This is a genomic window from Histidinibacterium lentulum, assembly GCF_003789055.1.
Classification (GTDB): Bacteria; Pseudomonadota; Alphaproteobacteria; order Rhodobacterales; family Rhodobacteraceae; genus Oceanicola; species Oceanicola lentulus.
Genome location: NZ_ML119085.1, coordinates 110220 through 165389, shown reverse-complemented (window position 1 = coordinate 165389; position 55170 = coordinate 110220). Strand labels below are relative to the sequence as shown.

The 55170-nt window shown below is 68.8% G+C and carries 56 protein-coding genes and 1 pseudogene (2 of these 57 running past the window's edge); 27 read left to right on the top strand and 30 right to left on the bottom strand.

What is annotated here, in order from left to right:
- From sucC to EAT49_RS11575, 4 genes are all read right to left on the bottom strand, one after another.
- Window positions 1-1007 carry the 5' portion of an ADP-forming succinate--CoA ligase subunit beta gene (gene sucC / locus EAT49_RS11590; RefSeq protein ID WP_123642489.1) on the bottom strand. It extends 187 nt beyond the left edge of the window, so only the first 1007 of its 1194 coding nucleotides appear in the window; the start codon lies at window positions 1005-1007; the stop codon falls past the left edge of the window.
- Between the two features lie 198 nt (window positions 1008-1205).
- Complete coding sequence (locus tag EAT49_RS11585) at window positions 1206-2396, bottom strand: hypothetical protein (RefSeq protein ID WP_123642488.1); 1191 nt, start codon at window positions 2394-2396, stop codon at window positions 1206-1208.
- A gap of 123 nt (window positions 2397-2519) precedes the next feature.
- Window positions 2520-3482, bottom strand: a complete 963-nt coding sequence (gene mdh, locus EAT49_RS11580) for a malate dehydrogenase (RefSeq protein ID WP_123642487.1) — start codon at window positions 3480-3482, stop codon at window positions 2520-2522.
- 366 nt (window positions 3483-3848) lie between these two features.
- A complete protein-coding gene (locus EAT49_RS11575; protein ID WP_123642486.1) occupies window positions 3849-4175 on the bottom strand; it encodes a hypothetical protein in 327 nt (108 codons plus the stop codon).
- A 228-nt stretch (window positions 4176-4403) separates the two neighbouring features.
- Here EAT49_RS11575 and EAT49_RS11570 point away from each other — a divergent pair, with 228 nt between their 5' ends.
- The 10 genes from EAT49_RS11570 to EAT49_RS11520 all read left to right on the top strand — a co-directional run bounded on the left by EAT49_RS11570 (window position 4404) and on the right by EAT49_RS11520 (window position 11805).
- Window positions 4404-5282, top strand: a complete 879-nt coding sequence (locus EAT49_RS11570; RefSeq protein WP_123642485.1) for an HpcH/HpaI aldolase/citrate lyase family protein — start codon at window positions 4404-4406, stop codon at window positions 5280-5282.
- Between the two features lie 12 nt (window positions 5283-5294).
- Entirely contained in the window at window positions 5295-5855 is a 561-nt protein-coding gene (locus tag EAT49_RS11565; protein ID WP_123642484.1) for an NnrU family protein, read from the top strand.
- Between the two features lie 4 nt (window positions 5856-5859).
- The gene (locus EAT49_RS11560; RefSeq protein WP_123642483.1) at window positions 5860-6066 is read left to right on the top strand and encodes a DUF1737 domain-containing protein; all 207 of its coding nucleotides are present in this window, start codon (window positions 5860-5862) and stop codon (window positions 6064-6066) included.
- Window positions 6063-7097 carry a MaoC family dehydratase gene (locus tag EAT49_RS11555; RefSeq protein ID WP_123642482.1) on the top strand — a complete coding sequence of 345 codons (1035 nt, stop codon included), beginning with the start codon at window positions 6063-6065 and terminating at the stop codon, window positions 7095-7097. The genes EAT49_RS11560 and EAT49_RS11555 overlap by 4 nt, the downstream gene beginning before the upstream one ends.
- A 117-nt stretch (window positions 7098-7214) precedes the next feature.
- Window positions 7215-7646, top strand: coding sequence for a DoxX family protein (locus EAT49_RS11550; RefSeq protein ID WP_185020734.1), 432 nt, complete (start codon window positions 7215-7217; stop codon window positions 7644-7646).
- Window positions 7647-7827: 181 nt separating this feature from the next.
- Window positions 7828-8211: a succinate dehydrogenase, cytochrome b556 subunit gene (sdhC, locus tag EAT49_RS11545; protein WP_123642480.1), complete on the top strand. Its 384-nt coding sequence runs from the start codon at window positions 7828-7830 to the stop codon at window positions 8209-8211.
- Window positions 8212-8221: 10 nt separating this feature from the next.
- On the top strand, window positions 8222-8593 hold the full coding sequence (gene sdhD, locus EAT49_RS11540) for a succinate dehydrogenase, hydrophobic membrane anchor protein (protein WP_123642479.1): 372 nt from the start codon (window positions 8222-8224) through the stop codon (window positions 8591-8593).
- Window positions 8594-8603: 10 nt separating this feature from the next.
- Window positions 8604-10409: a succinate dehydrogenase flavoprotein subunit gene (gene sdhA, locus EAT49_RS11535; protein WP_123642478.1), complete on the top strand. Its 1806-nt coding sequence runs from the start codon at window positions 8604-8606 to the stop codon at window positions 10407-10409.
- A 298-nt stretch (window positions 10410-10707) separates the two neighbouring features.
- Window positions 10708-11007 (top strand): hypothetical protein, encoded by a 300-nt coding sequence (locus tag EAT49_RS11525; protein ID WP_123642477.1) that lies wholly within the window; start codon window positions 10708-10710, stop codon window positions 11005-11007.
- Window positions 11008-11025: 18 nt separating this feature from the next.
- Complete coding sequence (locus tag EAT49_RS11520; RefSeq protein WP_123642476.1) at window positions 11026-11805, top strand: succinate dehydrogenase iron-sulfur subunit; 780 nt, start codon at window positions 11026-11028, stop codon at window positions 11803-11805.
- Between the two features lie 118 nt (window positions 11806-11923).
- Here EAT49_RS11520 and EAT49_RS11515 read toward each other — a convergent pair whose 3' ends face one another.
- Window positions 11924-12130 carry a hypothetical protein gene (locus EAT49_RS11515; RefSeq protein WP_185020733.1) on the bottom strand — a complete coding sequence of 69 codons (207 nt, stop codon included), beginning with the start codon at window positions 12128-12130 and terminating at the stop codon, window positions 11924-11926.
- A gap of 86 nt (window positions 12131-12216) precedes the next feature.
- On the opposite strand from EAT49_RS11515, the gene EAT49_RS11510 reads away from it, so the two are divergent.
- On the top strand, window positions 12217-13068 hold the full coding sequence (locus EAT49_RS11510) for an urea carboxylase-associated family protein (RefSeq protein ID WP_123642474.1): 852 nt from the start codon (window positions 12217-12219) through the stop codon (window positions 13066-13068).
- A 98-nt stretch (window positions 13069-13166) separates the two neighbouring features.
- Here EAT49_RS11510 and deoD read toward each other — a convergent pair whose 3' ends face one another.
- The 3 genes from deoD to EAT49_RS11495 form a co-directional block, all read right to left on the bottom strand.
- The gene (deoD, locus tag EAT49_RS11505) at window positions 13167-13871 is read right to left on the bottom strand and encodes a purine-nucleoside phosphorylase (RefSeq protein ID WP_123642473.1); all 705 of its coding nucleotides are present in this window, start codon (window positions 13869-13871) and stop codon (window positions 13167-13169) included.
- Window positions 13871-14197: an H-NS histone family protein gene (locus EAT49_RS11500; protein ID WP_123642472.1), complete on the bottom strand. Its 327-nt coding sequence runs from the start codon at window positions 14195-14197 to the stop codon at window positions 13871-13873. Before EAT49_RS11500 ends, deoD begins: the two co-directional genes overlap by 1 nt.
- Window positions 14198-14356: 159 nt before the next feature.
- Window positions 14357-16336, bottom strand: a complete 1980-nt coding sequence (locus tag EAT49_RS11495; protein WP_123642471.1) for a protein meaA — start codon at window positions 16334-16336, stop codon at window positions 14357-14359.
- Between the two features lie 196 nt (window positions 16337-16532).
- Here EAT49_RS11495 and EAT49_RS11490 point away from each other — a divergent pair, with 196 nt between their 5' ends.
- The 5 genes from EAT49_RS11490 to EAT49_RS11465 all read left to right on the top strand — a co-directional run bounded on the left by EAT49_RS11490 (window position 16533) and on the right by EAT49_RS11465 (window position 22868).
- Complete coding sequence (locus EAT49_RS11490; RefSeq protein ID WP_123642470.1) at window positions 16533-17918, top strand: 1-acyl-sn-glycerol-3-phosphate acyltransferase; 1386 nt, start codon at window positions 16533-16535, stop codon at window positions 17916-17918.
- Between the two features lie 119 nt (window positions 17919-18037).
- Entirely contained in the window at window positions 18038-19321 is a 1284-nt protein-coding gene (gene ccrA / locus EAT49_RS11485) for a crotonyl-CoA carboxylase/reductase (RefSeq protein WP_123642469.1), read from the top strand.
- A gap of 306 nt (window positions 19322-19627) precedes the next feature.
- Window positions 19628-20422 carry a helix-turn-helix transcriptional regulator gene (locus tag EAT49_RS11475; protein WP_123642467.1) on the top strand — a complete coding sequence of 265 codons (795 nt, stop codon included), beginning with the start codon at window positions 19628-19630 and terminating at the stop codon, window positions 20420-20422.
- 223 nt (window positions 20423-20645) lie between these two features.
- Window positions 20646-21287, top strand: a complete 642-nt coding sequence (locus EAT49_RS11470; protein ID WP_123642466.1) for an acyl-homoserine-lactone synthase — start codon at window positions 20646-20648, stop codon at window positions 21285-21287.
- 51 nt (window positions 21288-21338) lie between these two features.
- The gene (locus EAT49_RS11465; RefSeq protein ID WP_123642465.1) at window positions 21339-22868 is read left to right on the top strand and encodes an ATP-dependent DNA helicase; all 1530 of its coding nucleotides are present in this window, start codon (window positions 21339-21341) and stop codon (window positions 22866-22868) included.
- A gap of 7 nt (window positions 22869-22875) precedes the next feature.
- Here EAT49_RS11465 and EAT49_RS11460 read toward each other — a convergent pair whose 3' ends face one another.
- The 14 genes from EAT49_RS11460 to EAT49_RS11400 form a co-directional block, all read right to left on the bottom strand.
- Window positions 22876-23634 carry a TIGR02186 family protein gene (locus EAT49_RS11460; protein WP_123642464.1) on the bottom strand — a complete coding sequence of 253 codons (759 nt, stop codon included), beginning with the start codon at window positions 23632-23634 and terminating at the stop codon, window positions 22876-22878.
- Entirely contained in the window at window positions 23631-24551 is a 921-nt protein-coding gene (locus EAT49_RS11455; protein ID WP_123642463.1) for a sulfite exporter TauE/SafE family protein, read from the bottom strand. Before EAT49_RS11455 ends, EAT49_RS11460 begins: the two co-directional genes overlap by 4 nt.
- Window positions 24552-25095: 544 nt before the next feature.
- The gene (locus tag EAT49_RS11450; protein ID WP_123642462.1) at window positions 25096-25932 is read right to left on the bottom strand and encodes a purine-nucleoside phosphorylase; all 837 of its coding nucleotides are present in this window, start codon (window positions 25930-25932) and stop codon (window positions 25096-25098) included.
- Window positions 25916-26893, bottom strand: coding sequence for an ABC transporter permease (locus EAT49_RS11445; protein WP_123642461.1), 978 nt, complete (start codon window positions 26891-26893; stop codon window positions 25916-25918). Before EAT49_RS11445 ends, EAT49_RS11450 begins: the two co-directional genes overlap by 17 nt.
- Entirely contained in the window at window positions 26893-28032 is a 1140-nt protein-coding gene (locus EAT49_RS11440; RefSeq protein WP_123642460.1) for an ABC transporter permease, read from the bottom strand. The genes EAT49_RS11445 and EAT49_RS11440 overlap by 1 nt, the downstream gene beginning before the upstream one ends.
- A gap of 61 nt (window positions 28033-28093) precedes the next feature.
- Window positions 28094-29686 carry an ABC transporter ATP-binding protein gene (locus tag EAT49_RS11435; RefSeq protein ID WP_123642459.1) on the bottom strand — a complete coding sequence of 531 codons (1593 nt, stop codon included), beginning with the start codon at window positions 29684-29686 and terminating at the stop codon, window positions 28094-28096.
- A 7-nt stretch (window positions 29687-29693) separates the two neighbouring features.
- On the bottom strand, window positions 29694-29954 hold the full coding sequence (locus EAT49_RS11430; protein ID WP_123642458.1) for a type II toxin-antitoxin system HicB family antitoxin: 261 nt from the start codon (window positions 29952-29954) through the stop codon (window positions 29694-29696).
- The gene (locus EAT49_RS21135) at window positions 29951-30127 is read right to left on the bottom strand and encodes a hypothetical protein (RefSeq protein WP_185020732.1); all 177 of its coding nucleotides are present in this window, start codon (window positions 30125-30127) and stop codon (window positions 29951-29953) included. The genes EAT49_RS11430 and EAT49_RS21135 overlap by 4 nt, the downstream gene beginning before the upstream one ends.
- 99 nt (window positions 30128-30226) lie before the next feature.
- The gene (locus EAT49_RS11425; RefSeq protein ID WP_123642457.1) at window positions 30227-31225 is read right to left on the bottom strand and encodes a BMP family lipoprotein; all 999 of its coding nucleotides are present in this window, start codon (window positions 31223-31225) and stop codon (window positions 30227-30229) included.
- 173 nt (window positions 31226-31398) lie between these two features.
- Window positions 31399-31827 carry a GNAT family N-acetyltransferase gene (locus EAT49_RS11420; RefSeq protein WP_123642456.1) on the bottom strand — a complete coding sequence of 143 codons (429 nt, stop codon included), beginning with the start codon at window positions 31825-31827 and terminating at the stop codon, window positions 31399-31401.
- Window positions 31824-32420 (bottom strand): tRNA (adenosine(37)-N6)-threonylcarbamoyltransferase complex dimerization subunit type 1 TsaB, encoded by a 597-nt coding sequence (gene tsaB, locus EAT49_RS11415; protein WP_123642455.1) that lies wholly within the window; start codon window positions 32418-32420, stop codon window positions 31824-31826. The genes EAT49_RS11420 and tsaB overlap by 4 nt, the downstream gene beginning before the upstream one ends.
- A 15-nt stretch (window positions 32421-32435) precedes the next feature.
- Entirely contained in the window at window positions 32436-32996 is a 561-nt protein-coding gene (locus EAT49_RS11410; protein ID WP_123642454.1) for a NifU family protein, read from the bottom strand.
- A gap of 87 nt (window positions 32997-33083) precedes the next feature.
- The gene (locus EAT49_RS11405; RefSeq protein WP_123642453.1) at window positions 33084-33539 is read right to left on the bottom strand and encodes a universal stress protein; all 456 of its coding nucleotides are present in this window, start codon (window positions 33537-33539) and stop codon (window positions 33084-33086) included.
- A gap of 166 nt (window positions 33540-33705) precedes the next feature.
- Window positions 33706-34170, bottom strand: a complete 465-nt coding sequence (locus EAT49_RS11400; RefSeq protein ID WP_123642452.1) for a VOC family protein — start codon at window positions 34168-34170, stop codon at window positions 33706-33708.
- A gap of 322 nt (window positions 34171-34492) precedes the next feature.
- Here EAT49_RS11400 and EAT49_RS11395 point away from each other — a divergent pair, with 322 nt between their 5' ends.
- Entirely contained in the window at window positions 34493-35725 is a 1233-nt protein-coding gene (locus tag EAT49_RS11395) for a flavin monoamine oxidase family protein (RefSeq protein ID WP_123642451.1), read from the top strand.
- 102 nt (window positions 35726-35827) lie between these two features.
- Here EAT49_RS11395 and EAT49_RS11390 read toward each other — a convergent pair whose 3' ends face one another.
- The 3 genes from EAT49_RS11390 to trpS form a co-directional block, all read right to left on the bottom strand.
- The gene (locus tag EAT49_RS11390; RefSeq protein ID WP_123642450.1) at window positions 35828-36691 is read right to left on the bottom strand and encodes a branched-chain amino acid aminotransferase; all 864 of its coding nucleotides are present in this window, start codon (window positions 36689-36691) and stop codon (window positions 35828-35830) included.
- Window positions 36692-36894: 203 nt separating this feature from the next.
- Window positions 36895-37392: a VOC family protein gene (locus EAT49_RS11385; protein WP_123642449.1), complete on the bottom strand. Its 498-nt coding sequence runs from the start codon at window positions 37390-37392 to the stop codon at window positions 36895-36897.
- 99 nt (window positions 37393-37491) lie between these two features.
- The gene (gene trpS / locus EAT49_RS11380; RefSeq protein ID WP_123642448.1) at window positions 37492-38553 is read right to left on the bottom strand and encodes a tryptophan--tRNA ligase; all 1062 of its coding nucleotides are present in this window, start codon (window positions 38551-38553) and stop codon (window positions 37492-37494) included.
- A gap of 89 nt (window positions 38554-38642) precedes the next feature.
- Between trpS and EAT49_RS11375 the strand changes: the two genes are divergently transcribed.
- Window positions 38643-39320 (top strand): rhomboid family intramembrane serine protease, encoded by a 678-nt coding sequence (locus EAT49_RS11375; protein ID WP_246003833.1) that lies wholly within the window; start codon window positions 38643-38645, stop codon window positions 39318-39320.
- Here EAT49_RS11375 and murJ read toward each other — a convergent pair.
- The 3 genes from murJ to EAT49_RS11360 all read right to left on the bottom strand — a co-directional run bounded on the left by murJ (window position 39307) and on the right by EAT49_RS11360 (window position 44939).
- Complete coding sequence (gene murJ, locus EAT49_RS11370) at window positions 39307-40908, bottom strand: murein biosynthesis integral membrane protein MurJ (protein WP_123642447.1); 1602 nt, start codon at window positions 40906-40908, stop codon at window positions 39307-39309. The two genes, EAT49_RS11375 and murJ, sit on opposite strands and share 14 nt — an antisense overlap.
- 70 nt (window positions 40909-40978) lie before the next feature.
- Complete coding sequence (locus EAT49_RS11365) at window positions 40979-43795, bottom strand: [protein-PII] uridylyltransferase (protein ID WP_123642446.1); 2817 nt, start codon at window positions 43793-43795, stop codon at window positions 40979-40981.
- A complete protein-coding gene (locus EAT49_RS11360; RefSeq protein ID WP_123642445.1) occupies window positions 43755-44939 on the bottom strand; it encodes a penicillin-binding protein activator in 1185 nt (394 codons plus the stop codon). Before EAT49_RS11360 ends, EAT49_RS11365 begins: the two co-directional genes overlap by 41 nt.
- A gap of 107 nt (window positions 44940-45046) precedes the next feature.
- On the opposite strand from EAT49_RS11360, the gene rsmI reads away from it, so the two are divergent.
- The 6 genes from rsmI to rpsA all read left to right on the top strand — a co-directional run bounded on the left by rsmI (window position 45047) and on the right by rpsA (window position 51840).
- Complete coding sequence (gene rsmI, locus EAT49_RS11355; RefSeq protein WP_123642444.1) at window positions 45047-45910, top strand: 16S rRNA (cytidine(1402)-2'-O)-methyltransferase; 864 nt, start codon at window positions 45047-45049, stop codon at window positions 45908-45910.
- A gap of 55 nt (window positions 45911-45965) precedes the next feature.
- A complete protein-coding gene (locus EAT49_RS11350; RefSeq protein ID WP_123642443.1) occupies window positions 45966-46376 on the top strand; it encodes a YraN family protein in 411 nt (136 codons plus the stop codon).
- A 279-nt stretch (window positions 46377-46655) separates the two neighbouring features.
- Entirely contained in the window at window positions 46656-47600 is a 945-nt protein-coding gene (gene gshB / locus EAT49_RS11345; RefSeq protein ID WP_123642442.1) for a glutathione synthase, read from the top strand.
- A 284-nt stretch (window positions 47601-47884) separates the two neighbouring features.
- Window positions 47885-49261, top strand: coding sequence for a 3-phosphoshikimate 1-carboxyvinyltransferase (gene aroA, locus EAT49_RS11340; protein ID WP_123642441.1), 1377 nt, complete (start codon window positions 47885-47887; stop codon window positions 49259-49261).
- Window positions 49258-49872 (top strand): (d)CMP kinase, encoded by a 615-nt coding sequence (locus EAT49_RS11335; RefSeq protein ID WP_123642440.1) that lies wholly within the window; start codon window positions 49258-49260, stop codon window positions 49870-49872. Before aroA ends, EAT49_RS11335 begins: the two co-directional genes overlap by 4 nt.
- 255 nt (window positions 49873-50127) lie before the next feature.
- Entirely contained in the window at window positions 50128-51840 is a 1713-nt protein-coding gene (gene rpsA / locus EAT49_RS11330; RefSeq protein WP_281274729.1) for a 30S ribosomal protein S1, read from the top strand.
- 100 nt (window positions 51841-51940) lie between these two features.
- Here the strand turns inward: rpsA and EAT49_RS11325 are convergent, their stop codons facing one another.
- Entirely contained in the window at window positions 51941-53191 is a 1251-nt protein-coding gene (locus tag EAT49_RS11325; RefSeq protein WP_123642438.1) for a CAP domain-containing protein, read from the bottom strand.
- A gap of 411 nt (window positions 53192-53602) precedes the next feature.
- Between EAT49_RS11325 and ihfB the strand changes: the two are divergent.
- The 3 genes and pseudogenes from ihfB to EAT49_RS11310 form a co-directional block, all read left to right on the top strand.
- Window positions 53603-53893, top strand: a pseudogene (gene ihfB, locus EAT49_RS11320) (integration host factor subunit beta); the annotation flags it as partial.
- An 8-nt stretch (window positions 53894-53901) separates the two neighbouring features.
- Window positions 53902-54267, top strand: coding sequence for a LapA family protein (locus tag EAT49_RS11315; RefSeq protein ID WP_123642436.1), 366 nt, complete (start codon window positions 53902-53904; stop codon window positions 54265-54267).
- On the top strand, window positions 54264-54929 hold the full coding sequence (locus EAT49_RS11310; RefSeq protein ID WP_123642435.1) for a phosphoribosylanthranilate isomerase: 666 nt from the start codon (window positions 54264-54266) through the stop codon (window positions 54927-54929). Before EAT49_RS11315 ends, EAT49_RS11310 begins: the two co-directional genes overlap by 4 nt.
- Here EAT49_RS11310 and EAT49_RS11305 read toward each other — a convergent pair.
- Window positions 54907-55170 carry the final stretch of a tannase/feruloyl esterase family alpha/beta hydrolase gene (locus EAT49_RS11305; RefSeq protein WP_185020731.1) on the bottom strand. The gene runs 1044 nt beyond the window's last position, so only the last 264 of its 1308 coding nucleotides appear in the window; the start codon falls outside the window, past its right edge; its stop codon occupies window positions 54907-54909. The genes EAT49_RS11310 and EAT49_RS11305 overlap by 23 nt on opposite strands.

Here is a 55170-nt window from a genome sequence, read left to right as displayed (position 1 = left end):
TCGCAGCGCATGATGCCGCCGAAGATGTTGACGAGGATGCCCTTCACCTGAAGGTCGGAGGTGATGATCTTGAAGGCCTCGGTCACCTTTTCCTTGGTCGCGCCGCCGCCCACGTCGAGGAAGTTGGCGGGCTCGGAGCCGTAGAGCTTGATGATGTCCATGGTCGCCATGGCGAGGCCCGCGCCGTTGACCATGCAGCCGATCTCGCCGTCGAGGGCGATGTAGTTGAGGTCATACTTGGAGGCTTCGAGTTCCTTCGGGTCCTCCTCCGTCTCGTCGCGGAGGGCGAGGATGTCCTGCTGGCGGTAGAGCGCGTTCGAATCGAAGCCCAGCTTGGCGTCGAGCACCTTGAGGTTGCCGGTGTCGGTCACGATGAGCGGGTTGATCTCGAGCATCTCCATGTCCTTCTCGACGAAGGCCCTGTAGAGGATGCCCATGAGACCCACGCATTCCTTGACCTGCTTGCCCTCGAGCCCGAGAGCGAAGGCGATGCGGCGGCCGTGGAAGGGCTGGTATCCGGTGGCGGGGTCGACGGAGAAGCTGAGGATCTTCTCGGGGGTGGAGGCGGCGACCTCCTCGATGTCCATGCCGCCTTCGGTGGAGCAGACGAAGGAGATGCGGCTGGTCGTCCGGTCCACGAGAAGGGCGAGGTAGAGCTCGCGCTCGATGTCGGAGCCATCCTCGATGTAGATGCGGTTGACCTGCTTGCCGGCGGGGCCGGTCTGGTGGGTCACGAGGGTCCGGCCGAGCATCCGCTTGGCCTCGGCCTCGGCTTCCTCGACCGACTTGGCGAGGCGCACGCCGCCTTTCTCGCCCGCGTCGGCCTCCTTGAAGGAGCCCTTGCCGCGGCCGCCCGCGTGGATCTGAGCCTTCACCACCCAGAGCGGGCCGTCGAGTTCGCCGGCGGCGGTCTTGGCTTCCTCGGCGCGGAAGACGGCACGACCGTCGCTGACCGGGGCGCCGTAGGAGCGCAGGAGCGCCTTCGCCTGATACTCGTGGATGTTCATGGCTGGTCCCTCGACACCTGTTCGCGTTTGACGCCTTCAAACACGGGCCCCGCGGCCCATGAAAGGACAAAGGCGCGCAGGCCCGGGAAAAACCGACATTTGTGATCACATGGTCAAAACCAGTGATCACAAAACCGGTATACCGAGGCATACCGCGGCCGCCGCGCCGCGAATCACCAGTGTTTCCGGGGGACCGGTTCAGTTGAGCACGATGGCGAAGAGAACGCTCTGGCCCTGCACGAGCTGGTCGAAGCGACGAAAGGCCTCGCCGCTCATGAGCGGGCCGGTCTCGACGTATGGCAGGAGGGCCGAGCCCTGGATCAGGGCGATGATGTCGATCTCGGGCGGGTCCTCGAGGATCGCACGCAAGTTCAGGCCAGCGCCGTCGCCGAGCCGCCAGTAGGGCAACAGCCGCTCGCCGCGCAGGACGAGTTCGATTTCCTTGAGGACGGCCTGCCACGACTGGGCAGTGCCTGCGGGAAACTCGAGGCCGAGCACCGAGGTCTGCCTGTCGTTCGGAATCCATTCGCGGTCGTTGTCGGTCTCCGCGGAGACGCGGGCCCAGAAGACCCGATTGTCGGCGGTCATCTGCTGCAGATGGTCCAGAGCCGCGCGGCTGTGCGCCGGGTGGGGCCGCTGTTCGATGGCCCCAAGCACGATGGCGGCCAGATCGATGAAGGTGCCGAACTGGGCGTCCCTGGCGGCGAAGCCCCCGACCTCGGAATTGATGCGGTCGAACTCGGCGGCGCTGGCGAGGACTTCTGTAATGGCTGCGGTCGGGGAAAGGGCGCGGACGATATGCGACCAGGCCGTGATCTGATGCGCGTAAGCCGAGAGCCAGGCCGCGTCGGCGGTGTCGAAGCGGATCTCGGGCGGCGGGAGCGTGTCGTTCAGCGGCATCCCGAGGGTCCAGCCTATGATCTCCGGCAGGCTTTCGCCCGGACCTGCGGTTCCGCTGCCGTCGATGTCGAGCCAGAGATCCCCGATGTCGACGATCACCCCGACGTCGTCGTCGTCAGCGATCGTGTCGAGGGCAGCGATGGCGCCGGCCATGTCGCCCTCGATCTCGGCAAAGAGCCGGTCGATGGCGGCCGGGTCGAAGGTCTCGGGCGCGGGATTGGGCGGGATCGGCAGGCGCAGGACGGGCAGCATGTCGAGGTCGGGGCTGATCCCGTAGCGGTACCGGAGCTGGAGCGCGCGTTCGATGCTGCGCAGGAAGCGGACGCCGCCGAGGGCGAAGCGGTCGTCGGGCGAGGGCGCGGACAGGCTGGCGAGCCGGCTTTCAGTCGCCGCGAGACCATCGGCGGCGAGTCGTTCGGTCAGGGACTGAGCGCTCGCCGACGAGAGCGGGAGCAGGATCGCGGCGGCGAGGGCGAGAGGGCGGAACATTGGGCGGCCTTTCCTGTCTCCGACAGGGCCAGATTGCGCGCTTCGGCCGAGCCGCACCAGTCCGGAACGACAAGGACCCGCGCAACTGCGCGGGTCCTGTATTCAGCGAGAACCGGATGAGGATCAGGCGAGGCTTTCGTCGATACCCTTGCAGGCCTCCACGAGACCCTTCACCGCGTCCACGGACTTGTCGAACATCGCCTGTTCGTCCTTCTGGAGCTTGATGTCGATGACCTTTTCCACCCCGCCGGCGCCGATGATCGTGGGCACGCCGACATAGAGCCCTTTCAACCCGAACGCGCTGTCGACATAGGCGGCGCAGGGCAGGAGGCGCTTCTGGTCCTTCAGATAGGCCTCCGCCATCTCGATCGCGGAGGTGGCGGGGGCGTAGAACGCGGAACCGGTCTTCAGAAGCCCCACGATCTCGGCGCCGCCGTCGCGGGTGCGCTGGACGATGGCGTCGAGCTTGTCCTGGGTGGTCCAGCCCATCTCCACGAGGTCGGGCAGCGGAATGCCGGCCACGGTGGAATAGCGTGTCAGCGGCACCATCGTGTCGCCGTGGCCGCCAAGGACGAAGGCGGTGACGTCGCGCATGGAGACGCCGAATTCCTCGGCGAGGAAGTGGCGGAAGCGCGCGCTGTCGAGCACGCCCGCCATGCCGCAGACCTTCTCTCGGGGCAGGCCGGAGAAGACCTGGAGCGCCCAGACCATGGCATCCAGCGGGTTGGTGATGCAGATGACGAAGGCGTCGGGGCAGTGGGTCTTGATGCCCTCGCCCACGGCCTTCATGACCTTGAGGTTGATGCCGAGGAGGTCGTCCCTGCTCATGCCGGGTTTGCGTGGCACGCCCGCGGTGACGATGCAGACGTCGGCGCCGGCGATGTCGGCGTAGTCCTGCGTGCCCTTCAGGGACACGTCAAAGCCCTCGACGGGGCCGCTCTCCGCGAGGTCGAGCGCCTTGCCCTGGGGCACGCCCTCGGCGATGTCGAAGAGGACGATGTCGCCCAGCTCCTTGATGGCGGCAAGATGTGCGAGCGTGCCGCCGATCTGTCCGGCGCCGATCAGGGCGATCTTGGGTCTGGCCATGGTTGTTCACGTCCCTCGGGTTGTCTTTCTCGCGCCCGGGCCTAAGGCCTTGATCCGCGGCGCGCAAGCGGGGCGCGAGGAGCGCGCCAGGGGACGGTGGGAGTGTTATCGCTATCATCGCGGGCAAGGGCTTGAAAGCCCGACATCCGGAACCGGAGATCCCGTGCGTTTCGTTTCTCCGTTCTCCGTCCGGCCGACGCACTTTGCGGCAGTCCCGACCGCCACGCCGGCCCGGCAGCGGGGTTCGCGCGGGGGTGGCGATTCTGGGCCGTGTCCTTCCGCGGGGGGGTGGCGGTGGAGCTGCGTCCGGGGCCCATTGCCCGATGCCCGGATGCGCCTCCGGCCTGGCGATACGGAGAGCCGGGCTCAGGCCGGCTCGTCGATGTTGGGAAGGGCCTCGGCGACGTGCTGATAGTGCTCGCCGGAGGCGACGAGGCAGGTCGGGCCGCCTGGGCGGGTAACGGTGATGGTCCAGCTTCCGCTGTCGGAGGCGAAGACCTCCACCACGGTGTTGTTGGCGGCAAGGCCGATGGACTGCCGGCTCTCGCCCCAGCGTTCGGCCAGACGGGCGACGATCACGGCGTGGTCGGCGCAGACCGCGGCCTGTTGCGCGCGGGCCGGTGCGGCGGGCGCCAGGACGGAGAGGGGCAGCGCCGCGGCGAAGACGAGGGCGTGTGCGATGCGATGCGTCATGGCGTCACCTTTCGATTGGGTCGATTGGGCGGGTCCGGCCCGCGTGGAGACGCGGTGGATCGGCCCTGCGTCGCGGACCCAGTCTGGAAAGCAGACGCAAAGACCGGGTTAATCCGCCGCGCCCGGAGCTGTTGCGCTGCTGGATGCTGCGCTGCGGCGTCTCGCCTGTTGCGGAAGCGCCTGCCCTGTGGGCATGGTTCCGGCGACAGACGGACGAGAGACAGAGACATGCACGCACGGCCCTTCCGATCCGCCCTCTATATTCCCGGCTCCCGGCCACGGGCGCTCGACAAGGCGCGGACCCTTCCGGTGGACGCGATCCTTTTCGATCTGGAGGACGCGGTGACGCCTGCCGAGAAGGCGACCGCCCGGGAAACGCTGGGCCATGAGCTTGGGGCTGGGGGCTATGGCGACCGGGTGCGGATCGTGCGGATCAACGCGCTGTCGACCGAATGGGGCGCCAGGGACGCCGCGGCCGTGGCGGAGATGGCCTGCGACGCGGTGCTGCTGCCCAAGGTGAACGGCCCGGGCGACGTGCAGGCCCTGACGAAGCTCGTGCCGCATCTGCCGGTCTGGGCGATGATGGAGACCCCGGGCTGCGTCTTCGAGGCGAGGGCCATCGCGGCGCATCCGGCGGTGCAGGGCTTCGTCGTGGGGACGAACGATCTGGCGAAGGACCTGAACGCGCGCGTTGGCGCGGGCCGGGGCGAGCTGATGGCCGCGTTGCAGATGTGCCTACTGGGTGCGCGGGCGGCGGGGATCGTGGCGATCGACGGGGTTTACAATGCCTTCAAGGACGAGGCGGGGCTCCAGTCGGAATGCCGTCAGGGGCGGGACCTGGGCTTCGACGGCAAGTCGCTGATCCATCCCGCGCAGGTCGCCGTCGCCAACGAGATATTCGCCCCGTCGGAGGAGGAGATCGCCCTCGCGGAACGGCAAATCGCGGCCTATGAAGAGGCCGAGGCGGCCGGGCAGGGGGTCGCCGTGGTGGACGGCAAGATCGTGGAGAACCTGCATGTCGCGACGGCGCGTGCGACGCTGGCCCGGGCGGCGGCGATCCGCGAGCTGGATGCGGGGGCGGATGCGACGGTCTCCGCCGGGGGCTGAAGGGAGGGACGCGTGGTCTGGCTGATTCTGGGAGTTGCCCTTTGGTGGGCGGCGCATTTCTTCAAACGCGCGGCGCCGGGGCCGAGGGCCAAGCTTGGCGATGCCGGCAAGGGCGGGGTGGCGCTCGCCCTCGTCGTGTCGCTGCTGCTGATGTGGTGGGGCTACCGCACCTATTTCGGTCCGGTCTGGTGGGGCAGGTCCGCGCCGCTGGTGGGGGTCAACAACCTTCTGATGGTGGCGGCCTTCTACATCTATGCGAGCGGCGCCACGCCGCCGGGGCGCCCGAGGAACCGTGTCGGTACGATGCTGCGGCATCCGCAGCTGATCGGGTTCTCTCTCTTCTGTGTCGCTCACCTGGTGGTGAACGGGGATCTGGCGTCCTTCATCCTCTTCGGCGGGCTCCTGATCTGGGCGCTGACGGAGATCGTGGTGATCAATCGGTTGGACCCCGCTTGGGAGCGACCGGCGTGGGGCGGGGTGAAATCCGAGGTGCGGATCGCGGTGATCGCGGCCGTGATCTTTGCCATCGTCGCGCTGATCCACGGCTGGGTCGGCCCTTGGCCGTTCGGGTGACGCCATGACGACGCTTTACCGGTTCCTCACCGAGGACGACACCTCCGCCTTCTGCCACAAGGTCTCCGCGGCGCTGGCCGCGGGCTGGCAGCTGCACGGGCCGCCGCAATACGCCTTCGATTCCGCCAATGGCGTGATGCGCTGCGGGCAGGCGGTCACGAAGGAGGTGGAGGCCGATTATACCCCAGGTTTGAGGCTGTCCGAGCAATGACGAAGACCAACCCGGGCCGGTTCTTCGAAGATTACGAGGTCGGCGAGGTCATTCGCCATGCGGTGCCGCGGACGGTGAAGATGGGAGAGAGGGCGCTTTACCATGCGCTCTATCCGGCGCGGCATGCGCTCCATTCGTCCGACGCCTTCGCCCAGATCTGCGGCCTGCCCTTCAGCCCGCTGGACGATCTGGTGACGTTTCACACGGTCTTCGGCAAGACCGTCCCGGACGTGTCGCTGAACGCGGTCGCGAATCTCGGCTATGCGGAAGGGCGCTGGATCACGCCGCTCTGGCCCGGGGACACGGTGACGGCGACGTCCGAGGTGATCGGGCTGAAGCAGAATTCCAACGGCCGGAGCGGCATCGTCTGGGTGCGCACGACGGGCCGCAACCAGCACGGCGAGACGTTGCTGAGCTATGTGCGCTGGGTGATGGTGCGGCGGCGGGCGGAGGGACCTGCGCCGGAACCCGTGGTCCCCGAACTGGCCGCCGCGGTGGCGGTGGAGGACCTCGTCGTTCCCGAGGGATTGAATTTCAAGGGCTACGATTTCGGGCTTGCAGGGGAGCCGCACCGCTGGGGCGATTATGCCGTCGGAGAGGTGATCGACCATGTCGACGGGGTGACCGTCGAGGAGGCCGAACACATGATGGCGACCCGGCTGTGGCAGAACACCGCCAAGGTGCATTTCGATGCCACACTGCGCGAAGACGGGCGGCGGCTGATCTATGGTGGGCATGTCATCAGCCTCGCACGGGCGCTGAGCTTCAACGGGCTGGCGAATGCGCAGATGATCGTGGGTCTGAACGGCGGCGCCCATGCGAACCCCTGCTTCGCGGGCGATACGGTGCGGTGCTGGTCGGAGGTCCTGGACAAGGCCGAGACGGCGGCGCCCGGCGTGGGGGCGCTGCGGCTGCGGCTGGTGGCGGTGAAGGACGGCGGAGAGTCCGCGCCGACGCTGAAGGGCTCCGACGGGAAATACCTGCCCCATGTGTTGCTCGACCTCGACTACTGGGCGCTCATCCCGCTCTAGACTTGTGCGTTTTCGCGCGGAGCGGGTGCTTTTCGGGACCTTTCGCGCGCTGAAGATCGGAGTAGCTGTCGCGTGTCCGCCCCCGGGACGGGGCTCATCAGCCAAGGGATGATCGATATGGCTTCGACGACTTCTTTCTCCGACGACCGCTCCGCGTTCTTCGACCTGCCCGCCGCGCATTGGCTTCCCCGCCTCGCAGTGGCCGGCGTGTTTCTTTACCATGGCGTGACCAAGTTTCCCGGCCTTGCCGAGACCGCCGCATTCATGGGGATGCCTGTCTTCGTCTGGGCGCTTGTGGCCATCGGCGAGGTGGCGGCGGGCCTGGGCCTCCTCTTCGGCGGTGCAGTGACGACGCGTGCGGGCGATCTCGCCACCCGCGTGTCCGGCGCGGTGATCGCGGTGATCATGGTGGGTGCGATCTGGCTGGTTCACTGGGGCCAGTGGAGCAACATTCCTTCCGAAACCCATCCGATGGGCGGCATGGAGTTCCAGACGCTGCTGCTGGCCCTTGGCCTCTACTATGTGGCGCGCGGACGTCACGCAGCGTGATGGCATAGTTGTGATCACATCCTTTCGGGGTGTGATCACAACCACCGTTTTTTCGCCGACTTGCGGCAAGAACACGCAGGTTCGGGGCCGCTCGGACCGTGACAAGTGCCCCGAACTAGGTAAGAACGCGTTGAATGCCACGGCATACAATGGCCGTGGGAGCAATCGCAGGAGGCATCCCATGGCCGACGTGAACAGGGGCAACCGTCCTCTCAGCCCGCATCTGACGGTCTATCGCCCGCAGCTGACCTCGATCACCTCGATCTTCACCCGCATCACCGGCAATGCCCTGATCGTGGCAGGGCTGATGATCGTCTGGTGGTTCGGCGCGCTGGCCACGGGACCGGAGGCCTACGCGGTGGCGAACGGCTTCGTCACCTCGTGGTTCGGCGACCTCGTGATGCTGCTGTCGGTGCTGGCGCTCTGGTACCACACTCTGGCGGGCGTGCGGCACCTGATCTGGGACCAGGGACACATGCTGGATGTCGAACGGTCCGAGAAGTTCGGCATCGGCATGATCGCGGGGTCGGTCGTGCTGACCCTGCTGACCGTCATCATCGTCTGAGGAGCGCGCCATGCCCTACATCACAGACCGCAAGCGCGCCATGGGGATGGGCTCGGCCAAGACCGGGACGGAGCATCACTGGCTGATGACCGTGACCTCGGTGGCGCTGCTGCCGCTGACCGTGCTTTTCGTTTTCACCTTCGGCCGCGCGCTGGGGCTGCCCTACGAGGAGGCGGTGGCCTATTATGCTCGACCCTGGCCGTCGCTGGTGGCGGTGCTGTTTCTCGCGACGGGCTGGTACCACTTTCGCCACGGTGTTCAAATGATGATCGAGGACTACACTCACGGCTTCACCCGGACCGCGCTGATCGTGGCGATGATCTGCGTGAGCTATGCCGCCCTGGCGGCGAGCGTTCTCGCCGTCGCCCGCATCGCGCTCTGAGAGGAACGACATGGCCGCTTACGACTACCAGACCCATGAATTCGACGTCGTCGTCGTCGGCGCCGGGGGCGCCGGGCTGCGAGCGACTCTCGGGATGGCCGAGCAGGGGTTGCGCACGGCCTGCATCACCAAGGTGTTTCCGACCCGGTCGCACACCGTGGCCGCGCAGGGCGGCATCGCGGCGAGCCTGGGGAACATGGGGCCGGACAGCTGGCAGTGGCACATGTACGACACCGTGAAGGGGTCGGACTGGCTGGGCGACACGGACGCCATGGAATATCTCGCCCGCGAGGCCCCGAAGGCGGTCTACGAGCTCGAGCATTACGGCGTGCCGTTCAGCCGGACCGAGGACGGGAAGATCTACCAGCGTCCCTTCGGCGGACATACAACCGAGTATGGCGAGGGCCCGCCGGTGCAGCGCACCTGCGCCGCAGCCGACCGGACCGGCCATGCGATCCTGCATACGCTCTACGGCCAGAGCCTCAAGGAACAGGCGGAGTTCTACATCGAGTATTTCGCCATCGACCTGCTGATGGGCGATGACGGCCAGTGCGAGGGCGTGCTGGCGTGGAAGCTGGACGACGGCACGCTGCATGTCTTCGCGGCGAAGATGGTGGTGCTGGCCACGGGCGGCTACGGTCGCGCCTATTTCAGTGCAACGAGCGCCCATACCTGCACCGGCGACGGCGGGGGCATGATCGCGCGCGCGGGCCTGCCGCTTCAGGACATGGAGTTCGTCCAGTTCCACCCGACCGGCATCTACGGCGCGGGCTGCCTGATCACCGAGGGGGCGCGCGGCGAGGGCGGCTACCTCACCAACTCCGAGGGCGAGCGGTTCATGGAGCGCTACGCGCCCACCTACAAGGACCTCGCATCGCGCGACGTGGTCAGCCGCTGCATGACCATGGAGATCCGCGAGGGCCGCGGCGTGGGGGCCGAGAAGGACCACATCCACCTGCACCTGAACCACCTGCCCCCCGAGACCCTGCACGAGCGTCTGCCCGGCATCAGCGAATCGGCGCGCATCTTCGCCGGCGTCGATGTGACCAAGGACCCGATCCCGGTTCTGCCGACGGTCCATTACAACATGGGCGGCATTCCGACGAACTACTGGGGCGAGGTGCTCAACCCGACGGCGGACGATCCCGACCGCGTCGCGCCTGGCCTGATGGCCGTGGGCGAGGCGGGCTGCGCCTCCGTGCATGGCGCGAACCGGCTGGGGTCGAACTCGCTGATCGACCTCGTGGTCTTCGGCCGCGCGGCGGCGATCCGGGCCGGCAAGGTTGTCGATCCCTCGACCTCGGTGCCGATCCCGAAGAAGGCCGCCATCGAGAAGGCGCTCGACCGCTTCGACGCGCTGCGCCATGCGGACGGGGACACGCCTACCGCCGAGCTGCGGCTGGAGATGCAGAAGACGATGCAGTCCGACGCGGCCGTCTTCCGCACCGACAAGACCCTGGCCGAGGGCGTGGAGAAGATGGAGGCTGTCGCGCGCAAGATGGATGGGATCAAGGTCACCGACCGGACGATGATCTGGAATTCCGACCTGATGGAGACGCTGGAGCTGACGAACCTCATGCCGAACGCGCTGGCCACGGTCGTCTCCGCCGAGGCGCGCAAGGAGAGCCGCGGCGCCCACGCCCACGAGGATTACCCCGACCGGGACGACGAAACCTGGCGCAAGCACACGCTGGCCTGGGTCGAGGGCACGAAGACGACGCTGGATTATCGTCCGGTGCATCTCAATCCGCTGACGGGCCACAACGAGGGCGGCATCGACCTGAAGAAGATCGCGCCCAAGGCACGGGTCTACTGACGATGCCGGTACGCGCCATCGCCGGTCTGGCTCTTTGCGCGGTGACGGCTTCCTGCGGCCCGCCGCCGCCGGTTTCGCCGGAACGGGCGGCGGAGATATGCAGCGAGCGCGCGCGGGCGGCGGCGGGGCCAACGGGCGCAGTCCGGGTCGGGGCGAACTCACGCACCGGCCTCGAGACCGGGGTGTCCGTGGGCCTCAGCGGGGATTTCCTCCGCGGGCGCGATCCGCAGGAGGTATACCGCACCTGCGTCGTCGAGCTTGTGGGCGGGACACCCGCCGTCAGACCGGAGTTGGGCCAATGATCCGTTTCGCCGCCCTCGTTGCAGCAATCGGCGCGTTCGCCGGCTGCGAGCAGATCGCGCGCACCACCGATGTGGTGGCCGAACGCACCGTCGGCTCCCCGGCGCGGCTGGTTCTGGAACCGGCCTATGGCCAGCGCACGGCCGATTGCGTGATCTCCGGGGCCACGCCGGGAGAGCTGACCGTGATCGCGGCGGACGCCACCTCCATCGAGGGGCCCGCGCCCGACGTGGCGGCCCTGATCGACGACATCCGCAGGCGCCCTGACGTGTCCGCCTGCATCGCCGGCACGGCGTGAGAGGAAAGGAAGACGGACATGGTCGAATTCACCCTTCCGAAGAACAGCCGGATTACCACCGGCAAGACCTGGCCGAAACCCGAGGGGGCGAAGCGGCTGAAGACCTTCAGGATCTACCGCTGGAACGAGGAATCCGGGGAAAACCCGAAGATCGACACCTACTTCGTCGACCTCGACACCTGCGGGCCGATGATTCTCGACGCGCTGATCAAGATCAAGAACGAGATCGACCCGACATTGACCTTCCGCCGGTCCTGCCGGGAGGGGATCTGCGGCTCCTGCGCGATGAACATCGACGGGATCAACACGCTCGCCTGCATCTACGGCATCGACGACGTGAAGGGCGACGTGAAGGTCTATCCGCTGCCGCACATGCCGGTGGTCAAGGACCTGATCCCGGACCTCACCCATTTCTATGCACAGCACGCGTCGATCATGCCGTGGCTCGAGACGAAGACGAACCGCCCGGCCAAGGAGTGGAGGCAGTCCATCGAGGACCGCAAGAAGCTCGACGGACTTTATGAATGCGTGATGTGCGCGTCCTGCTCGACGGCCTGCCCCTCCTACTGGTGGAACGGCGATCGCTACCTCGGCCCGGCGGCGCTGCTCCATGCCTATCGCTGGATCATCGACAGCCGGGACGAGGCGACGGGCGAGCGGCTCGACCAGCTCGAGGACCCGTTCAAGCTCTACCGCTGCCACACGATCATGAATTGCGCGAAGACCTGTCCCAAGGGCCTGAACCCGGCGGCGGCGATCCAGCACATCAAGAAGATGATGGTCGAGCGGACGGTCTGACGGGCGCCACGGTCCGCGCGCTGCGGGCCGACGACCGGAAATGATATCCGCATTGCCTGCCCTGACAGGTTGACGGACGGCTGACCCGTAGCGGAATGCCGTGTGACGCCCCCGGGCGCTACTCGGTGCCGGCGAGGGTGCCGCCCACCTCGCGAGGGGCGAGGCGGGCGGCGCTGTCGAAGAGGCTCGCCATGGAGACGCTCCGTCCGGCCCGGGAGAGAGGCAGGCGGGCGATGCAGGCCAGCTCGGCTGGGGAGAGGGATCCGCGCGGCGGGGAGGAAGGAACCGCCCGGAGGTGCCGCATCATCTTCGACAGAATGGACATTTCGGTACTTTCCTGCATCGTGACGCGATCATTCCCGCGATGACCGAGGGGAAACATGACATGGATCAAATCGCGAGGTTGACAGCTTGACGCAGCACAAGGAGCCGCCCGACGCGGCGGCGCGGCGCGCTGTCGCGCCTGTGATCTGTTACCCGACCGCGACCCTGCCCGAGCCGCCGCTCGAGGCCTGCCGCGCGGCATGGTCCTCGGCGCGGAAGGCAGGCACTGTCCGGGTACCGCCCCGCGAGGCGCGGGTCGTCGAGGTCCCCGCGGGGGGATTCCTGCGGATCGTCTGCCCCGAGCGGCCACAGGTGGGAGATCTGAATCTCTTTTCCGCCCATGACCTCTCCGAGCGGTTCTATTCCGGCAAGACCAGGGCGCTTCACGGCTCCCACGTCACCGCGGGCGACCGGCTCTGGTCCTGCTTTCCCTGGCTCAGGCCCATGGCGACGATCGTCGAGGACACGCTCGCGTGGTACGGGATCGACGAGCACGGCGGTGCGGTCCATGACGTGATCGGCACACGCTGCGACCCCTATACCGGGCGGCTGCTGTCCGGGACCGACTATCATCACTGCTGCCACTCGAACCTGACGCGCGCCCTCGCCGCCCATCTGGGCGTGCCGGTGGCAGAGGCGGAACCCCATGTCCACGACGTGCTGAACGTCTTCATGTGCACGGGCTTCACCCGGGACGCGGGCCGGTACTTCATGAAGGCGAGCCCGGTGCGGGCGGGGGACCACCTGCTCCTCTTTGCCGAGATCGACCTGCTGGCGGTGCTGTCCGCCTGCCCGGGCGGCGATTGCGGCGCCAGGCATTCGAGCGACGACGCCGCCTGCCACCCGCTCGATCTGGAGGTGTTCGTCGGGCCTCCGCCCGATGGCTGGCGCCCCCCCGAGCCGAACGCCTATGGCCGGAGCCACGGCGCGGGATCGTGACCCCCGTTCTGTCCTCATCTGGCCTGAAATACTCCCTTTCCGCCGGCGGGCGGCACGCCCGCCGGCGGATCGGCCCGGCGCAGCCGGGCCGAAACCCGTCAGGCGAAGGCCGCGCGAAGGGCGATGCCGATCATGTCGGCGAAGCTCCTCTCGCGGTCGGAGGCGGGAAGAGCCTCGCCGGTGCGGAGGTGGTCGCTCACTGTCAGGACCGCGAGCGCGCGGGCTCCGTGACGGGCGGCGACGGTGTAGAGTTCCGCTGCCTCCATCTCCACCGCGAGCACGCCGTGACGGGTCAGTTCGGCGTCGAGGTCGGGGCGTTCGTCATAGAACACGTCCGACGAATAGATTCCGCCGACATGGGGCGTCACGCCGAGCTCCTCCGCCGCGGCATGGGCGGCCGACAGCAGGCCCCAGTCGGCGCAGGGGGCGAAGGCCATCTCGCGGAAGAGACCGCGCGACGGCGTCGAGATGCTCGAACAGGTCATCGCCAGGATCACGTCCCGCAGCGCGACGTTGTCCTGCATGGCGCCGCAGGAGCCGACCCGGATCAGCGTCCTGGCCCCGAAATCCCGGATCAGTTCGTTGGCATAGATCGAGAGAGACGGCATTCCCATTCCGGAGCCGTGGATCGTGACGCGATGTCCGTTCCACGTTCCGGTAAAGCCCAGCATTCCGCGCACCTCGTTGACGCACTCCGCGCCCTCGAGGAACGTTTCCGCCGCCCAGCGGGCGCGATAGGGGTCTCCGGGCATAAGCACCGTCTCGGCGATCTGCCCGGGGGAGGCCCCGATATGCGTCGACATCAGGCGATCTCGAATTTCGAGAGATCCTCGCCCTTTTCCTGTGCGGCCTTGATCCAGTCCGGCCGGCGGCCCTTGCCCGTCCAGGTCTGGCTCGGGTTGTCGGGATTGCGGTAACGCGGCGGATTGACCGTTTTCACGCGGCCGGCTTTCGCCGAGGCGCCGCCCGTCAGTTCCGCGAGAGAGAAGCCGTGTTCCCGCGCCGCGCGTTCGGCGGCTTCGAGGGCGGCCTTCTGGTCGGACTTGTTCAGGCGCTCGATCTGCTTGTCGATGTCTTTCCGAAGTTTCTCGAGGTCCTTGCGGTCCATGGTCGACAGGTCAATGCTCATGTCTTTTCTCGCATCCAGTTGTTTGGCGGAAACCCCTATACCGCTTACATTCCCATGTCATGAGAATTATCCGGCCGAATGCAAGTGCATTCGGCCGGGTCCTGCGCGAGGCAACAACCGGCGTTGCGCGGAATTCGCGCGGTGTCGGGGCCGCGGGCCCTATTCGGCGGCGACTGACTCGGGATCGGCAAGGGTGACGATGTCGGCCATGATCCGATTGAGTTCGAAATCCTTCGGGGAATAAACCCGCGCGACACCCAGCGCCTTCAGCCTCCGGGCGTCCTGCTCGGGAATGATCCCGCCGACGACGACCGGGACATGACCCAGCCCGGCCGCGCGCAGGCGGGCCATCAGGTCTTCCATGAGGGCCATGTGGCTGCCGGAGAGAATTGAGAGCCCGATGACATGGGCCTGTTCCGCGTCCGCGGCCGCAACGATCTCGGCAGGGGTCATGCGGATGCCGCCGTAGGCGATGTCCATGCCGCAGTCGCGGGCACGGGCAGCGATCTGCTCCGCGCCGTTGGAATGGCCATCGAGGCCCGGCTTGCCCATAAGGAACTTCAGCCTGCGGCCCAGAGCGTCGGAGACCGCATCGACGCGGGCACGCAGCTCCTCCAGTCCCTCGGTGCGGTTCGAGGGATTGGACGACACGCCGGTGGGGCCCCGGTACTGGCCGAAGATCTCGCGGGCCACATCTGCCCATTCGCCCGTGGTGACACCGGCCTTCGCGCAGGCGATAGAGGCGGGCATGATGTTCGCCCCCGAACGGGCGGCCTGCCGCAGCTCGGCGAGGGCGCGGCGCACGGCCTCTCCGTCGCGGGCTGCGCGCCAGGCCTGAAGACGGGCGATCTGGTCGGCCTCGGCCTCGGGGTCGGCCGTCATGACGGCCTCGGGACCGGAGGTGAGGGGCGAGGGTTCGCCGGACTGAAAGCGGTTGACGCCCACCACAACGGTTTCCCCCCGTTCGATGGCGGCGATGCGGGCGGCGTTCGACTCCACCAGCCGTGCCTTCATGTAGGCAATGGCCCGCACCGCGCCGCCCATGGCGTCGATCGCGGCGAGTTCCGCGCGGGCGCCGGTCTTCAATTGCTCGACCTTGCGCTCGACGGCGGGATTTCCGTCAAAGAGATCGTCGTATTCCAGAAGGTCGGTCTCGTAGGCGAGGATCTGTTGCAGGCGCAGGGACCATTGCTGATCCCAGGGGCGCGGGAGGCCCAGGGCCTCGTTCCAGGCCGGCAATTGCAGCGCCCGGGCACGGGCATTTTTCGACAGGGTGACCGCGAGCGCCTCGATCAGGATGCGGTAGACGTTGTTCTCCGGCTGCTGTTCGGTCAGGCCCAGGGAATTGACCTGGACCCCGTAGCGGAAGCGGCGAAAGGTCGGGTCCTCGACGCCGTAGCGTGTGGCGCAGATCTCGTCCCAGAGATCGACGAACGCCCGCATCTTGCACATTTCGGTCACAAATCGAATGCCGGCATTCACGAAGAAGGATATCCGTCCGACCATCTGCGGAAAATCGGCGGGATCGACCTTTGTCCGGAGGTCGTCGAGTACGGCGCAGGCGGTTGCCAGAGCGAAGGCGAGTTCCTCTTCGGCCGTCGCACCCGCCTCCTGCAAATGATAGGAACACACGTTCATCGGGTTCCATTTCGGCAGGTGCTCGCGGGTATGGGCCGCGACATCGGTGATCATCCGCAGGCTGGGTTCCGGCGGGCAGATATAGGTCCCGCGCGAGAGGTATTCCTTGATGATGTCGTTCTGGACAGTGCCCTGGAGCTTCGAGATGTCCGCGCCCTGTTCCTCCGCCACCGCGATATAAAGTGCGAGCAGCCAAGGCGCGGTCGCATTGATCGTCATCGAGGTGTTCATCTGTTCGAGGGGGATCCCGTCGAAGAGCATCCGCATGTCGCCGAGATGGCAGACGGGGACGCCGACCTTTCCGACCTCCCCCCGGGAAAGCTCGTGGTCGCTGTCGTAACCGGTCTGGGTAGGCAGGTCGAAGGCCACTGACAGGCCCGTCTGCCCCTTGGCGAGGTTTCCGCGGTAGAGCGCGTTGGAGGCGGCCGCCGTGGAGTGGCCGGCGTAGGTGCGGATGAGCCAGGGCCGGTCGCGGGTCTGGCGGTCTGTGCTGTCGGTCATGGCCGGCCTCAAGGAAAATGCGACGCAAGATTATTGCTTGCATGGACCGGTTATTGTCATTTTGTGGCCCTGTCAACGTGCCGCACTGCGGCGACGGGCGCCGTTCGCTCCTTGTCCGGGATCGCTCGTCCGATGGCGGATGCAGGGACGACGCGCCTCACTGGCCTGACGCGCTCCCGCGTGCGAGATTTGCGCCATGACCGCGCCTGTGACCCTGCCGCTGTGGCTGTTCATCCTGATCCTGACCTTCGCGGCGGTGACCTTCGCGTCGCATTTCCTGTTCCCGTCGGTGCGCTGGTTCCTGCGGCGCCGGGCGGAGCGGATCGTGGCGGAGCTGAACAAGCGGCTTACCCGGCCGATCCAGCCGTTCAAGCTGGCCGGTCGCTACGACCTGATCCAGCGGCTCGTCTACGACACGGAGGTCAATCGCGCGATTCTGGCCCATGCGCGGCGGAATTCCGTGCGGGAGGACGTGGCTTTCGAGACCGCGCGCCGCTACGCGCGGGAGATTGTCCCGTCCTTCTCCGCGACCGCCTATTTCGGCTTCGGCACGCGGCTTGCCCGGTGGCTGGCCCGGTCGCTCTACGATGTGCGCCGGATGCAGGAGCCGGCCTCCGTTCTCAAGGGCCTGCCCGAGGACGCAACGGTGGTCTTCGTGATGAACCACCGGTCCAATATGGATTACGTTCTGGTGACCTATCTCGTCTCGGAGCAGACGACACTGGCCTATGCCGTGGGCGAATGGGCGCGGGTCTGGCCGCTGTCGGCGGTGTTCCGGGCTATGGGCGCCTATTTCATCCGCCGCAGGCACCGCGGGACTCTATATCGGCGGGTGCTGGAACGCTATGTGCAGATGGCGACCGAGGCGGGGGTATCGCAGGCGATCTTTCCGGAAGGGGGGCTGAGCCTGACCGGGGCCACCGCCGATCCGAAACTGGGACTGCTGACCTATCTGAGTCATGGCGAGGCGGCGGGCAAGGTGGTCTTCGTCCCCGTGGCGCTGGCCTATGACCGGGTGATCGAGGACCGGGTACTTATCCGGGCCGGGGAGGCGGGCGAGAGGCGCTTCGGCGTGCCCATCACCAAGGCCGTGAGCGCGGTGCTGACGCATCTGTGGCAGCGGCTCACCCTGCGGTTCCGGCGGTTCGGGGAAGCGGGGGTCAGCTTCGGCACGCCGCTGGTGCCGGATGAGGCCTTGCGCACGGATGTGACCGCGCTCGCCACCGAGCTTCTCCGGCGGGTGGACGCGACGATGCCGGCGCTGGCCGTGCCGCTGGTGGCACGGGCAGCGCTGGGGGGCGCGCGGGGCGCTCAGCTGCGTGACGCCGTGGGCGAGGCCGTGGCCGACCTCGATGCCAGGGGCGTGCCGCGGACGCCGGGGACGGCGGAAGAGATCACCGCGAGCGGCCTTGGCCGACTGAGGGAACGGCGGCTTGTGGCGGAGGACGGTGCGCCGGTGCGCGATGGTCCGGCGATCCTGAGGTTCTATGCCGCCTCGATCGCCCATCATTTCGGCGAGGCACCGGAGATCGAGCGCCACCGCGAAGACATCGCCGCGGCTCCCGAGCCGGCAGAGCAATAAAGTTACAATATCGGGACGCACGGGGTTGCTTTGTTGCTGTCCCGATTCTACCTCCTTGGGAAGCGAGCGCTGATTCTGCGGCGCAGCGAGAGATGAGGAGTGGTCGCATGGAGGCAGGAATGGCCCTTGACCGGACCGGCGCGTCGGACGCCGTGGAGAAGAAGGACCTCTACGAAATCGGCGAGTTGCCGCCCCTCGGTCATGTGCCGCGGCAGATGTACGGCTGGGTCCTTCGGCAGGAGCGCCATGGTCCGCCGGAGCAGGCGCTGAAGGTCGAGGTGATCGACACGCCCGAGATCGACAGCCACGAAGTCCTCGTTCTCGTGATGGCCGCGGGCGTGAACTACAACGGCGTCTGGGCCTGCCTGGGCGAGCCCGTGTCGGTGTTTCGCGGGCACGGCGCGCCCTATGCGGTGATCGGCTCCGATGCTTCCGGGATCGTCTGGAAGGTTGGCGACAAGGTGAAGACCTGGAAGGTGGGCGACGAGGTCGTCATCCACTGCAATCAGGACGACGGGGACGACGAGGAATGCAACGGGGGGGATCCGATGTTCTCGCCGTCCCAGCGGATCTGGGGCTACGAGAGCGCCGACGGGTCGTTCGCGCAATTCACCCGGGTGCAGGCGCAGCAGCTGATGCCGCGCCCCAAGCATCTCACCTGGGAGGAAAGCGCCTGCTACACGCTGACGCTGGCCACGGCCTACCGGATGCTCTTCGGGCATCACCCGCACGAGCTGAAGCCGGGGCAGAACGTGCTCGTCTGGGGCGCGTCGGGGGGCCTCGGGTCGTTCGCGATCCAGCTTGCCAACGCGGCGGGGGCGAATGCGATCGGGGTCATCTCGGACGAGGACAAGCGCGAGTTCGTCATGGGGCTCGGCGCCAAAGGTGTCATCAACCGCAAGGAGTTCGCCTGCTGGGGCCAGGTGCCAAAGGTGGGAACGGAGGACTACGCCGCGTGGTTCGCGGAGTGCCGCAAGTTCGGCAAGGCGATCTGGGACATCACCGGCAAGGGCGTGAACGTCGATATCGTGTTCGAGCACCCGGGCGAGGCGACCTTTCCGGTCTCCACCTTCGTGTGCAAGCGCGGGGGCATGGTGGTGATCTGCGCGGGCACCACGGGCTACAACTGCACCTTCGACGTGCGGCACATGTGGTCGCACCAGAAGCGGCTGCAGGGGTCCCATTTCGCCCATCTCAAGCAGGCCGCGGCGGCGAACCGGCTGATGGTGGAGCGCCGGCTCGACCCCTGCATGTCGGAGGTGTTTCCCTGGGAGGACATCCCCAAGGCGCATACGAAGATGCTCAACAACGCCCACAAGCCCGGCAACATGGCGGTGCTGGTCCAGGTGCCGCGGACCGGCCTCCGGACCTGGGACGACGCCCTGGCCGAAAGCCGGCGCTGAACGGCGCCTCCGGACGAGTGTCGAGGGGGTCCGCCGCGCCGGGCCCCCTGCCATTTCTGGGGGAGCCCATTGTGTGAATGGTTTCGTTAACCCCTTGCTGCTACTTTAGGTTGGTAACGATCTGTTAACTTCTGCCGGAGATTGTCCTGATGGGAAACAAGTGGATTCTCGATGTCCTTGCGGATCTCAAGGCCTTTGCAGAGGCAAATGATTTGCCCCGGCTGGCCGACCAGATCGAGTTGACCTCGATCGTCGCTGCTGCGGAGATCGTCGCGGGACCCGACCCACGAAAGGGGGACGCAGGCGATGCCAAAGGGGTTGGATCACATACTCGAGAGACTGCAGGCCGCTGGACGGCTTGAGGATCTCCAGTCCATCGTTGAGGCGCTCCGCGACCTCTGGCGGGTCGATCACTGCGTCTATCACTGGGTCAGCGCCGACGGGCAGCAGTACGGCTGCGGAACCTACACCAGAGAGTGGTGCATCCGGTATGTCGTGAACGATTACCTGCGGACCGATCCGGTCGTGATCGGGTGTTTCCCGCGCGCGCATCCGATCGACTGGAAGCGGCTGGACTGGTCGTCGAAGGCAGCGAGGGCCTTTCGCGCCGACAGCATCGCCCATGGCGTCGGGAACCAGGGTTTCTCGGTTCCGATCCGGGGTCCCGCGGGGCAGTTCGCGCTGTTCACCGTCTCGGCCGACCGCGACGATGCCGGATGGGCGGAGTTCACCCGCGCCCATCAGCGGGATCTGATCCTTGCGGGGCTGATGATAAACCAGGCGGCGCTCGACCTTGCGGGACAGAGGCTGGCCGAGCCGACCCGGGCGCTGAGCCCGAGGGAGACCGATGCGCTGACCTTTCTGGCCATGGGCTATGGCCGGGGGCAGGTGGCCGACATGCTGGCCATATCTGAGCATACGCTGAGGGCCTATATCGAAGGCGCGCGGTTGAAGCTCGGCGCGCTGAACACGGTCCATGCCGTCGCCCGCGCGGTGGCCGAGGGGCTGATCGTGACCGGCGGTGCGGCGAGGTCGGCCAAGGGTGGCTGGCCACGGATCGCCGAGAAGGACGTCGAGCGGGATTCGCTGCGCAGCGCCTGACCAGGAGGCTGGCGGAGCGCGGGCTTCGCGCGCCTCCATCTATCGTGAGCTCTGTCATCGGCACGCTCGGCCGGGCTGAAGCCGGCCTGCCCGTGGGGCGGACGAGATGATGCCAAGGGCTCCGTCGACCTTCGTTCAATCGCCGTACGGTGGGCTCGGGTTCAGGTAACCCTGTCTCGCCACTCTCTCCCTCCGAAGCCCCAGCGCCCGGAGGGAGAGGCTCATGTTGCGTTATGTCCATGCCGACGATCTCGAGGATCTGCCGCACCTCAAGGAGACCATGTTCCGCGACAGGGCCGGGCAGTTCGCCGAGCGGCTGGGCTGGGAGGTCGAGGTGGACGACCGGGGCCATGAACGCGATGCCTACGACGCCGAAGACCCGCTCTATGCGATCTGGGAACGGCCGGACGGGAGTCATGGCGGCTCCATCCGGTTTCTCCCCACCTTGGGCCGGACGATGGTGAACGACCACTTCCTGCACCTGATGAACGGCGTGCCGCTGCGGGCGCCGCGGATCTGGGAATGCACGCGATTCTGCCTTTCGCCCGGCGCGGAGGCGCGGGTTGCGGCGGCGCTGATGGTGGCCTGCGGCGAGGTCTTCCACGGCTACGCGCTCAGCCAGCTCGTGGGTGTCTTCGATGCGCGGATGGTCCGGATCTATCGCATGATCGGGGCCCCCCCGAGGATCCTGGGCGCACAGGGCGCGGGGCGCGAGCGGATCGCGGTGGGTCTCTGGACCTATGAGGAGGCGGACAAGGACAAGGTCTTCGCCAGGGCCGGGATGACCGAGGTGCAATCCCGGGACTGGTTCGCGCGGTCGCCGGCCGCGGCGCGTCGGGATCGGTCGCGGAAACGCGTCGCCTGATCCGGCGGCGGCCACTGGCCGCTGCGCGCGGGCGCGAGTAGGGTCCGGCCCATGTCCGTGCCCGCCCTCACCTTCTCCGACGATCAGGCCCAGGCGTGGGATACCATAGCCGAAGCGCTGACGGCCTCGGGTGTCGATCTCGCCAACGACACGCTGATGCCGCCTGCCGAGGGTCAGGAGAGTGTGCTCGCCGTGATCGGCAAGGCCGGGTCGGGCAAGACCATGTTGCTGGCCGCGCTCTACCGGCAATTGCGGGAATTGGGCGTCGATGTCGTCTCGGGAGACTGGGAGGGGCGGAAGCGCAAGGACCGGCGGACGCTGGCGATCCTCGCGCCCACCAACAAGGCGGCGAGCGTGCTGCGCAACCGCGGCGTGCCCGCGACGACGATCCACCGGATCATCTACACCCCGGTCTACGATCCCGAGTTCGAGAAGATCGCCGAATGGCTCGCGGGCCAGGGTGACCGCCCGGAGACCGAGGCCATGGGCGAGGCGGCGCTCGACCGGGCCTATGCCGCGTTCCAGACCCATGGCTCGGTGCCTGCGGCGCTGGCGGCGGCGGGGCTGAGGGGATCGGACTTCATCACCGGCTGGAAACGGCGGGAGGAGCCGCTCGACATCGGCTTCGTCGATGAAAGCTCGATGCTGGATGCCAAACAGTTCGAGGACCTCAAGGAGCTCTTTCCGACGCTGCTGCTGTTCGGCGATCCGGCGCAGCTGCCCCCCGTGCAATCTACCGGTGGCGGCATGGTCTTCGACGAACTGCCGGAGAAGCGGCGGCTGGTGCTGCACCGCATCCACCGGCAGGAGGCAGACAATCCGATCCTCGATCTTGCCCATGCCCTCGCCGATCCCGAGGTGGATTTCCATCGCTTCGAGCGGCTGGTCGGGGAAGCCGCAGCGAAGGATCCGCGCGTCGTGATGGCCGAGCGCGTGGAGGCCGACCTGATGGCGCGCTCTCCGGTTCTGGTCTGGCGCAACAAGACGCGGATCCGGCTGATCCACGCCTTCCGCGCGGCTTACGGCGCGCCGGTGGACGAGCTTCTGGAGGGCGAGCCTCTGATCTGCGACGGGATCGAACTTCCGCTGAAGCACCGCAAGAAGCGGCTGGATCTCGAGGCGCGGGGGCTGATCAAGGGCGCGCAGGTGATCTACCTGGGACCCGGCAAGCGACCCGGCTTCAGCCGCCTGCACGTCATGGGCGCACTGGAGCCGCGGCTTTCGGCGGCTTCGATCGTGAAGATCGAGAAGGAAGGCGAGGAGGAGCCGTTCATCCCCTTCGCCGCCACCATGGGCGCGACCTTCCTCCATGGCGCCGCGGTGACCATCCACAAGGCGCAGGGCAGCCAGTGGGACACGGTGCAGGTCTTTGCGCCCGATATCTACGCCGCGGCGCAGATGGGCCGGGTGGAGGCGGGCCAGCCCCTGTGGAAACGGCTGGCCTATGTCGCCGTCACCCGGGCCGAGCGAGAGCTGCGCTGGGTCGTGCGGAACCGGCTGGCGCGCCCGAGCCTGCCACTGACGACCGGGGACCTGACCGTGACGGCGGCGCCCCTCGCGCTGACGGCGGAAGAGGAGTGAGGCCCGACTACTGCAGCGCGCGGAAGGCCGCCGAGGCGGCCCAGCCGGCGGTGATCGCGATGAGCAGGGACAGCAGGCCGTAGAGCAGGGGCTGGTTCTGCGCCGTCTCGTAGATCAGGCGCTCCAGCCCGACCTTGCGGACCGTGATGACGCCTTCATGGATGTCCACCGTCTGGCCGTTCCGGGTCAGGAAGACGCGAACGGCATAGGGGCCTTCGGTCAGGTTCGCGGGCAGGGAGATCGACGTCGAGAAGAGCGTGTCCTCGGATAGCTCCACCCCGCCTTCGAGCAGCTGATAGGAACCGGCAACGGAGCGGATGCGGACGAGGGCCTCGCGGAAACCCTCGGGGTCGGAGATGCCCTCGGTCTCGCCCACGGTCCGGATGGCGTGCGTCACGCTGATGCGCTGGCGCAGATCCTCGGTCCACGTCAGCGCATCCCGCAGGGGCGCGCTGGTCGCCACGGCGTAGAAGCTGGGTGCGAGGTCTACGGACATCGCCTCCACGTTCATCCAGATGCCGAAGACGCGGTCCTTGCGGCGGACGGTGAGCGGCTCGCGAGGGCCCTCGACGGTGACGACCACCTCGAGACCCGCGGTATCGGGCGGCGGCGCTTCGCGCTTCACGGCGCCGAAGATGAGGATGTCGGACCCCTCGAAGGTCGCGGTAATGGAGACGTCGTCACGCGAGAGGCCGAGGACCACCTCCTCGGCCCGGGTGGGCAGGGCGGCGAGCAGCAGGACGAGAAGGAGGGCCGCGCGGATCATCCGACCCCCGGCGTGTCGAGCGCGAAGGGTTCGGCGGGCGGGAGCACGAGGCCGAGGGCGAGCGTGGCGCAGACGGCGAGGACGAGAAGGGCCAGCAGGATGCGGAGCTGTTCGGCGCGCATCCGGCCGGACAGGCGGGTGCCGACCTGGGCGCCGACGACGCCGCCGAGGATCAGGATGACGGCCAGCATCATGTCCACGGTCTTGTTCGCCGTGGCGTGGAGGAGCGTGGTGTACGCGGTCAGGAAGACGATCTGGAAGAGCGAGGTGCCCACGACGACCTTGGTCGGCATGTGCAGAAGGTAGATCATCGCGGGAACCATGAGAAAGCCGCCGCCCACGCCCATCACCGCCGCGAGGACGCCAACGGCGGCGCCGATCAGGAGCGGCGGGATGACGGAGATGTAGAGGCCGGAGACGCGGAAGCGGAGCTTCAGCGGAAGTCGGTGGGCGAGGCCGTGGCGGCGGCGGGGGGCGGGGCGGCGGGAGGGATCGCGGCTGCGGCGGAGGGCGCGGAGGGATTCGGCGAACATCAGCCCGCCCACGGTGCCGAGGAAGAGGACGTAGCAGAGGTTCACGAAGAGGTCGATCTGGCCCAGCTCGCGCAGGCGGGCGAAGAGCCAGACGCCGAGCGAGGAGCCGATCAGGCCGCCCGCGAGCAGGACCGAGCCCATCCGGAGGTCGACGTTGCGGCGCCGGAAATGGGCGATCACGGCCGAGACGGAGGCGGCGACGATCTGGTTCGCGGAGGTGGCCACGGCGACGGCGGGGGGAATGCCGACGAAGAAGAGGAGCGGGGTGATCAGGAAGCCGCCGCCGACGCCGAAGAGGCCCGACAGGATGCCGACGAGACCGCCGATCCCGAGGAGGAGGAGCGCGTTGACCGAGACCTCGGCGATGGGCAGGTAGATCTGCATGGTTCCGAGGGTGCCCCGGCGCGGCGGGGCGTGCAACGGGGGAGAGCCGGGCGGGACGGATGTCGAGGCGCGCCGCGGGCGTCCACGCGTGGACGGGGTGGTATCTGTCTGGAATCGCTCCGGGATCTCGAACACCGCTTCGCGGGACGGTGCGTTTGCCGGATTTTCGGTCTTTCGTGCAGGTGGTGATCTGAAGGGGCGCCTTCGGCGCGCAGCCTAGCGCCCGGTCCCGCCTTTGGCGGGGCCGGGCAGGAGGGGGCGCTGCCCCCTCCGCCCGAAGCCCGGAGCTTCGGGCGCCCCCGGGATATTGCCGGCCAGAAAAATGCGGGAGGAGGGGACCCGTGGCGGAGGGGGCACCCGGGGGAGAGGGAGCGGGCTGGTGTGGGGGGCGGACCGGAGGGGGCGGGCGCTGTGCCTTACGGGCGGGCGCGGCGGGTGGGATGGGGTCCCTTCCACACCATCCACTCTGTACAGACCCCGACAGAGGGGGGTGGGTTGGAAACCCACCCTACGGATCTGGTGAGGGGTGGGTTGGAAACCCACCCTACGGATCGGGGCTGGGCGGGCAGGCCTCGCCCGCGGCGATGCGGGGGAGGGCGGCGCGCAGGACGGTCTCGAGCTTGGCGGCGCCGAGGGGGGCCATTTCCTTGGTGTGCTCGTGGCTGATCGGCTCGTCCGAGAGACCGGCGGCCATGTTGGTGATGGTGGAGATGGCGGCGCAGCGCAGGCCGAGGAAGCGGCCGAGGATGATCTCGGGCACCGTGGACATGCCCACGGCATCGGCGCCCAGCATCCGGATCGCGCGGATCTCGGCCGGGGTCTCGAAGGAGGGGCCGGAATACCAGGCGTAGATGCCCTGGTGCATCCCGGTGCCCGTGTCTGCCGCGGCCCCGGCGAGATGGGCGCGGAGGGCGGGGTCGTAGGCGTCCTTCATGGGTACGAAGCGCGAATCCGTCGCCTCTCCGATCAGGGGGTTGAGGCCGGAGAAGTTGATGTGGTCCGTCAGGCACATGATCGAGCCGGTGACCATCCCGGGATCGAGGGAGCCCGCGGCATTGGTGGCGAGGAGAGTCTCGCAGCCGAGGGCGCACATCACCTCGAGCGGCAGGCGCATGGCGTCGGCGCGGCCTTCCTCGTAGTAATGGGCCCGCCCGCCGAGGACGGCCACCCGCACGCCCTCGAGATCGCCGATCACGAGGGCCTTCGTGTGGCCGGAGACGTGACCGCCGGGGAAGCCCTCGAGATCGGCATAGGGGATCGTCACGCCGTCGACGGCGGCGGTCAGGTGGCCGAGGCCCGATCCGAGGATCAGGGCGATGCTGGGCGGCTCCGCCCCCGCGCGGTCGCGGATCAGGCGGCCGAGGTCAGCGCTCCTTGACATAGGGTTCTCCGCCCGCGCGCGGCGGGATGGCGCGGCCGACGAAGCCCGCGAGAATGACGACAGTGAGGATGTAGGGGAGGGCGTCCATGACCTGCACCGGGACCTCGACCACGCCGAGGTCGATGTTCTGGAAGCGGATCGCCACGGCCTGAAGGAAGCCGAAGAGCAGGCAGGCGCCGAGCGCGTACCAGGGGCGCCATTTCGCGAAGATGAGGGCCGCGAGGGCGATGTAGCCGCGGCCCGCGGTCATGTCCTTGGTGAAGCCCGCCTGCAGGCCGGTGGCGAGATAGGCCCCGGCGATGCCGCAGAGCACGCCCGCGATGACCACCGCGGCGAAGCGCAGGCCGACGACGGAGATGCCGGCGGTATCGACCGCCTCGGGCGCCTCTCCGACCGCGCGCAGGCGCAGGCCGAAGCGGGTGCGGAAGAGCGCCCACCAGGTGAGGGGCACGAGGGCGAGGGCGACGTAGACCGGCAGGCCGTGGCCGGAGATCAGCTCGGAATAGAGCTGCATCAGCGGGCCGGCCTGGGCGATGTCGGAGGAGGAGGTGAGCGCCCCGGGCAGGATGATCGGCTCGAACCGGCCGCCAGCCATGAGTTGCGGCGTGCGGCCGCCCTGGGCGAACCAGCTTTGGGCGATGACCACGGTGAGGCCGGCCGCGAGGAAGTTGAGGGCGACGCCGGAGATGAGCTGGTTGCCGCGGAAGGTGATCGAGGCAAGGCCGTGGATCGCGGAGAAGACGAGGCTGGCGCCGATGCCCGCCAGCAGGCCGAGCCAGACCGATCCGGTGACGGCGGCGACGGCGGCCGACAGGAAGGCGGCGACCAGCATCTTGCCCTCGAGGCCGATGTCGAAGATGCCCGCCCGTTCGGAGAAGAGCCCGGCGAGACAGGCGATCAGGAGCGGCGTTGCCTGTCGGAGCGAGCTGTCGAGCACCTGGAGCGTGGTCAGGAAATCCATTACTCGGCGGCCTCCGCGCTGGTGGATTTGCGGTCGGGCTTGGGCACGTCGGGGCGGCGGCGGAAGGTGAGGAAGATGCGCTCGAGCGGCATCCGGATCATGTTGTCGAGCGCCCCGGTGAAGAGGATCACGAGGGCCTGGATCACCACGATGAGCTCTCGCTGGATGTTCATCCAGAGCGCCAGCTCCGCCCCGCCCTGGTAGAGAAAGCCGAAGAGAAGCGCGGCGAGGAAGACGCCGAAGGGGTGGCTGCGCCCCATGAGCGCCACCGCGATGCCGATGAAGCCGGCGCCTTCGGCCGCGTTCAGGACGAGGCGTTCGGCTTCGCCCTGGACGTTGTTGATCGCCATGCATCCCGCGAGGCCGCCGGAGATCAGCATGGAGACCATGATGATCCGGGTGGGGTTGATGCCCGCGTATCTCGCCGCGGGCTCGGACGAGCCGAAGGCGCGGATCTCGTAGCCGAGGCGGGTGCGCCAGATCAGCGCCCAGAGCCCGATGCAGGCGGCGACGGCGACGAAGAGCGTCACGTTGGCCGGGGCCGCGGAGGACCAGTCAATGCCGATCACGGAGAAGACGTCATGCAGGGTGGGCAGGTGCGTGGAGTCGGCGAAGCGCGGGGTCGCGGGCTCCTGTCCCGGCGCCTTCAGCGGACCGACGAGGGCCCAGTTCAGGAGGGCCGCGGCGATGAAGTTGAACATGATCGTGGTGATCACGATGTGGCTGCCGCGCTTTGCCTGCAGGTAGGCCGGAATCGCGGCCCAGGCGGCGCCGAAGGCCGCGGCCATGAGCATGGCGGCCACCAGCGCCACGGTCCAGTGCGGCAGCGGCAGGTAGAGCAGGATGATCGCCACGCCGAGGCCGCCGACGAGAACCTGCCCCTCGCCGCCGATGTTGAACATGCGGGCATGGAAGGCGATGGCCACCGCGAGGCCGGTGAACATGAAGTTGGTGGCGTAATAGAGCGTGTAGCCCCAGCCGTAGGTGGAGCCCAGCGCGCCCTCGATCATCAGCTCGAGCGCCTCGAGGGGGTTCTCGCCGATGGCGGCGATGACGATGGCCGAGAAGATCGCCGCGAGGATGAGCGAGATCAGCGGCACCAGGATCGCGTCGGCCCAGGCGGGCATGCGGTCGGTCATGTCGGTCTCCGGGTTGCGGGGCCGTTCATCCGCCCTGACGGGCGAACTCGCCCGGGGCGCGTCATCGGACCTCTCCGTGGCGCTCGGCGAGGTTGGCCTCCACCTCCCTGTGGCCGTGGGGGGTCGTGGTGTCGGTGATGCCGGCCATCAGGAGGCCGAGCTCGCGCTCGTTGGTTTCCGAGGGCAGGCGCTCGCCCATGATGCGGCCGTCGAACATCACGGCGATGCGGTCGGCGAGGCCCATGATCTCGTCGAGTTCCACGGAGACGAGCAGGATCGCCTTGCCGGCGTCCCGGAGGGCGACGATCTGCTGGTGGATGAACTCGATGGCGCCGATGTCGACGCCGCGGGTGGGCTGGCCGACGAGCAGGAGGTCGGGATTGCGCTCGATCTCGCGGGCGAGGACGATCTTCTGCTGGTTGCCGCCGGAGAAGCTCTTGGCGGTAAGCTGCGGGTTCGGCGGGCGGACGTCGAAGCGGCGCATCTTGGCCTCGGTGTCCTCGCGGATCGCGGCGTTGTTCATGAAGAGCGCGTTCTTCTGGTAGGCCGGGTCGTGGTGGTAGCCGAAGGCCACGTTCTCCCAGGCGTGGAAGTTCATGATGAGGCCTTCGCGCTGGCGGTCCTCGGGGACGTGGGAGATGCCGCGGCGGCGGCGGGACTGGCCGTCGGATTTCGCGCCGGTGAGGTCGATCTCCTGGCCCCGGATGCGGACATGGCCGGTGCCGCGTTCGTAGCCGCCGAGGACTTCCAGCAATTCGGACTGGCCGTTGCCGGCGACGCCGGCGATGCCGAGGATCTCTCCGGCCCTGATCGAGAAGGACACGTCCTTGACCCGGTGCACGCCCTTGTCGTCGGTGACGTTGAGGTTCTCGACCTCGAGGATCGTCTCGCGGGGCTGGGCGGGGGTCTTCTCGACCTGAAGCAGGACCTTGCGGCCGACCATGAGCTCGGCGAGCTGCGACGGGTCGGTGTCGGCAGTGGCGACGGTGGCGGTCATCTCGCCGCGACGCATGACGGAGACGGTGTCGGTGATCTCCATGATCTCGCGCAGCTTGTGGGTGATCAGCACGATGGTCTTTCCCTCGCGCTTCAGTCCCTCGAGGATGCGGAAGAGGTGGTCGGCCTCGGCGGGGGTCAGCACGCCCGTGGGCTCGTCGAGGATCAGGATGTCGGCGCCGCGGTAGAGCGCCTTCAGGATTTCCACGCGCTGCTGCATGCCGACGCCGATGTCCTGGATCAGCGCGTCGGGATCGACGGAGAGCTCGTATTCGCGGGCCAGCGCCTCGAGCTCGCGGCGGGCGCGGGCGAGGGAGGGGCGCAAGAGGCCCGAGTCCTCGGCCCCGAGCACCACGTTCTCGAGCACGGTGAAGTTCTGCACCAGCTTGAAATGCTGGAAGACCATGCCGATGCCGGCGGCGATGGCGGCCTGGCTGTCGGGGATCTCGGTCTTCTTGCCGTTGATGAAGATCTCGCCCTTGTCGGCCTTGTAGAAGCCGTAGAGGATCGACATGAGCGTGGATTTGCCCGCGCCGTTCTCGCCGATGATGCCGTGGATCGTTCCGGGCATCACGGCGATGGAGATGTCCTTGTTGGCCTGCACGGGGCCGAAGGCCTTGGAGATGCCCTTCAGTTCGATGGCGGGGGTCGGGGTCATGGCGGGCTCAGGCGGCAAGCGTGGGCAGCGGGGTGCCCAGCATCACGAGGGTCCCGCCGTCGAGATCGACATCCTCGGCGGGCGTGGCCTCCGGAAAGGGCTCGCCCCGGTCCGCCAGCGTGGCGAGGAACGCGTTCACGATGGCCGCTGCGTCCCGGAGCGCCTCGTCGGGAGAGGCCCCGCTCGCGTTCACGGCGAGGTCGGGAACGAGGCATCCGCTCAAACCCGCCGTGTCGGGCGGGAAAAGTATCGCAGGATAGACGATCATCGGGCCGTCCCTCCTTTCAGGGTCACGCCGGTCTGTTTCTCGATCTGGCGAACGATGCTTTCGGCAATTTCACGCTGCCGCGATATCACGGATACGCGCTTGCCGTCTCGCAGAACGATCGTGTGGTTGCTCCCCTCCTCGAACGTCAGGCCGGCTTCCGTGAGACGCTTCATGATATCGCGGCGTTTCCAGTTTCGGGCTCTCGTTCAAGGACGAACGGGCCGCGCCGGGATGCGGCGCGGCCCGCGATGCCGGCCGGACGGCCGGCCCGGTCAGAAGTCGACGGCCGGGCAGCTTTCGTCCGACGTGTAGTCGTGGATCAGGAGCTCGCCGTTCGCGATGGCGTCGGCGGCCTCGTCCACGCTCACGCGCATCTCGTCGGTGATGAGATCCGCGTTGAACTCGTCAAGCGCGTAGCCCACGCCGTCCTCTCCCACGCCGAGGACGTGGATGCCCGTCTCGATCTCTTCTGCGCCGGCGGAGAAGGCGTTGTAGACCGCGACGTCCACCCGCTTCAGCATGGAGGTCAGGACCTGACCGGGGTGCAGGTAGTTCTGGTTGGCGTCCACGCCGATGGACAGGATGTCCTGGTCGGCCGCGGTCTGCAGCACGCCCACGCCGGTGCCACCGGCGGCAGCATAGACCACGTCGGCGCCCTGACCGATCTGCGCCAGGGTCAGCTCGGAGCCGCGTACGGGGTCGTTCCAGGCGGCGGGCGTGGTGCCCGTCATGTTGGCGATCACGGTGGCGTCGGGGTTCACGGCCTTGACACCCTGGGCGTAGCCGCAGCCGAACTTGCGGATCAGCGGGATGTCCATGCCGCCGATGAAGCCGACGGTCCCGGTCTCGGAGGCCATCGCGGCGAGCATGCCGACGAGGTAGGAGCCTTCGTGCTCGGAGAAGATCACCGAGCGGACGTTGTCGGCCTCGACCACGCCGTCGATGATGACGAAGGTGGTGTCGGGATAGTCGGCGGCGACCTCGGCCAGCGGCGTGGCGAAGGAGAAGCCGGCCATCACGATCGGGTTGTTGCCGTTCTCGGCGAAGCGGCGCAGGGCCTGCTCGCGCTGGGCGTCGGACTGGAGCTCCACCTCGTTGTATTCGCCGCCGGTTTCCTCGGCCCAGCGCTGCGCGCCGGTATGGGCCGATTCGTTGAACGACTTGTCGAACTTGCCGCCGAGATCGAAGATCAGGGCGGGGTCGGCGAGCGCGGCGCCGGCGCCGAGCGCGAGGGCGGCAGTGGCGCCCATCAGGCGGTGCAGGATGGTCATGGTGGTCTCCCCTTTCGGTCAGTGGCGGACGGGCCTGCGGCCCTTGTCCCTCTGCGGTTGTCCGCAGCCTGACGGCGATTAAGGCCGCTGTGACGCTGGAGGGTCAATAGGTTTCTGGCCGCTGTCGCCCATGGCGCGGGCGAATGCCGCGGGTTTGACCGTTTGCCGCTGCGTCAGAGGCCGCGGGCGAGGCAGATGGCGTCCACCGCGGGACCCGCCGGGCGACGGTAATAGGCGCGGCGGCGGCCGATCTCGCGGTAGCCCTGGGCCGCGTAGAGGGCCGCCGCCGGGTGGTTGTCCGCGGCCACCTCGAGAAAGGCGCGGGCGGCGCCGAGGGTGCGCGCCTCGGCGTGGAAGCGGTGCAGGAGCGCGCGGGCGCGGCCGCGGCGGCGCGCCGAGGGATGGGTGGCGAGCATCAGGATCTCGGCCTCGTCGGCGGCGGTGCGGGCGGCGAGAAAGGCCGCGTCCTCTTCGAGCAGAAGAAGGCCGGGGGTGTTCAGAAGGTCGGCGAAGTCGGCCTCGGTCCAGGGGCTGTCTGTGGCGGCGGCGTGGAGGGCGGCGAGGCGCGCGGCTCGTCCGCCCTGACAGGCGGTCTCGCTCATGGCAGGATCACCGGGGGCGGGTCGGAAGGGGGTGCTGCATCTGCGGGACGGATGTAGAGCGGCGCGGGCCGGTCAGGGGCCGCGCCCGCGGAGAGGCGGGCGTGCAGCAGGCGGGCCATCGCGGCGGGCGAGGGCGGGGCGGCGGCTCGGACGGGAGGCGCGTCGGGGCCGAGCGTGGCGGGATCGACGACCTCGGGCGGACCCGCGGCGCGGCCATCGGCGAAGCGCTGGGCATAGGCGCGGCCGCGGGGGGCCTCGAGGAGAACAAGGGAGGTCGGTGGTGCGAGGGCCATCTCGAAGGCGGTGATCGGGTGCGCGGGGATCCCGAGGGCGAGGGAGAGGCCGCGGGCGGTGGCCACGGCGATGCGTGTTCCGGTGAAATTGCCGGGGCCGGTGCCGACGCCGATGGCCGTGAGCTCGGCCCATCGGGTGCCGGTCGCTGTCAGCAGTTCCTCGAGGAGCGGGATCAGGCGTTCGGCCTGTCCGCGGGCCATGGTCTCCGTGGCGGCGTGCAGGAGCCTGCCGTTCGAGGCGAGGCCGGCCGCGATCCAGGGACCCGACGTGTCGAAAACGAGCGTGAGACCGGCGTTCATGGGGTCGGTGCCGGATCAGGCGGCGACCGGCCGCACCTCCACCACCTCGGGGATGTAGTGGCGCAGCAGGTTCTCGATGCCCATCTTCAGGGTGAGCGTCGAGGAGGGGCAGCCGGCGCAGGCGCCCTGCATGTGCAGGTAGACGATGCCGCGGTCGAAGCCGTGGAAGGTGATGTCGCCGCCGTCCTGGGCGACGGCGGGGCGCACGCGGGTGTCGAGCAGTTCCTTGATCTGGCCCACGATCTCCGCGTCCTCGCCGGAATGCTCGGCATGGCCGGAGGGCCCCTGCGCGCCCTCGATCACCGGGGCGCCGGACTGGTAGTGCTCCATGATCGCGCCGAGGACGCCGGGCTTCAGGTGGTCCCAGTCGGAGGCGTCGTCCTTGGTCACGGTAACGAAGTCGTTGCCGAAGAACACGCCGGTCACGCCGGTCACGCCGAAGATGCGGCGGGCGAGGGGAGAGCTGTCGGCAGCCTCGGGCGAGCCGAAATCGGCGGTTCCCGTCTCCAGCACGGTCTGGCCGGGCAGGAATTTCAGGGTCGCGGGGTTCGGGGTCGATTCGGTCTGGATGAACATGGGCGCCTCTCCGCTGTCATGGGCAGATATGCGATATCCGACCGAAGAAATCAAGATTGCTTGGAATGATTCTAAACCCGGGGCGGGTCAGGTGATCGCCTCGAGCCGCTCGCGGGAGATGTCGCCGGGGACGATGGTTATGGGCACCGGCAGGCTGCCGGCCTGGCGCGAGAGCTGCGTGACGAGGGGGCCGGGGCCCTTCTTGTCGGAGGCGGCGCCGAGGACGAGGATGCCGATCTCGGGGTCGTCCTGCACCTGGGCGAGGATCTCGGGCACGGGCTCGCCCTCGCGGATCACCAGTTCCGGGTCGATGCCCTGCCGGTCGCGCATCCACTTGGCGAAGACCTCGAAATGGACCTCGATCCGCTCGCGGGCCTCGGCGCGCATGATCTCTCCGACGCCGACCCAGTGGTTGAACTCCTCGGGCGGGATCACCGAGAGCACGGTCACGCCGCCGCCCGATTTCGACGCGCGCATGGCGGCGAAGCGCATGGCATTCAGGCATTCGCGGCTGTCGTCGAGGACGACGAGGAACTTGCGCATGGGGCACCTCCCTGCCGGGAGAGTGTGGCGGGGGCGAGGGGCGGTGTCGAGGGGCGGGGAAGCGGGGAGCGGTCGGTCGTGGCGGCTTGGGCGGACGTCCGGTGTGCGGACGACACGAGCACGCGGCGCGTTTCGTCGGATAACCGCTTCTTTCGGCCAGAAGAAATCACCCTGCTTCGAATGCAGCCTGCATCTTTTCGATGTCGATCCTGCTCATGCCCATCATGGCCTCCTGAGCGCGGGCAGCGGCTTCGCGATCCGACGCGCCGAGCATGGTTGCAAGCTCAGCGGGGACCACTTGCCAGGACACGCCCCACCGGTCGATCAGCCAGCCGCAGCGACCTGCTTCGCCGCCATCGTCGACGAGCGCATCCCAGATACGGTCGGTTTCGGCCTGACCCGGCGTCGTGACGGCGATCGAACAGGCGGGGTTGAGCTTGTAGTGCGGACCGCCATTGAGGATGCGGTAAGGCGACCCGGCCAGCTCGAAATCCACGATCATGGGGCTGTCGCCAACGGCTGCGTCGGTCAGCAGACGGCTATCGGGGATGAGAGAGACATAGAAGCGTGCGGCTTCGATGCCCTTGTTCTCGAACCACAGGCATGTGGTCACTGACAGTTTTTCAGACATCTGATGTCTCCCTCGCAGTTTGAGCAGAAGTTCCGGGTAACGCCGCAGATGGGTCAGGCTGTCCCGCGCCCTGTCTGCGTCGTTCCTGGCATTCCAGAAAATACCATAGGGTCGGTATGTTTGTCAGTTGCGGAAGCGGGTGGTGGTGACGGCGACGGGGGCAATCGGCCTGACAGAGGCGAGGAAACGGGGAGGTCGCCCGCACGCCCGATCCGATCCGGTCGGTGCGGAGACAAGACCGCGCCGAGGGTCGGCAAAACCGCTTTACCGGTCGTGGGATCGTACTTAACGTAACGGAAAATATCCGGAAGCGAGGGGTGCCATGGCCGAGTTCGATGTCGCGATCATCGGAGCGGGGGCGGCCGGCATCGGCGCCGCCGGGCAGCTGATGGCCGCCGGGAAGAGCGTCGTGGTCCTCGAGGCCGGCGCCCGCATCGGCGGCCGCGCCTGGACCAGTTCGGACTGGTTCGGGATGCCCTTCGACATCGGCTGCGCCTGGCTGCACGCGGCGGATCGCAATCCTTTCTTCCCGGAGGCACAGGCCGCAGGGTGGGAGCTTTATCATCACGACATGGCGCTCGATCATCTCTACTTCGGGGCGCGCAAGGCGACCCCCGACGAGATGGAGCGGCTCCGGGAGGCCGAGGCGGCGCTCGAGGCCTGCCTCGAGGCCCATGACGGGCCTGACGACCGGCTGTCTTCGCTGATCGCGGATTGCCACTGCCTGAGGGCCCATTCGACCTTCTCGGGGCCCATGGATTTCGGCAAGGACGACGACGAGATCTCCGTCGAGGACTACAGGGCGGCGGCAGATCTCGAACCCAACTACTTCACGAAGCAGGGCTTCGGGGCGCTTGTCGCACATTGGGCTGGGGATCTGCCGGTGCGGCTGAACCATGCGGTGCGGCGGGTCGACTGGTCGGGCAGCGGGGTCGAGGTGTCGGGCGACTGGGGCTGGCTGCGCGCGCGGGCCTGCATCTGCACCGCTTCGCCCGCCGTGCTGGCCTTTGACGAGATCCGGTTCACCCCGACCCTGCCGGAGGACCAGGTCGAGGCGCTGTTCGACCTGCCGATGGGACTGTTGACCAAGATCCCGCTGCAGATTTCGGGCACGCGGCTGGGCCTGAGCCCGTTCGATGACCTGCTGATCGAACGCCATGCGCGGCACGACATCTTCTTTCTGTCCTTTCCGTTCGACATGGACCTGATGGTCGGCTTCGTCGGCGGCGATTTCGCCTGGGAGTTGGAAGCGGCGGGCGAGGCCGCGGCGGTGGATTTCGCCACGAACCGGCTTGCGGAGATCTTCGGCAGTGACATGCGCCGGCATGTGTCGGGAGGGCGGATGACGGACTGGTCCTCGGACCGCTGGGTTCGCGGGGCCTATGCGGTGGCCCGCCCGGGCAAGGCGGCGGCGCGGGAGCGTGCCGGCCGGTCCGTCGGCGACCGTGTCTTTTTCGCGGGCGAGCATCTGGCCGGACCGCTGAAGCAGACCTGCGCCGGCGCCCGGTTGTCCGGGGAAGACGTGGCCGGGCAGGTTCTGGCCGCGCTGGGCTGAAGGCGACCTGTCGCGATTCACCTCATGTTCACGGCCGAGGGGCCATGGTCCCGCCGTGCAGCGGCGAAAGGAGCAGGGAATCGCAGAAGCGGCCGGGTCTGCTCAGCCCGCGCCGGCGGCCCAGTCCCAGTAGAGCGCGCGGGCGCGTTTCGTCACCGGGCCGACCTGGTAGTGGCGGTCGTCGAAGCGGGTCACCGGGGTGACCTTGTTCATGTTGCCCGACAGGAAGATCTCGTCGGCGTCGCGGGCGTCGTCCATGGTCAGGACGGTTTCGTGGACCGCGATACCGTCTGCCTTGAGATTGGAGATGTGGCGGGCGCGGGTGATGCCGGCGAGGAAGGTGCCGTTGGGGATGGGGGTGAAGACCTCGCCGTCCTTCACGAGGAAGACGTTGGCGGTTGCGCTTTCGGCGAGGTTGCCCATGGCGTCGGTGACCAGCGCGTTCTGGAAGCCGCGGGAGCGGGCCTCGGCCAGCATCCGGGCGTTGTTGGGGTAAAGGCAGCCTGCCTTGGCGTTGACCACCGCGCTTTCGAGCACGGGACGGCGGAAGCGGGTGGTGGTCACGGCGACGGAGGCATCCTCCGGGGCCATGGGCAGTTCCTCGAGGCAGACGGCGAAGCCGGGTTCCCCCTCGCCGGGGACGATGGCGGACATGCCGCAGGCGATGCCCCAGTACATCGGGCGGATGTAGAGAGGTGTGTCCGGGGGATAGAGGGCGAGGCCTTCGCGGACGATCTCGACCATGCGGGCGGTGGGGATGTGGGGGGTCAGCATCAGCGCCTCGGCGGAGCGGTTCACGCGGGCGCAATGGGCCTCGAGATCGGGGCAGAGGCCGCGGGCATAGCGCGCGCCGTCGAAGACCGAGGAGCCGAGCCACGCGCCGTGGTCGGCGGCGCGCATGATCATGGCGTCGCCGTCGTGCCAGCGGCCCTCGAACCATGTGCGGATGTTGGTGCCCGTGGCCATGTGTTCCTCCGATCGCTGCGCCGGCGGAGGCTAGTGGCGGGGGAGGGCAAGGTCCAGCGGTGAGGACGCCCGGGCGGGGAAAGCCCGGGCGTCAACCGCCGGTGGGATGTGGACGGGACGCGTCCCGTCGGCGTCGGTCCGCATCGGGAGCGGCCCGGACGACGGGAGCATGGCAGGTGGAGGTTACAGGAGGGTGACGACGGTCAGTCTGCGAGCGCGACGAGGGCGGCGACGTCGAGGCGGTCGTTGACCATGGCGAGATTGCCCCCGGCGTCGCGCGGCCAGTCCTCGGGCGGCTTGTCGGCGTAGAGTTCCACGCCGTTGCCGTCGGGATCGCGCAGGTAGACGGCCTCGCTCACGCCATGGTCGGCCGCGCCGTCGAGGGGGATGCCCGCCTCGAGCACCGCCCTGATGGCCGCGCCGAGATCCCTGCGCGTCGGGTAGAGGAACGCGGAGTGGTAGAGGCCGGTATGACCGGGGGGCGGCGGCGTGCCGCCCGCGCTCTCCCAGGTGTTGAGGCCGATATGGTGGTGGTAGTCGCCCGCGGCGAGGAAGGCCGCCCGGGAGCCGTAGCGCTGGGTCACGGCGAAACCCAGAACGCCGGAATAGAAGGCGATGGCGCGGTCGAGATCGGCGACCTTCAGGTGGACATGGCCGAGGCGGGCGCCGGCTGGGGCGGTATGGTCCTTGCTTTGGGGCATGGCTGCTCTCCTGTTCTACCGGAGCAGATAGCAGGGAGGACAGCTTCGCACAACTTGCGGCGATTGGGGGTAGATATGTGCACTGCCGCGCAACAATTGTCAACGGCCGCGGCCAACCAGTCCCACGATCTCATAGGTCCGCGTCAGCACGGGCGCCGCGATCTCGCGGGCGCGGTCGGCGCCGCGGGCGAGGATGCGGTCGATCTCGGCGGGGTCGTCCATCATGCGACGCATTTCGGCGGCGATGGGGGCGAGTTTCTCCACCGCGAGATCGGCGAGGGCGGGCTTGAAGGCGCCCCAGCCGGCGCCCGCATGGTCGGCGATCACCTGCTCGGCGGTGCTGTCCGAGAGGGCGGCGTAGATGCCGACGAGGTTGCGCGCCTCGGGCCGCTCCGCGAGCCCCTCGAGCGTCTCGGGCAGGGGGGCGGGATCGGTTCGCGCCTTGCGGAACTTCTTCGAGATCGTGTCGGCATCGTCGGTCATGTTGATGCGTTCCATGTCCGACTCGCCGGATTTCGACATCTTCCTCGAGCCGTCGCGCAGGTTCATCACCCGGGTGGCGGGGCCCTCGATGACGGGCTCGGTCAGGGGGAAGTGGTCGACGCCGTAGTCGTGGTTGAACTTCGCGGCGATGTCGCGGGTGAGTTCGACATGCTGCTTCTGGTCCTCGCCCACGGGGACGTGAGTGGCGAGGTAGAGCAGGATGTCGGCGGCCATGAGGGAGGGATAGGCATAGAGGCCCAGCGACTGTTTCTCGGCGTTCTTGCCGGCCTTTTCCTTGAACTGCGTCATGCGGTTCATCCAGCCCACCCGGGCGACGCAGTTGAAGATCCAGCCGAGTTCCGCGTGTTCGTGGACCTGGCTCTGGTTGAAGAGGATCGCGCGTTCGGGGTCGATCCCGGAGGCGAGGTAGCCCGCCGCCACCTCGCGCGTGGCGCGGGCGAGTTCGTCCGGGTCCTGCCAGACGGTGATGGCGTGCAGGTCGACGACGCAGAAGACGCTGTCGGTCCCGGCGTTCTGGGTCTCGACGAAGCGCTTGATCGCGCCGAGGTAGTTGCCGAGGGTCAGGCCGCCCGACGGCTTGATCCCCGAGAAGACGCGGGGGGTGAAGCGGGTCGCGGCCCCGGCGAGGGGCCTGGGCGCGTCATCGGCGGGGGTCATGGGCGGCGCTCCATCGGGGTCCGGACTGGTCTTCGGGGCCGGGGTCGCTTACCCACGGCGCCGGGACGCGTCAAGCGAAGGGCAGGGCCGTGCAGGATCAGTCGCCGTTCAATCCGCTGCCGCCGGTGATCCTGGTGCTGGCGCTGGCCATGGTCGCCGCGGAGGCGGTGCTGGGCCTCGCGCAGTCGGGGTTCCTGGGCGGGCCCCAGGGGATCGGCTGGCGGCTCGAGGCGGTGGAGCGGTTCGCCTTCGCGCCGAGGGTCGTGGAGCTGGTGTTCGAGCGGGGGGTGCTGGCGCCCGAGGTCCTGATGCGGTTCGTCAGCTACATCTTCGTGCACGGGTCGCTCGGCCACGCGGCCTTCGGCATCGTCATCCTACTGGCGATGGGCAAGTTCGCGGGCGAGGTGCTGGACGGCCTCGGGCTTACGGTCGTCGTGGGGATGTCGACGGTGACGGGGGCGCTCGTCTTCGGTGTCGCGGTGCAGCAGAACGTTCCGCTCTATGGATCCTACCCGGCGGCCTACGGGCTGATCGGGGCCTACACGGCGCTCGTCTTCGTGGCGCTGGGCCGGGCGGGGGAGCGGCAACTCGCGGCGTTCCGGCTCATTGGCGTGCTGGTGGCGATCCAGCTGGTCTTCGCCGCGCTCTTCGGGGCGGACCTGTCGTGGATCGCGGATCTTGCCGGTTTCGCGACGGGCTTCGTGCTGACGCCACTTCTGGCGCCGGGGGGCTGGGCCGCGCTGATGCGGCGGATCAGGGCGCGCTAGGCCGGCGGCGCAGGGCGCCCCGCAGTTCGGAGAGCCTGAGCGCGCCCAGCATCTGCGCAGCGGTGAAATAGACCGCGATCCCGAGAAGAACGAGGCCGGCGAGGGCGAGGCCGCGCGGGCCGCCGGGCTGATAGGCAGGCGCGGTCAGCAGATGGACGGCGAAGAGCACGGCACCCATGATCGCGGAGGCGAGGAGGATGCGCGGCAGGCGGCGTTTCAGCCGCGCGTCCGGTTTCGCGGCATCGCCGAGGGAGCGGGCGCGCCGGGCGAGGATGGCCACCATGGCCCAGCCCGCGAGCGTCGTGCCCCAGGCGGCGGCGGAGAAGCCGATGAGCGGCGCGAGGCCGATGGCGAGGCCCACGTTGACGAGCATCGCCCAGAGCGCGGCCCGGAACGGCGTGCGGGTGTCCGAGCGGGCGAAGAACACCGGTTGCAGCGCCTTCTGAAGCACGAAGGCGGGCAGGCCGGCGCCGTAGATGGCGACGGCGAGCGCAGTGGCGGCGGTATCCTCCGCCCCGAAGGCGCCGCGCTCGAAAAGGACCGAGACGAGGGGGCCGGGGATCGCCACCAGGGCCACGGCTGCCGGGACGGTGAGCGCGAGCGAGATCTCGCAAGCGCGGTTGAAGGCGTCGCGCCCGCCCGCGTCGTCTCCGGCCGCGAGGCGGCGGGAGAGATCGGGCAGGAGCACGATGCCCACGGCGATGCCCACCACCCCGAGGGGCAGCTGGTAGAGCCGGTCCGCCAGCGCCAGCCAGGCGATGGCGCCGTCGAAGAAGCTGGCGACCTGGCGGCCCACGAGGAGGTTGACCTGCACCACGCCGCCGGCGAGGGCGGCGGGGGCGGCGATGATCGCCAGCCGCTTCAGCTCGGGTGTGAGGCGGGGGCGGCGCAGGCGGATCGTGAAGCCCGCACGGTGGGCGGCGATCCAGAGCAGTGCGAGCTGGGCCACGCCGGCGACGAGAACGCCGATGGAGAGCAGGGTGCCGTGCTGCAGCGTGTCGAGCGCCGCGCCCTCGGGCCGGGAGATCGCGAGGCTGCCGAGATCGGCGCGGTCGGCCAGCAGCAGCGCGGCGACGAGGATGACGTTGAGCAGCACGGGCGCGGCTGCGGCGGCGGCGAAGCGGCCGGTGGCGTTGAGCACCCCAGAGAGGAGCGCCGCGAGCGAGATGAAGAGGATGTAGGGAAAGACGATGCGGCCCATGGCGGTGGCGATCGGCAGGCGTTCGTCCCCGGCGAAGCCCGCCGCCATGGCGAGCACCAGCCACGGCATGAAGACCAGGGCGAGGGTGGTCAGGGCGATCAGGACGGTGGCGAGGCCCGCGAAGGCGTCGGAGGCGAAGCCTGCCGCATCCTCGCCCCGCTCGAGCTTCTTCGAGAACATCGGCACGAAGGCCATGTTGAAGGCGCCCTCGGCGAAGAAGCGGCGGAACATGTTCGGGAGCGCGAAGGCGACGAAGAAGGCCTCGGCCACCGCGCCGGTTCCGAGGATGCCCGCGATCAGGATGTCGCGTGCGAAGCCGAAGACCCGGCTGAGCAGTGTCCAGAGGCCGACGGTGAAGAACCCGGCCATGAGGCGGATCGGTTTCATGCTTTCTCAAGGTTTCGCGGCAACGATCTTCTAGAAGATCGTTCGGCCCCAGCATCTTCCAGAAGATGCTTCATTCGGCGGCGCGTTCCGCGCCGCGGGCGATGGCCTCGCGCAGGCGGCGTTCGAGGGCCTTCTGGCGGTTCTCGGCGTGGAATTTCAGGCCGAAGAGGTCCTTGACGTAGAAGCTGTCCACCACCTGTTCGCCGTAGGTCGCGACCACGGCGGAGGCGATGTAGACATTCGCCGCGGCAAGCGTGCGCGTCAGATCGTAGAGCAGGCCGGGCCGGTCGCGGGTGTCGACCTCGATGATCGTGTAGATCTCCGACCCGTCGTTGTCGAAGGTGATGGAGGTGGGCACGGTGAAGGCGCGTTCGCGCTTCTTGAGCCTGTCGCGGTCGCGGAAGGCGTCGCGGGCGACCACCTCGCCGTTCATCGTGCGTTCGATCATCGAGCGCAGGCGCGGCAGTTTCGCCGCCTCGTAGGGCGCCCCCTCGCCGTCCTGGATCCAGAAGGCGGCGGTGGCCCATCCGTCCTTGGTGGTGAAGGTGCGCGCGTCCTTGATGTTGGCGCCCACGAGGGCGAGCGCGCCGCACATCCGGCTGAAGATGCCGGGATGATCCTGCATGACGAAGCAGACGCGGGTGGCGTCGCGGTCCTCGTCGGGAGTCAGCTTCAGGCGGATCCCGTCGGCGTCGGCCTCGCGCAGGAGTTCGGCGAAATCCACATGGGCGGTGACATGGAGGCCCTGCCAGTAGGGCGGGTAGTGGCGCGAGGTCTCGGTGCGCAAGGCCTTCTCGTCCCAGTCGCCAAGGGCCGCGCGCAGTTTCCTGCGGGCCTCGGTGCCGCGCTCCTCGCGGTTGATCGCCTCGAGCCCGTCCTCGAGCGCGCGTCGGGTCTGGCGGTAGAGGGCGCGCAGGAGCGAGGCCTTCCAGTTGTTCCAGACGTTCGGCCCCACGCCGCGGATGTCGCAGACGGTCAGCACCGTCAGCAGGTCGAGCCGCTCCTGGGATTTCACCGCCTTGGCGAAGTCGCGCACGGTGGCGGGGTCGGCGATGTCGCGTTTCTGGGCCATGTCGGACATCACGAGGTGATAGCGCACGAGCCATTCCACCGTCTCGCATTCGCGCTTCTTCAGCCCCAGCCGCGGACAGACGGTGCGAGCGATGCGGGCGCCGACGACGGAATGGTCCTCGTCCCGGCCCTTGCCGATGTCATGGAGCAGCATCGCCGTGTAGAGAACCTTGCGGTTCACGCCCTTCTTGAGGATCTTGGAGGCGACTGGCAATTCCTCCTCCAGCTCGCCCCGTTCGATCCGGGCGAGGTTGGAGATCACCTGGATCGTGTGCTCGTCCACCGTGTAGCTGTGGTACATGTTGAACTGCATGAGGGCCACGATCGGCTCGAATTCCGGAATCCAGGCCGAGAGGATGCCGAGCTCGTTCATGCGGCGCAGGGCGCGTTCGGGGTTCGCGTGCTTCAGCAGGGTGTCGAAGAAGATGCGCGCCGCCTCGGGATCGCGGCGCATGCCGTCGTCGATCAGGTGGCGGTTGAGCGACAGGAGGCGCATGGCGTCGGGGTGCAGCAGGGTGCCGGTGCGCACGGCCTCCTCGAAGATGCGCAGCATGTTGAGCTTGTCGGCGAGGAACGCCTCGTCGTCGCCCACGGTCAGGCGGTTCTGCTTGATCGCGTAGGGCGGTTTCGCCTTCTTCGGGCGGGACAGGAGCCGGGTGAGCATCGGCTCGGATTTCACATGAGTAGCCTCGAGGGCCGACAGGAAGATGCGCGTGAGATCGCCCACCTGAGTCGCGTGCCGGAAGTAGTCCTGCATGAACCATTCCACCGCCCGGCGGCCGCCGCGGTCGGTGTAGCCCATGGCGCGGGCCACCTCGACCTGCATGTCGAAGCTGAGCTGGTCCACCGCGCGCCCGGCGATGGCATGGAGGTGCAGACGCACCGCCCAGAGGAAATCCTCGGCGCGCACGAACGTGTCGAACTCCTCGCGCGTGAAGAGGCCGTGGCGCACAAGCTGGGCCGAGTCGCTGACGCCGTAGAGATACTTGCCGATCCAGAACAGCGATTGCAGGTCGCGGAGCCCGCCCTTGCCCTCCTTCACGTTGGGCTCGACCATGTAGCGCTGGCCGCCCTGCTTGCGGTGCCGTTCCGCGCGCTCGGCGAGCTTGGCCTCGATGAACTCGGGCGCGGTAGACCGGAAGAGGTCGGTCCAGAGCTTCTCCGACAGCTCGCGCGCCAGGGCCGCGTCGCCGAAGAGGGGGCGGCATTCCACGAGGCTCGTGCGGATGGTGTAGTCCTGTCGGGCGAGGCGCAGGCAGTCCTTCACCGTGCGGCTGGCATGGCCGACCTTCAGCTTGAGGTCCCAGAGCAGGTAGAGCATCGACTCGATGACGCTCTCGGCCCAAGGCGTGATCTTCCACGGTGTCAGGAACAGCAGGTCCACGTCGGAATAGGCCGCCATCTCGCCGCGGCCGTAGCCGCCGACGGCGACGAGGGCGAGGCGCTCGCTCTTCGTCGGGTTGGGCACGGGATGCGCCCGGTCCGTCGCGAGGCGATAGGCGGTCTCCACGAGGCAGTCGGTGAGCCAAGTGTAGCTGCGCCGGGCGGGGCCGGAGGCGCGGGGGCTGTCGGCCAGGGCGCGGGCGATCGCCTCCATGCCGCTGCGGCGGGCCTCGGAGAGTAGTGCCACGATCTGCGGCCGGGCAGCGGAGAGGGCGGTCCCCGCAGGCCAGAGACGCGCGATCTCCTCCGCGATGCGGGCGCGGTCGAAGATGGCCTCCTGCGGCAGGATCAGCCGCGTTTCGTCGGGGGAGCGGTCCGGGGCGGGGCCGGCCTCAGAGGCCGGCGCCGCCGAAGGATGAGGGAGCTGGGTCAACGATGACGACCTGGTTGTCTCTGATCTGAGCGACGGCGAGGCCCCGCTCGTTGGTGCCGTCGGACCGGAGGCGGAAGATGCCGCTGGTGCCCGTGAACCCCGCGGCCTGGGTGAGGGACGCGCCGGTCAGCGCGTTGGGGTCACCCTGGGCCACGAGCGCGCCGATTGCCGCGATCCCGTCGTAGGCGAGGCCGGCCAGCGGATGGGGCGCATTGCCGTAGGCCGCCTCGAAACGGGCGCGGAAACTGGCCTCCGGCCCCTCTGCGGGCTTGGCGAAATAGCTGCCCTGAAGGGCCGTCTGCGTGGCGGCCGCGGCCAGCGAGTCCCATCGCGTCAGGCCAAGGAACGGGGCCTGCTGCAGCGTCGTGCCGCTTTCGCGGAGGGCGCTCGAGATCAGCGGAAGGTCGGCGTTGATGCCGCCGGTCAGGAAGACGCCGTCGGCCCCCGCCGCGTCGATCGCGGCGGACACTGCCGGCCCGGCCTCCAGCACCGCCTGCTGCGAGGTGACGGGATAGCCCTGCGCGCCTGCGAAGGTCACGCCGCTGCGCTGCGCGGCCTCGGCCACCGCGTCCCGTCCGGCCTCACCCTGGGCGTCCTGTCCATGGGCGACGAAGACCCGGCCGATGCCCTGGGCCGCCGCGTAACGCGACAGGCGGACAGCCGTGTTCTCGAAGGTCGGGCCGAGGATGAAGAGGTTGCCGCCGGCGATGGCGGAGTTGTTGGAGAAGGCGAGCACGTTGACGTTCTGCGCGGCCACGGCGGCGGAGGCCGCGGCCGAGGTGTCGGCGCGCAGGGGGCCGAGGATGATCCTGGCGCCGTCGGCGACCGCCTGCTGGGCGATGGTGGCGGCCTGAGCCGGCGAGGCGCCGGTGGGATAGACCCGCAAGTCGATCTGCGCGCCCTGCAGGTCCGCGATGGCGAGACGGGCGGCGTTCTCGAGATCCCGCGCGATCATCGCGTCGCCCTGGATCGGGGAGTTGCCCGGGACCAGGAGGGCCACCTGGACCGGGGCATTCGGGTCGATGCGCTGTCCGCCCTGCGCGCCGGTGCCGGGCAGCTGGACGGCGCCGCAGGCCCCGAGCCAGAGCAGGGCGGCGAAGGCGAACAGGCGGGCGGCGGGCCCGTGGACCGGACGGTTGGTCATGGGATGGGCACTCCCTCTTGCGACGGGCCCCGGCGGCTGGTTCCTATGGCGGACCGGCCCCGGGGCATTCGGGGGCATCATACCGGCGACTTCCGGAGGGTCTAGGGATGAATTCCGAGCCAGCGCGGCTTGCCGCCGGCCTCTACCTCGTGGCGACGCCGATCGGGAATGCGCGGGACATCACGCTCAGGGCGCTCGACGTGCTGGCGGCGGCGGACGTGATCGCGGCGGAGGACACGCGCACGGCGCGGCGACTGATGGAGATCCACGGGCTGTCGCCCGGGGGCAGGCCCTGCGTCGCCTATCACGACCATTCGACGCCGGGCGACCGGGCGCGGCTGGTGCGGGCAGTGCGCGAGGGACAGGCCGTCGCCTATGTCTCGGAGGCCGGCACGCCTCTGCTAGCGGACCCGGGGTTCCGGCTTGCCGCCGAGGTACGGGAGGCGGGCGGGGCGGTCACGGCGGTGCCCGGCGCCTCGGCGCTGCTGGCGGCGCTCTCGGTCGCGGGCCTGCCGACGGACCGGTTCCTGTTCTGCGGCTTCCTGCCGGCGGCCTCGGCCGCGCGCCGCACGGCGCTGGCGGAAGTGGCGTCGGTGCCTGCAACGCTGGTCTTCTACGAATCGCCGCGGCGGCTCGACGCGGCGCTTGCGGACATGGCCGAGGTGCTGGGAGAGGACCGCCCCGTGGCAGTCTGCCGGGAGCTGACAAAGCGATTCGAGGAGGTGACGACGGGACGGCTCGGGGAGCTCGATCTGGGCGGGATGGTCCGGAAGGGGGAGATCGTTCTGGTCGTCGGACGGGCCGTGGCGGGCGAGGCCGCCGACGATGCCGCGGTCGACGCCGCACTGCGGGAGGCCATGCGCACCCTGCGCGTCAAGGACGCGGCGACGGTCGTGGCGGGCGCGCTTGGGCGGCCGCGGCGGGAGGTCTATCAGCGGGCGCTGGGGCTGGGGGCGGAAGAGGGGGATTAGGGGAATCTTCGCTGTTTCGTGCGACAAGGGCCGGGCGGGATGGATGGAGGCCCAGATGTCGCTCGAAGGATCGTGGTCGGAAATCGGTCGGGGACACGCCGCCGCGCGGCGCGCCGACCGCGGGCGGGTCAACCACGCGGCGGGCGCGGCGGCCGAGGACAGCGTGGTGCGGCACTACACGGAACGGGGCTGCCCCGTCCTTGCCCGGCGCTGGCGCGGCAGGGGAGGGGAGATCGACGTGATCGCCGCCGACGGCGACGCCCTCGTCTTCGTCGAGGTCAAGAAGAGCCGCAGCCATGACGCCGCCCTCGGACGTGTCACCGAACGACAGGTCCGGCGGCTCATGGCCGCGGCGCAGGAATTCCTCGCCACGCGGCCGGGGGGCCTGCTGACCGATGTCCGGTTCGATATCGGGACGGTAGATGCATCGGGGGACGTCCGCATCCTCGAGAACGCGCTTGCCTGAGGCGATCTCGTGAGCGGTCGGCCTGCGCACTCGAGGGGGCGGTGCCCGTCGCGGCAGGGGCCGCCTGGGGCGCGGATACGCTGCGGCCGCCGGCGGTGCGAGGTGCGGCCGCTCGCGATGCGGGGCGGAGGGGGTCTGCGCGGGTCCCGGACCAGTGCGGGACGAGGCCGCGGACCCTCCTGCGCACAGGGTGTGCGCGGCGGGCATCCGCGGCCGAGGGGCGAATGGACAGCGCCCTGGTGCTGGGCCAGATAGGGCGCGAGACAGAGGAGAGCGCCCATGGCCCTGACCGTTGCCGTGCAGATGGATCCGATCGCCCCGATCGACATCGGGGCCGACAGCACCTTTCGCCTGATGGAAGAGGCGCAGGCGCGGGGACACGCGCTGTTCTACTACACGCCCGACCGGGTGGCCTATGTGGAGGGGCGCATCCTCGCCCGTGGCTGGCCGGTGACCGTGCGGCGGGTGAAGGGCGACCATTTCACCCTCGGCGCGGAGGAGGAGCGGGATCTCGCGGAGGTCGACGTGGTCTGGCTGCGGCAGGACCCCCCGTTCGACATGGGCTATATCACCACGACGCATCTGCTGCAGCGGCTGATGCCGGCAACGCTGGTGGTCAACGATCCGTTCTGGGTGCGCAATTTCCCGGAGAAGCTGCTGGTCCTCGATTTCCCGGATCTCACGCCGCCCACCGCCATCGCGCGCGACCTCGCCACGCTGCGCGCCTTTCGGGAGCGGCATGGCGACATCATCCTCAAGCCGCTCTACGGCAACGGCGGGGCGGGCGTGTTCAAGCTCGCCCATGACGACGGCAACCTCGCCTCGCTGCACGAACTCTTTGCCTCGATGAGCCGGGAGCCGCTGATCGTGCAGAAATACCTGCCGGCCGTCTCGAAGGGCGACAAGCGGGTGATCCTCGTGGACGGGGAGCCCGTGGGCGCGATCAACCGGGTGCCGCAGAAGGGCGAGACGCGGTCCAACATGCACGTGGGCGGGCGCGCGGAGCCGGCGGAGGTCACCGACCGCGACCGGGAGATCTGCGCACGGATCGGGCCAAAGCTCCGCGAGGCGGGGCAGGTCTTCGTGGGGATCGACGTGATCGGCGAGTGGCTGACGGAGATCAACGTGACCTCGCCCACGGGGCTTCAGGAGCTGGAGCGGTTCGACGGCACCAACGCCGCGGGGCTGATCTGGGACGCGATCGAGCGGCGGCTCGCGCGCTGAACCCGCGCCGCGCGCGTCACTGGCGCACGGCGCGCCGGGAGGGCGGTCGGGGCGCGCACAGGTCATGGCCGTGCCGGGCGGGCGCGGCCTGCGCGCGTGGGGCGGAGGGAGACCAGATGGCCGGGCCGGTTCATGGCCCGGCGTGCGGCCCGCGCGCGTGGGGCGGAGGGCTGGTGCGGGCCCGGGACGGATCGTCCGGGGCGGCCGCCGCGCTTCCGACCCATGGACCGCGCGGGCGGGGCGGGGTAAGACCGCGCCGCATCCACGACGGCGAGGGTTTCTGCATGTCCGCTTCCGGGTCCCCGAGGCCGATGACCGCCCGCCGCTCCGGGCCGCTGAAGGGCACGGCGGAGGTGCCCGGCGACAAGTCGGTGTCGCACCGAGCGCTGATCCTCGGTGCGCTGGCTGTGGGCGAGACGCGTGTGACAGGCCTTCTCGAGGGGGAGGACGTGCTCGACACCGCCAGGGCGATGCGGGCCTTCGGGGCGGAGGTCACGCGGGAGGCGGACGGGACATGGTCGGTCCATGGCGTCGGCACGGGCGGCTTCGGCGAGCCCCAGAGCGTCATCGACTGCGGCAATTCGGGCACCGGCGTGCGGCTGATCATGGGCTCCATGGCCACGACGCCGATCACCGCGACCTTTACCGGAGACGCCAGCCTGCGCGGCCGGCCGATGGGGCGGGTGACCGACCCGCTGGCGCTGTTCGGCACGCAGGCCGTGGGTCGCGCGGGCGGGCGGCTGCCGATGACGCTTGTTGGCGCGCGCGATCCGGTGCCGGTGCGCTATGTCGTGCCCGTGCCCTCGGCGCAGGTGAAATCCGCTGTCTTGCTGGCGGGGCTGGGCGCGCCGGGAGAGACCGTGGTGATCGAGCGCGAGGCGACGCGTGACCATACCGAGCGGATGCTCGCGGGCTTCGGCGCGGAGGTTCGGATCGAGGAGACGGAAGAGGGCCGGGCGATCATCCTGAGGGGCCAGCCGGAGCTGCGGCCGCAGGTGATCTCGGTGCCGCGGGACCCGTCAAGCGCGGCCTTCCCGGTCTGCGCCGCGCTGATCACGGAAGGTTCGGACGTGCTTGTGCCCGGGATCGGGCTGAACCCCACGCGGGCGGGCCTTTACGAAACCCTGCGCGAGATGGGCGCAGACCTGGTCTACGAGAACCCCCGCGACGAGGGGGGAGAGCCGGTGGCGGACCTGCGGGCGCGGTTCTCGCCCGACATGAAGGGCATCGAGGTGCCGCCCGAGCGCGCGGCGAGCATGATCGACGAATACCCGGTGCTGTCGGTCGTGGCGGCCTTTGCCGAGGGCGTGACGGTGATGCGGGGCGTGAAGGAGCTGCGCGTCAAGGAGAGCGACCGGATCGACGCCATGGCCACGGGCCTGCGCGCGGCGGGCGTGACGGTGGACGAGGGAGAGGACTGGTGGACGGTGGAGGGGCGCGGGCCCGGCGGCGTGAAAGGGGGCGTGACGGTGGCGAGCCGGCTCGACCACCGGATCGCCATGTCCTTTGTCCTGATGGGATTTGCGGCGCAGGAGCCCGTGACCGTGGACGATGCGAGCCCGATCGCCACCTCCTTTCCGATCTTCGAGGCGCTGATGACGGGCCTCGGCGCGCGGCTCGACCACGACGCCGCGCGGGAGCCTGCCGGACCCGTCGCGTGACGGGCGCCTTCACCATCGCCATCGACGGGCCGGCCGCCGCCGGCAAGGGCACGATCAGCCGGGCCGTGGCCGAGCGGCTGGGGTTGCCGCATCTGGACACGGGACTGCTCTATCGCGCCGTGGGCGCGCGGGTGATCGGCGGGCAGGACCCGGTGGCGGCGGCGCGGACGCTCGACGCCTCGGAGCTCAACGAGGCGGCGCTGCGGACCGGCCCGGTGGCGGAGGCGGCCTCCCGCGTGGCGGTCATGGCCGAGGTGCGCGATGCGTTGACGGAGTTCCAGCGCGCCTTCGCGCGGCGTCCGGGGGGCGCGGTTCTGGACGGGCGGGACATCGGGACGGTGATCTGCCCGGAGGCGGAGGTGAAGCTCTATGTCACCGCGAGCCCCGAGTGCCGTGCAGAGCGGCGGTTTCTCGAACTTCGGGCCAGGGGTGCGGAGGTGACCGAGGAGGGCGTGCTGGCAGATGTGCGGGCGCGGGACCAGCGGGACAGCGCACGGGCCGTGGCCCCGCTGAAGCCCGCGGAGGATGCGGTGCGGATCGACACGACGGCGCTGGGGATCGACGAGGCGATCGAGGCGGCCATGGCGGCGATCGCGTCGCGGTGGGGGTGATGGCGGCGTGACGGTGACGGGGCGGGGCCCGGGCAGATGCCCGGCCTGCGGGGGTGACCAAGGCGGTGTTCGGGGCTCCCGGTCTTGCCAAGGGGCGATGGTTCCTCTATAGGCGCGGCTTGTCAACGCGGCGGGACAGTCGCGGGCGAGCCGAGAGCAGGGGCCGGTCATCCGGCCCCGTTTTGTTATCGGCGGCCCGGTCCGCGGCGCTGGCCAACCCACCGCAAGACCGGCGGAGACAACCGCCCGGCCGGAATAACCGAAACGAAGGAAAACCAGAGCCACATGGCGCAAAATGCATCCATGGAGGACTTCGAGGCCCTCCTGAACGAAAGCCTCGAAATGGACACGCCGACCGAGGGGTCGGTGGTCAAGGGCCGTGTCATCGCCATCGAGGCGGGCCAGGCCATCATCGACGTCGGCTACAAGATGGAAGGCCGTGTCGATCTCAAGGAATTCGCGAATCCCGGCGAGGCGCCCGAGATTTCCGTGGGCGACGAGGTCGAGGTCTATCTCCGCAATGTGGAGAACGCCCGCGGCGAGGCGGTCATCTCCCGCGAGATGGCGCGTCGTGAAGAGGCCTGGGACCGTCTGGAGAAGGCCTATGCCGACGAAGAGCGCGTCGAGGGCGCGATCTTCGGCCGCGTCAAGGGCGGCTTCACCGTCGATCTGGGCGGCGCCGTGGCGTTCTTGCCGGGCAGCCAGGTCGATGTGCGCCCGGTCCGTGACGCGGGCCCGCTCATGGGGCTCAAGCAGCCGTTCCAGATCCTCAAGATGGACCGCCGCCGGGGCAACATCGTCGTCTCCCGCCGCGCCATCCTCGAGGAGAGCCGCGCGGAGCAGCGCGCCGAGGTCATCTCGAACCTCATGGAAGGCCAGGCGGTCGACGGCGTGGTCAAGAACATCACCGAGTACGGCGCCTTCGTCGATCTCGGCGGTGTTGACGGCCTCTTGCACGTCACCGACATGGCGTGGCGCCGCGTGAACCATCCGTCGGAGATCCTGTCGATCGGCGAGACCGTGAAGGTCCAGGTCATCAAGATCAACAAGGAGACCCACCGGATCAGCCTCGGCATGAAGCAGCTGCAGGACGATCCCTGGGATTCCGTCGCGGTCAAGTACGCGCTCGACAGCGTGCACCAGGGCCGGGTCACCAACATCACCGATTACGGCGCCTTCGTGGAGCTGGAGCCGGGGGTCGAGGGGCTTGTCCACGTCTCGGAAATGTCCTGGACCAAGAAGAACGTCCATCCCGGCAAGATCGTCTCCACCTCCCAGGAGGTCGAGGTCATGGTGCTGGAGATCGACGAAGCCAAGCGCCGCGTGTCGCTGGGCCTCAAGCAGACCATGCGCAACCCGTGGGAGGTCTTTGCCGAGACCCATCCCGAGGGGACCGAGGTCGAGGGCGAGGTCAAGAACATCACCGAGTTCGGCCTCTTCGTGGGCCTTCCCGGGGATATCGACGGCATGGTGCACCTCAGCGACCTGACCTGGGAAGGTCGGGGCGAGGATGTGATCGGCGATTTCCGCAAGGGCGACGTCGTGCGGGCGAAGGTGCTGGAAGTCGACACCGAGAAGGAGCGGATCTCGCTCTCGATCAAGGCGCTGGACAACGATCCCTTCGCCGATGCCATCGGCGGCGTGAAGCGCGGCTCGATCATCACCGTCGAGGTGACCAAGATCGAGGACGGCGGTATCGAGGTGGAATACGAGGGCATGAAGTCCTTCATCCGCCGCTCCGACCTGTCGCGCGACCGGGCCGAGCAGCGTCCGGAGCGGTTCCAGGTCGGCGACAAGGTGGACGTGCGCGTCACGAACATCGATTCGAAGACGCGTCGTCTGGGCCTGTCGATCAAGGCGCGCGAGATCGCGGAGGAGCGTGAGGCGGTGGAGCAGTTCGGCTCGTCCGACAGCGGCGCCTCGCTGGGCGATATCCTGGGCGCGGCCCTCAAGGGCAACGACGACTGAGACCCGGCGAACGCTGCGTCACATGACGAAGGAGAGGCCCCGCGGTAGCGACCGCGGGGCCTTTCGTTTGAGCGGGCGGGCAGACGCCCCGATTGGCCGGTCAGATGAAGACGAGGCTGTCCGCGAGGTCGGACAGGTCGTCGATGCCCGTGATCGTCAGGCTGTCCGCGCCAAAACGCAGCACGATGCCCGCGTTGGTCTCCTCGCCGAACTGGCGCGCGACGTCGGTGCGCGACAGTTGCGCGCCGCCCCAGAGCTGGCGGTCCAGCTCGATCCGGTCTGCCCCTTCGAACCCGAGGATCACGTCGTGGCCGTAGAGCTTGCGGAACACGAAGGTATCCGCGCCGGATCCGCCAAGCAGCAAGTCGTCGCCGCCGCCGCCATCCAGCCTGTCCTGCCCGCCACCGCCGACCAGCACGTCCTTTCCGCCGCCACCGAAGAGCTCGTCGGAGCCGGGGCCGCCGTTGAGGAAGTCGTCCCCGGGCCCGCCGTGGAGGATGTCGTTGTGGCCGCCGCCCAGAAGCCGGTCGTTGCCGCCGCCGCCGATCAGGATGTCCCTTCCGCCGCCGCCAAAAAGCGCGTCGTCGTCGCCGCCGCCGTTCAGCAGGTCGTTGCCCGCCTGGCCCTTGATCACGTCCTTTCCGGCGTTGCCGAGGAGCCTGTCATCGCCGGCGCCGCCCTGGATGTTGTCGTCGCCCATGCCACCGAGGGCGACGTCGTTGCCGCCGCCCCCGAACATCATGTCATTGCCGCCACCGCCCTTGAGCACGTCGTTGCCGCCGTACCCCTTGAGCACGTTGTCGCCGCCGTTGCCGGTCAGGATATCGGCCGCGGCGGTTCCCTCGAAGACCACCTGGACGGGCGGGGGTGCCGGGGCGGGACCCGGGCTGCCGTCATCGAGCCGGACCGGACCCGTGGTCGATCCGAACTTCTGGGTGGCGACCATGGCGAGATGACCGGAGATCGTGCCGATCTCGAGACCGATGCCGATGTATTCGTATTCCGGGCGCAGGATGTTGCCGCGATGGTCCGGGCTCTTCATCAGTCCGGCGTGGATCGCCCGGACCTCGTCGGAATAGCCGGGCGCCCCGCCGATTGCCACGGCGCCGATGTTCTCGCCGGTCTTGAACCCGTCGGTGACGCTGAACCCGGCGCCTTGCATCCGGGCGAGATGCCCCGTGCCGCCGGCCCCCGTGTGGGAGATCGTCCCCGACTCGATCATCCACTTCGAATGACGCTCGGCCCCGAGGTTCAGGGACATTTCCAGTTGCAGGGGCGCGAGCCCGCGGGACGTCCTTTCGGCATTCGTGAGGTCCGCGAGCTGGCGCTCGATGTCTGTCGCACGGGTCATGAGCAGTCCCTGTATTCCTGTGATCAGCAGGTGAATTTAAGGGACACAGCCGGACCCCGTCACGCCCTCGTCGGCCAAGGACCCGAAGAACGTAGATCGAAGGTGCCGTAATGTCACCCCGCCGAGCGGGACAGGAGTCGGGCCGCGGCGGGATCCGGCCAACCGATGAGCGCCATGCCGCGCAGGATGCCCCCTTGCCTGTCGCGAATCGGTGCCTGCCGCCGACGGCCTGGGGGCCGAGAACCGCGCAGCAGGTAAGGGATGCGGCCATGGTGGGGGCGTTATCGGGCACCACAGGCCGAAAAAGCCTCCGGTCGGAGCATGGGGCGTATTTTCTCCTGACGCCGCTTGCGCCTATAGTCTCGCGGGCCACTGCGCGGACCAGCGTCGTGAGAGGTCAAGGTTGTTACGGGGGGACGGATGATCCGATCCGAACTGATCCAGAAGATCGCCGACGATAATCCGCACCTCTACCAGCGCGATGTGGAGCGGATCGTGAACACGATCTTCGAGGAGATCACCAACGCGATGTCACGGGGCAACCGGGTCGAATTGCGGGGCTTCGGGGCGTTCTCGGTGAAGAAGCGGGATGGCCGTATCGGGCGCAACCCGCGCACGGGGGAGAGTGTCGAGGTCGAGGAGAAGCATGTGCCCTTCTTCAAGACCGGCAAGCTCTTGCGGGACCGGCTGAACGGCAAGTAGAAAGACCCATGACCTACATCAAGTACGCCTTCTGGGGGCTCGTGGCCCTGTGCCTCGTGACCGTCAGTTTCGCCAACCGCGGTCTGGTGGAGCTGAAAATGCTGCCCGAGGCGATCGCCTCCGCCTTGCCGGCCGGACTGGGCTGGCTCGCGCCGGTGGTGCAGGTGCCGCTGTTCGTCGCGCTGCTGATCGGGGTGGCCCTCGGCCTTGTCATCGGGCTGATCTGGGAATGGCTGCGCGAGGCTAAGCAGCGGTCGGAGGCCAGCCGCCGGCGGCGCCGGATCGTCGAACTCGAGCGGGAGGTCGCGCGTCTGAAGGACGAGAAGCACGAGGGCAAGGACGAGGTCCTCGCGCTGCTCGACAAGACGGGCTGAGCATCCGGGTCAAGATCTGCGGGCTGCGCGACGAGGCCGGCGTGGAGGCCGCGGCGGCGGCCGGGGCGGCCTATGTGGGCCTTGTCTTCTTCGGGAAATCGCCGCGCAACGTGGGGCTCGCCGAGGCCAGGGCGGCTGCTCTGGCGGCACCGCCCGGCGTGGCTAAGGTCGCACTGGTGGTGGATGCCGACGACGCGGCGCTGGACGCGATCCTCGCCAAGGTGCCCCTCGACATGCTGCAGCTGCACGGCTCCGAAAGCCCCGAGCGGGTGTCGGAGGTGCGGCGGCGCACGGGTCTGCCGGTGATGAAGGCGGTGGGGATCGGGTCGGCGGAGGACTTGCCGAAGCTCGATCTGTATGCCGGGGTGGCGGACCAGCTTCTGGTCGATGCGAAGCCTGTCGAGGGGGGGCCGCTGCCCGGCGGCAACGGCGTGGCCTTCGACTGGCGGCTGATTTCGAACCGGCGCTGGCCCGTGCCGTGGATGCTGGCGGGGGGGCTCACGCCGGAGAATGTGGCGGAAGCAGTGGCGTTGACGGGCGCGCGACAGGTGGACGTGTCCTCGGGCGTCGAGAGCGCGCCTGGGATCAAGGACCACGCTCGGATCGCCGGGTTCGTGAGGGCGGCGCAGGGCGGGCGGGCTATCCCGAGCCTGCGCAGGTGAAGCTGGCCGCGGCGGCGGGATCGCCGCCAAGATGCACCGCGAAGAGCGGCCAGGGACAGAGCGGCCGCGCACCGGGCGCGAAGTCCTGCGGGATGGCGCCGGGGGGCGCGTCCTGTTCCACCCAGTCGACCAGCCGCGGCAGGAGATCCGGCACCGGGCCTTCGGGGACCGCGTAGAGGCGCAGGATCTCGTCCGTCGCGGGGTCCTCCTCGTGCAGGCGGTCGATCCACAAGGCGCTGCG

Excerpts from the sequence above, each read along its gene's own strand:
- EAT49_RS11385 (WP_123642449.1), bottom strand. The coding sequence starts at position 37,392 with ATGCCCCAAAGCAAGGACCATACCGCCCCAGCCGGCGCCCGCCTCGGC.
- sdhD (WP_123642479.1), top strand. The coding sequence starts at position 8,222 with ATGCCCTACATCACAGACCGCAAGCGCGCCATGGGGATGGGCTCGGCC.
- mdh (WP_123642487.1), bottom strand. The coding sequence starts at position 3,482 with ATGGCCAGACCCAAGATCGCCCTGATCGGCGCCGGACAGATCGGCGGC.
- sdhA (WP_123642478.1), top strand. The coding sequence starts at position 8,604 with ATGGCCGCTTACGACTACCAGACCCATGAATTCGACGTCGTCGTCGTC.
- EAT49_RS11430 (WP_123642458.1), bottom strand. The coding sequence starts at position 29,954 with ATGATCGTCTATCCTGCGATACTTTTCCCGCCCGACACGGCGGGTTTG.
- aroA (WP_123642441.1), top strand. The coding sequence starts at position 47,885 with ATGTCCGCTTCCGGGTCCCCGAGGCCGATGACCGCCCGCCGCTCCGGG.
- EAT49_RS11495 (WP_123642471.1), bottom strand. The coding sequence starts at position 16,336 with ATGACCGACAGCACAGACCGCCAGACCCGCGACCGGCCCTGGCTCATC.
- EAT49_RS11475 (WP_123642467.1), top strand. The coding sequence starts at position 19,628 with ATGCCAAAGGGGTTGGATCACATACTCGAGAGACTGCAGGCCGCTGGA.
- EAT49_RS11360 (WP_123642445.1), bottom strand. The coding sequence starts at position 44,939 with ATGACCAACCGTCCGGTCCACGGGCCCGCCGCCCGCCTGTTCGCCTTC.
- EAT49_RS11560 (WP_123642483.1), top strand. The coding sequence starts at position 5,860 with ATGACGACGCTTTACCGGTTCCTCACCGAGGACGACACCTCCGCCTTC.
- deoD (WP_123642473.1), bottom strand. The coding sequence starts at position 13,871 with ATGTCGACGCATATCGGGGCCTCCCCCGGGCAGATCGCCGAGACGGTG.
- EAT49_RS11400 (WP_123642452.1), bottom strand. The coding sequence starts at position 34,170 with ATGTCTGAAAAACTGTCAGTGACCACATGCCTGTGGTTCGAGAACAAG.
- EAT49_RS11460 (WP_123642464.1), bottom strand. The coding sequence starts at position 23,634 with ATGATCCGCGCGGCCCTCCTTCTCGTCCTGCTGCTCGCCGCCCTGCCC.
- EAT49_RS11315 (WP_123642436.1), top strand. The coding sequence starts at position 53,902 with ATGACCTACATCAAGTACGCCTTCTGGGGGCTCGTGGCCCTGTGCCTC.
- EAT49_RS11455 (WP_123642463.1), bottom strand. The coding sequence starts at position 24,551 with ATGCAGATCTACCTGCCCATCGCCGAGGTCTCGGTCAACGCGCTCCTC.
- EAT49_RS11405 (WP_123642453.1), bottom strand. The coding sequence starts at position 33,539 with ATGCGCAAGTTCCTCGTCGTCCTCGACGACAGCCGCGAATGCCTGAAT.
- EAT49_RS11395 (WP_123642451.1), top strand. The coding sequence starts at position 34,493 with ATGGCCGAGTTCGATGTCGCGATCATCGGAGCGGGGGCGGCCGGCATC.
- gshB (WP_123642442.1), top strand. The coding sequence starts at position 46,656 with ATGGCCCTGACCGTTGCCGTGCAGATGGATCCGATCGCCCCGATCGAC.
- EAT49_RS11525 (WP_123642477.1), top strand. The coding sequence starts at position 10,708 with ATGATCCGTTTCGCCGCCCTCGTTGCAGCAATCGGCGCGTTCGCCGGC.
- tsaB (WP_123642455.1), bottom strand. The coding sequence starts at position 32,420 with ATGAACGCCGGTCTCACGCTCGTTTTCGACACGTCGGGTCCCTGGATC.
- sdhC (WP_123642480.1), top strand. The coding sequence starts at position 7,828 with ATGGCCGACGTGAACAGGGGCAACCGTCCTCTCAGCCCGCATCTGACG.
- EAT49_RS11425 (WP_123642457.1), bottom strand. The coding sequence starts at position 31,225 with ATGACCATCCTGCACCGCCTGATGGGCGCCACTGCCGCCCTCGCGCTC.
- EAT49_RS11500 (WP_123642472.1), bottom strand. The coding sequence starts at position 14,197 with ATGAGCATTGACCTGTCGACCATGGACCGCAAGGACCTCGAGAAACTT.
- EAT49_RS11420 (WP_123642456.1), bottom strand. The coding sequence starts at position 31,827 with ATGAGCGAGACCGCCTGTCAGGGCGGACGAGCCGCGCGCCTCGCCGCC.
- EAT49_RS11550 (WP_185020734.1), top strand. The coding sequence starts at position 7,215 with ATGGCTTCGACGACTTCTTTCTCCGACGACCGCTCCGCGTTCTTCGAC.
- EAT49_RS11450 (WP_123642462.1), bottom strand. The coding sequence starts at position 25,932 with ATGTCAAGGAGCGCTGACCTCGGCCGCCTGATCCGCGACCGCGCGGGG.
- EAT49_RS11585 (WP_123642488.1), bottom strand. The coding sequence starts at position 2,396 with ATGTTCCGCCCTCTCGCCCTCGCCGCCGCGATCCTGCTCCCGCTCTCG.
- EAT49_RS11520 (WP_123642476.1), top strand. The coding sequence starts at position 11,026 with ATGGTCGAATTCACCCTTCCGAAGAACAGCCGGATTACCACCGGCAAG.
- rsmI (WP_123642444.1), top strand. The coding sequence starts at position 45,047 with ATGAATTCCGAGCCAGCGCGGCTTGCCGCCGGCCTCTACCTCGTGGCG.
- EAT49_RS11350 (WP_123642443.1), top strand. The coding sequence starts at position 45,966 with ATGTCGCTCGAAGGATCGTGGTCGGAAATCGGTCGGGGACACGCCGCC.
- EAT49_RS11445 (WP_123642461.1), bottom strand. The coding sequence starts at position 26,893 with ATGGATTTCCTGACCACGCTCCAGGTGCTCGACAGCTCGCTCCGACAG.
- EAT49_RS11465 (WP_123642465.1), top strand. The coding sequence starts at position 21,339 with ATGTCCGTGCCCGCCCTCACCTTCTCCGACGATCAGGCCCAGGCGTGG.
- EAT49_RS11490 (WP_123642470.1), top strand. The coding sequence starts at position 16,533 with ATGACCGCGCCTGTGACCCTGCCGCTGTGGCTGTTCATCCTGATCCTG.
- EAT49_RS11390 (WP_123642450.1), bottom strand. The coding sequence starts at position 36,691 with ATGGCCACGGGCACCAACATCCGCACATGGTTCGAGGGCCGCTGGCAC.
- EAT49_RS11570 (WP_123642485.1), top strand. The coding sequence starts at position 4,404 with ATGCACGCACGGCCCTTCCGATCCGCCCTCTATATTCCCGGCTCCCGG.
- EAT49_RS11440 (WP_123642460.1), bottom strand. The coding sequence starts at position 28,032 with ATGACCGACCGCATGCCCGCCTGGGCCGACGCGATCCTGGTGCCGCTG.
- EAT49_RS21135 (WP_185020732.1), bottom strand. The coding sequence starts at position 30,127 with ATGAAGCGTCTCACGGAAGCCGGCCTGACGTTCGAGGAGGGGAGCAAC.
- EAT49_RS11555 (WP_123642482.1), top strand. The coding sequence starts at position 6,063 with ATGACGAAGACCAACCCGGGCCGGTTCTTCGAAGATTACGAGGTCGGC.
- EAT49_RS11410 (WP_123642454.1), bottom strand. The coding sequence starts at position 32,996 with ATGTTCATCCAGACCGAATCGACCCCGAACCCCGCGACCCTGAAATTC.
- EAT49_RS11575 (WP_123642486.1), bottom strand. The coding sequence starts at position 4,175 with ATGACGCATCGCATCGCACACGCCCTCGTCTTCGCCGCGGCGCTGCCC.
- murJ (WP_123642447.1), bottom strand. The coding sequence starts at position 40,908 with ATGAAACCGATCCGCCTCATGGCCGGGTTCTTCACCGTCGGCCTCTGG.
- trpS (WP_123642448.1), bottom strand. The coding sequence starts at position 38,553 with ATGACCCCCGCCGATGACGCGCCCAGGCCCCTCGCCGGGGCCGCGACC.
- EAT49_RS11515 (WP_185020733.1), bottom strand. The coding sequence starts at position 12,130 with ATGTCCATTCTGTCGAAGATGATGCGGCACCTCCGGGCGGTTCCTTCC.
- EAT49_RS11470 (WP_123642466.1), top strand. The coding sequence starts at position 20,646 with ATGTTGCGTTATGTCCATGCCGACGATCTCGAGGATCTGCCGCACCTC.
- ccrA (WP_123642469.1), top strand. The coding sequence starts at position 18,038 with ATGGCCCTTGACCGGACCGGCGCGTCGGACGCCGTGGAGAAGAAGGAC.
- EAT49_RS11325 (WP_123642438.1), bottom strand. The coding sequence starts at position 53,191 with ATGACCCGTGCGACAGACATCGAGCGCCAGCTCGCGGACCTCACGAAT.
- EAT49_RS11435 (WP_123642459.1), bottom strand. The coding sequence starts at position 29,686 with ATGACCCCGACCCCCGCCATCGAACTGAAGGGCATCTCCAAGGCCTTC.